The organism is Vibrio sp. ZF57, assembly GCF_001691235.1.
Classification (GTDB): domain Bacteria; phylum Pseudomonadota; class Gammaproteobacteria; order Enterobacterales; family Vibrionaceae; genus Vibrio; species Vibrio crassostreae_C.
The window spans coordinates 1-57,150 of sequence record NZ_MAKD01000074.1; the positions used below are offsets into that span (position 1 = coordinate 1).

A 57,150-nucleotide genomic window follows, 5' to 3' on the forward strand; every position below is an offset into this window, starting at 1 on the left:
CTTCCCCATGTGAGAGTAGGACATCGCCAGGCTCCAAATTTATTTTCACTTTTTAAAAAGTGAAGACAAAAAGTTTGAACACTTGTCAGCGACGACAAGTATTCCACTGCGGAGTGGTAGTTCAGTTGGTTAGAATACCGGCCTGTCACGCCGGGGGTCGCGGGTTCGAGTCCCGTCCACTCCGCCACTTATTAGAGAAGCCCTGCTAGCAATAGCAGGGCTTTTTTACATTTGAAGAAAAGTGTTTGTTGTTAGGTTTTATGAGTGCTGTAATATCAATTGAAGTAAAAATGTGATCTAATTAAGATTGATGAATTATTGTGAAATTTAGCCATGGATAGCCTTAATAACACTGACTTCAAAAAGCTTGCGAGCCAGCAAAAAACCATTCAGATGAAGATGCGTTTACTTGCTCTCGTACACTTTAAAGACGGCCTCTCTCGTACACAAATTGCAAAATCTCTCAAAGTCAGTCGAACCAGTGTCAATAAATGGGTTCGGATTTTTTTTGAAGAAGGCCTAGAAGGACTTCAAGAAAAACCTCGGACTGGTAGGCCTGCATACCTCACCGATGAGCAGCGGGCTCAACTCAGTGCCTTCATAAAAAAAGAAGCTGAATCACCTTCTGGTGGCCGCCTTGTTGGAAGCGATATACATGACTACATCGTTAAACACTTTGACAAGCACTACCACCCTAATTCCATCTATTATCTCCTCGACCACATGGGTTTTTCTTGGATAACTTCTCGTTCCAAACACCCTAAACAATCACAGCAAATACAGGACGATTTTAAAAAAATTCCAAATCGAAACGATCCTTAAGATCCCCGGCCATATTGGGCTAGAGAGTGTTGATGTCTGGTTTCAAGACGAAGCTAGGTTTGGTCAGCAGAACACAACAACACGTCTTTGGGCTACTCGTGGAACGAGACCTCGCGTAGTAAAACAGCAGCAATTTGAATACGCTTATTTGTTTGGCTCAGTGTGCCCATCGAGAGGGATTGGTGAGGCAATGGTCGTCCCTTGGGTTAACAAAGACATCATGATAAACCATCTAGAGCAGATATCTAAAGTCACAGAAAAAGACCGTCATTCAGTGGTAATAATGGATGGCGCAGGATGGCATACCGATGATATTGCTAACCCATTTGATAATGTCAGTATTATCAAATTGCCGCCATACTCACCAGAGCTTAACCCTATAGAGCAAGTGTGGAGTTGGTTAAGGCTACACTATCTAGCAAACCAAAACTTCATTGATTATAACGATATTGTTTCGAAGGTCTGTAGCGCTTGGAATGGATTTCTTGAGTGCAAAGATCGCGTCACAAAAGTGTGTACAAGAGATTGGATTGACCTGATCAGTTAATTTTCCGGATTGGTATGAGTCTTATTATTCGTCTCAGAGTTTGTAGAGGCGCTTTACGTTGATCACGAGCTCTGATATTCCGACACTTATTATTAAGCTCTGCTCTCTCTAGCAGCGCTTGATTACGTAAGTTTATACTTGTGGCTATTGGTTCGTTGATTAACTTTTCCTGAGCGTCTTGAGAGCTCTATCTCCTACTAATTTGAACTGGCTGATAAAGATGCCTCGTTTCTAATAACAAGGTTTTGTTGGTCGGTAACTCTTGCTATCTCCCTCTACTTAATAGATTAATCTACAGGCAGTTACGTGAACTCCCCGGTTATAACGGTTTATAGTTGGAACGTTGATGGCTATTTAATTGTTAATTCAACGTGACTTTAAGTGGGCATCTGTCGGCGGGTAAATATCTTTAAGCGCCTTCTCTCAAGCTGATCTCCATTTGTTCTTGAACTTCAAGGTATCACTTTTCTCTATGACTCCTCTCGAACCTCTTATAAGGACTTGTTTATAAGAATGGTAAAACTACGTACAGACACAACTAAAGTCGTTCTCCGTGTGTTTGAGAAGCCCAGTTGAGCAATTTCATGGTTAGTTGGTATTGGGCAGGTAAGTGTTTGATGAGCTTGGTTTATAGCTATTGTAGAAGTTATCTAGGGTTAAATAGCAGATACAAAAAAGCCGATGCTAGACATCGGCTTAGTTTGAGTCGCTTAGAGTTAAGCGGGTTGAACTAGAGCGAGCGCTTTACGAGAAACCTCGTGAGCTGCTTTTGTTAAGTTTTGCTTCTCTAGTGCGTCAGATAGGTATCCGTAATCTGAAACATTTGAACGAAGTGCTAGGGCTTTCTCAAAGTGGCTTTGTGCTTCCGCCCACTTCTGCTCTCTTAGATAGAACTGAGCCAACGCGCTGTGTGCTTCGGCATTACCACTGTCTTTACTGATTGCACGTTCTAGCATGACCACTACTGGGTGGTGATCGGCTAGGTTCAGCTCTGGAAGCAACATGTAGAGCTCATTTGAACCACTCTTCGCAATGTTCTCTTTGATCACTGTGAACGCTTCTGAGTCAGCTTTACGAGCGATCAGTTGCTTCACAAAGCAAGATACAAGGTGCGAACTTTGTTTCTGCTTTCTTGAAAGCTTGTTCCAATGACTGATTAAACCTTCGCTACCTTGTTGTTGAGCTACATCATGAAGTAATCCACATTGTGCTTTCTGTTCTAATTCACGTTGCTCATCAGCTGTTAGAAGCTTATTCTTAACTAATTTAGGCGTTAACTCTAGCAATGGCTGCCATAACTTCAGTTGCAAGTAAGTAGCTTTTAACAGGCCAAGCACAGCAGTGTTATTAGGGTATGTGCCTTTTAGGGTAGAAAGTGTATCGAATGCAGCTTCGTAGTTTGACTCGCTGATTTGCTGTTTAGCTTTAGTTAGCTCTACCGCAAGTAGAGAGTCGTCCTGTTGGCTAGCAAGCTCGATGTACTTATCACGCTCACTTGTATTACCTTGCTCGTGTGCCGCTTGAGAAGCGACTAAATAACAAAGTAGAGGCATGTCGTGATGATTAGCCCAGCGAGTTACTTTCTTCTCAGCGCCTTTCCAGTCACCTTCAAGCAGCTTGATGATGCCTTCATTGGTATAACGACGAGAGCGCTTCAGCTTACGAACACTGAACCAATTCCAAGTTGTCGAGCTTGCGTACATAAGCTTTTTAAATAGGTACTCTAAGCCGAATAGAGCCGCTAGAAGAGCGATGACGAAGATAACCAGTGTTGTCACGCTCATCTCAATGGTCTTATTCGCAATTGAGATCAGAACGTAGCCTTGTTGACCAGAGAACTGAGTACCAACAATTAACCCAGCACCTAGAACGAGAAAAAGAAAAATCCAACGAATCATTATTTTTCCTCCGTGGTCATAACGGTGACTTCACGACGTAGGCGCTCACGTATCACATCTGACAACTCATTTTGAGATTCAAGCTTTACAGGGTATTTCACAGAGATGTTCTGTTCACTTAGCTGTTTAATCGCTTTCTCAAATTCAATCACTGAGTTGTTATCTTGGTTTAGATAAGCTTTCGACCACTCGCTAGCGGTATTAAGAGCTGCGCTATAGAGTTCACCTTGTTCTTTGTAGACAGCGCGAATCGCGGTTTCTAATTTACCTTTGATGTTTTCACGAAGGTAGAAGTGCTGTTCTGGTGATAGTAGAGGGATAACTTCGCCATCACGACTACGGAAGGTGATGAAGTTTTCTGAAAAGTCTTTCATCGACGTCATCAGGTTGTTCTGCCAGTCATTAATATCTTGAGATACGGCTTTTTTCTCAACAGCGGCAGCCTCAGGCAGGATTGCATTGGCAAGCGGCAGCGTATCGACTTGTTGTTGTAGGCTTGTGATGCGTAGAACTAAGCCATCACGGTCGATAAGAGGAATAGTGCGAAGCTTAGTAATGTCATTGGTCATTGATTGACGAAGAGAGACCAAGCTTGGGTCATTCAGTGCGGCGATACGTTGATCGGCGCTTTCCATTAGTTTGGTTGCACTAACGGCATCATGCTCGAGGAACAGTTTACGTCCTGCTAGTTTCACAAGGTAATCAGCTTCAGCAAGCAACCAGTCATTCGGGCGGCGACCTTTCACGTCAGCCACTGCTAACTGCAGGCTTTGAATGCTCTTCTGCTGTTGAGATTGCACGACCTGAGTTTTCTCCACCGCGTGTGAGGCTTCTTGGATAGTCTCTTGCTTGATGGTTTGTAGGTCTTTATTTACCGCAGATTGGGTATTTTGAAGTTGTGCTTGAAGAGCGGCTATTTGAGCCGAGTATTCAGCGCTCTTTTGCTGCATTTGAAATGCGATACCGCCACTGAAGATAATTGAAATAGCGATCGCAATAGCGCCTAGTTTGACACCGCGCTTACCTTGCTTTTCTGCTTTCTCTATTTGCTCTTTATGCTCAGCTTGAGGCTGCTCATTTTTAGCGGTATTTGAAGCAGAGGCATCAAGCTTCTGTTCAGGTTGTTTTGTCTCTGTAGAGTCAGCTTTTTCGTTTTCAACAACTACTGGCTGAGTATCTTGTTTCTTTTCAGGTTCAATATGCTCATTATTTTTTTTGCTTGTCATGCTTATTTCCTGTTTCTAGCTAGGGCCGGAGAGCAGCCAGTAATATTTGGTTCGTAGCACTGTGAGTATTGGTCACATTCGAGAAGCCGAGTTGTTGTGCTCGTTCTACAATGCGCTGGCTTGGGACAAATAGATGTCTTGTTGAAAGCCAAGCCAAATACTCATCAGGGGTAATTGAGCAGAGATACTCCAATTGTTCCTGACTAGTGATGACAACTTTGGACGTTTTTTTGTTTATCCATGTTTGATAGGTATTGTGGTCGCTAATAGGAATATATTCTCTACGGTAGGTCTCACAATAAGAGACTTGTGCACCTCGATTGAGTAGAGAATCCCTAATGAGCTCACGCCCACCATTGCCACGTAGTATCAAAATGGACTTATTTTCTACGCCATTAAGTTCAGTAAGTTTAAGAAGATGTTCACTATCACTAACTTGAGGATAGTTTACTTTTTGTTTACAGACTTTGCTTAAAACGTGCGCAGTTTTTTGACCAACGCCAAGATAAAGCGGCGAAGTAGGCCAAATGGATGAGGTTTTTGAAAGGATGCTTTGGGCAGCCGCCACGGCGTGGTGACTGACTGCAATAATGATATCGCTGTTATTAAGCTGGGTGCTTAAATCCGCAGAGTTGGGATTATCCACGATACGAATCAGCGGATGATGGATTGCTTGAACCCCTTCATCCGCTAGTTGTTGGCAAAGCGATTGTCCCTCTGAACCGGGACGAGTCACCAACACTGTCATGATTATTCTTGGTCAACGTAGAGCTTGGTTAAGATTTCTCTCGCGCCATCATCCAGCAATTGATTTGCCAGAGTCACGCCAAGTGCTTCTGCATCTTTGCGAGGGCCAGAGATCTCACCACGAACCATCTTAGAACCGTCCGGTTCACCAACTAATGCACGTAGCCAGATGTTTTCGCCATCTAATAATGAGTAGCTGCCGATAGGAACCTGACAGCCACCTTCTAGGGTAAGGTTCATTGCACGTTCGCACAGTACACGATCAGCCGTGTCTTTATGATTCAGTGGTTCAAGGAGTTTAATCAGACGCTCGTCATCAAGGCGACACTCAATACCAACAGCGCCTTGGCCAACAGCAGGGAGAGACTGCTCTGGTTCGATGAAGCTACGAATACGCTCTTCTAGCTCTAGACGTTTAAGACCTGCAGCAGCCAGTACGATCGCATCGTATTGACCATCATCGAGTTTACCTAGACGAGTACCAACGTTGCCGCGCAGCTCTTTGATGATCAGATCTGGGCGGTATTCTAACAGTTGGCATTGGCGACGCAGACTGCACGTACCCACGACAGCACCTTGTGGGAGTTCGTCGATGTTGTTGTAAGTGTTTGATACGAAAGCGTCACGCGGATCTTCGCGCTCACAAATTGTTACCAGACCTAGACCTTCTGGGAAGTCGACAGGTACATCTTTCATTGAGTGAACGGCTAGGTCAGCACGACCTTCTAGCATGGCTACTTCAAGTTCTTTAACGAACAGTCCTTTACCACCCACTTTAGCAAGCGGAGTGTCTAGGATGATGTCACCTTTGGTCACCATAGTTACCAACTCAACCTCTAAACCAGGGTGAGCAGCTTGCAGTGCATCCCTTACAAAGTATGCCTGCCAAAGGGCAAGAGGGCTTTTTCTGGTCGCGATACGGATTGGTGCTGAATTTGTCATGGTGTTTCCGATATAGGTTCTGTAATAGCCTAATCCTACCATTATGAGGCGAGAATTCTTACTGTTTGATCATTCCATACTTTGATAGCTGAGAGATTTTCATGAGTTCACCAAAATAGTGTGATTGGTATCTCATTTGAAACATGGGCTATTATTAGAAGTAGTCAATAAAGAGGACACTACGACGCCGTGAGTTTAACTTTCTGTCATCAAGGAATTGACCAGTATGACGGGTTCCTTTGCTTTACCATTAAGGGTAAAAGTGTTAAATTGATCACGTTTTGTTGCTCCTTTCGTTCAGTAACTAAACAGAACTGCACTTAACCTCAAACCAAGGACTTACCTTGCAGGCTTACACTCAAACTTTGATTCAACGATTAGACAATCTAAATCAGCAGCGCATTGATCGTGCGTTGGCGTTGATGAATGTGCAAGGCCAGCGAGTATTCAACCTTATTCCCGCACTGCTTCACTTCAATCACCCGATGATGCCTGGTTATTATGACCAACAAGTTCCTTTTGGAATTCGTAGCTTCACGCTTAATGAATTCCAAAAGCAATTTGTCTCTGATACCGAATTAACGCTGGGTGGCAAACTCACCGAGACGGATGAACCAGCAATCCTTGGCTTGTACACCATGGGTAGTACTTCTTCTATTGGTCAAAGCACTTCAAGTGATCTTGATATCTGGGTGTGTGTTTCCCCAGATATGGATGGCGCCTCTCGCGATAGCCTAACCAACAAGTGTCTCTTGATTACCGATTGGGCTGAAACCTTGGGAGTAGAAGCGAACTTCTTCTTGATGGATGAAGAGCGTTTCCGTTCGAACCATTCAGAAGAGATGACCGGCGATAACTGTGGTTCTTCACAGCACTTATTATTGCTTGATGAGTTTTATCGCTCTGCGGTTCGTTTGGCTGGTCAGCGTTTGTTGTGGCAAATCATTCCGCCAGAAATGGAAGAGTGTTACGACGAGTATGTTCAAGGTTTGTGTCAGGATGGCTATCTTGATTGCTCGCAGTGGATCGATTTCGGCAAGCTGAATCGCATTCCCGCTGAAGAGTACTTTGGTTCAAACCTGTGGCAGCTCTATAAGAGTATCGACTCACCGTATAAATCGGTTTTGAAGGCGATCCTGTTAGAAGCCTATTCATGGGAATACCCAAACACCCAACTGCTGAGTATTGATACCAAGCGTCGCTTCTTCGCGGATGAACCGGATCTGTATGGCATGGATAGTTACTATCTGATGCTTGAGAAGGTAACGCGCTACCTAGAGCGTATTAACGACCATACTCGATTGGACTTGGTGAGGCGCTGTTTTTATCTTAAGACCCACGAGAAGTTGTCACGAGATGCGGGCATTGGCTCCGTTGCGTGGCGTCGTGAAGCCTTAACCGAGATGACTAAATCTTGGAATTGGGGACATGAAACCATTGCTGAGCTCGATAACCGCCGTAACTGGAAGGTTGAGCAGGTTAAAGTGGTGCACCATGCACTGCTTGATGCCTTGATGCTGAGCTATCGTAATCTGATTCAATTTGCGCGTCGTAACGACATCACTTCGGCAATCAGTCCACAAGATATCAGCATCTTGGCACGTAAGCTTTACGCTGCGTTTGAGGTATTGCCAGGTAAAGTGACACTGCTGAACCCACAAATCTCTCCGGATCTGCATGAACCCGACTTGAGCTTCATCGAAGTTCGTCAGGGTCAGTCGAATAAAGCAGGTTGGTACTTGTATAAGCAGCCACTGGTTGCACACCGCATTCTTGGTCAGCCTTCTCTAGAGCACCATGAGTACTTGAGTAAGTTGGTAGCATGGTCGTTTTTTAATGGCTTGATTACCGAGTCGACACGTTTGCACTCTGTGGTACGTGACGCTCACATCGATATCGATAAGTTCTATCAAATGGTGAGCGACCTGCGTAATACGTTTTCTTTGCGTAAGCGTCGCCCAAGTATGCAAGCACTGGCGAGCCCGTGTGAGATAAGCCAGCTAGCGATGTTCATCAACTTTGAAAATGACCCGACGTCTGAATTAAGTGGTCGTGCATTAAAAGTGGACCTCAAGAACGCCGATATCTTCAGCTTTGGTGAGGAAGGTAAGAGCTTAGTCGGCAGTGTCGACTTAGTTTATCGTAACTCTTGGCATGAAGTACGTACGCTGCATTTCCAAGGTGATACGGCAATGCTGGATGCGCTGAAGACGGTGCTTGGCAAAATGCACCAAGATGCTTTACCGCCAGAATCGGTTGATGTGTTCTGTTACAGCAAAAACCTGCGTGGTGTGATGCGTAACATGGTGTATCAACTGCTTGCTGAGTGTATCGATTTACGATTGAAACCGATTGAACCCGAGAAGCGCCGCCGCTTTAAGGCTATTCGTTTAGCTAATAAGATGTTTGGTCTGTTCTTCGAACGTCGTGGTGTGTCGGTACAGATGTTGGAAAACTCGGTCGATTTCTACCGTAGCATCTCAACCAATAAGCTCAAAGGCTCACCTTTACTGATGCTCGATAAAGAGCAAGAGTATCAGCTACCAGAAGTGGTGGATGGTTTTGCGAGTGAGGGCTTGATTCAGTTCTTTTTCGAAGATACCGACAAAGGCTTCAATATTTATGTATTGGACGAGTCGAACCAAGTTGAGGTCTACCACCAGTACAGCGGTGAAAAAGATGAGATGATCGCGAGCGTGAATTCTTTCTACACATCGGTAAAAGATGAGTCGAAGATGTCGTCTAAGTTGATTAACTTTAACCTACCTCAGTACTACCAAATCGTTCATCCTGAAGAAGGCAATTCTTACGTTGTGCCTTATCGTAACGATGCAACTTTAGCTTCTCGGAGCTCAAAGATAGTTAACATCTAGTCTTACTAAGCCCGATTGATTTTAAAAAAAGGAGTGATTGATTCACTCCTTTTTAGTTTTGCTTACAAATGATTAGACCCAATCGATCGCTTCACCTGCGTGCTTCACGCATTCTTCTTTAACCATCTCAAACAGCTCCATGCCCGTCTTTGAACATGTCCACTTGTCGTCAACTAGCTTGAAGTGAAAGCCACCAGATTTAGACGCTAACCAGATTTCTTTCATTGGTTCTTGGCGGTTAATGATGATTTGGCTGCGGTTCTCAAACTCCAGCGTCATCACGTTACCAGTCACTTCGTAATCAATATCTGCCTCTGATTCATCGATAGCTTCTTCGATGTTTTGCATCTGTATATCGACCAGCTGATGAAATTCAGTCTCGTTCATCCTTTCTATCCTATTGCTTTTCCTGAGTGTGGTGCGATTATAGGGGGCATTGAGTTAATAATCACGATATGCAAAATGAAAAAATTAATTACTGCTCTATTTATGATGTCCGTTATTGGACTTTCTGGTTGTGGTCAAACGGGTCCTTTGTACGATCCTGATGAAGTTCAGCAAACCGAACAATCACAATAAGTGAAAACACGCAGAAATCGTTATTTATAAGGGATAAGAACTTTGGATTACTTCAACTATCAGGAAGATGGCCAGCTTTGGGCTGAGGACGTCGCACTTTCACAACTAGCAGAGCAATATGGTACACCGCTGTATGTATATTCTCGTGCAACATTAGAACGCCACTGGAATGCGTTTGATTCATCGGTTGGTGAGCATCCGCACTTGGTGTGTTATGCCGTTAAAGCTAACTCAAACCTTGGCGTGTTGAATACTTTGGCTCGTTTGGGCTCTGGCTTCGATATCGTTTCTGGCGGTGAGCTAGAGCGTGTGGTTGCTGCCGGTGGCGATCCAGCAAAAGTTGTATTCTCTGGTGTCGGTAAAACAGCCGCTGAAATGAAGCGTGCGCTTGAGTTGAACATTAAGTGTTTCAACGTAGAGTCTGAACCAGAACTAGAGCGACTGAATAAAGTAGCTGGTGAGCTTGGTGTTAAAGCGCCGATTTCACTGCGTATCAACCCAGACGTTGATGCGAACACTCACCCTTATATCTCTACAGGTCTGCGTGATAACAAGTTTGGTATCGCTTTCGACCGTGCTCCTGCTGTTTATGAGTTTGCAAAAACACTCGATAACTTGTCTATCCATGGTATTGATTGCCACATTGGTTCTCAGTTAACGGATATCGAACCTTTCATCGATGCAACCGATCGCCTACTTGCGCTGATCGACCAGCTACGTGCTAACGGTATCAACATCAAACACCTTGATGTCGGTGGCGGCTTGGGTGTGGTTTATCGTGATGAATTACCACCACAGCCTTCTGACTACGCGAAAGCCTTATTGGCTCGCCTAGACAATCATTCTGATCTAGAGCTGATTTTCGAGCCTGGAAGAGCGATTGCTGCTAACGCTGGTGTATTATTAACGAAAGTCGAGTTCCTCAAGCCAACAGAGCACAAGAACTTTGCCATCATCGATGCAGCAATGAACGATCTAATGCGCCCAGCACTTTACCAAGCTTGGCAGGATATTGTTCCTGTGAGCCCTCGTCAGGGTGAAACTGTGACTTACGATTTGGTTGGCCCAATCTGTGAGACAGGCGATTTCCTAGGTAAAGATCGTGACCTTGTTCTTGAAGAAGGTGATCTGCTAGCAGTTCGTTCAGCGGGTGCTTATGGCTTCGCGATGTCATCTAACTACAACACTCGTTCGCGTGCGGCTGAAGTGATGGTGGATGGCGATAAAACTCACTTGGTTCGTCAGCGTGAAGAGCTTACGAGTCTGTGGGAACTTGAAAACATTCTTCCGGAGTAATTTTAAGCGTTATGCACTTCCACTTTTCTAAAATGCATGGTTTGGGCAATGATTTCATGGTCGTGGACTGCATTACTCAAAATATTTTCTTTTCTCCAGATTTGATCCGTCGCTTGGCGGATCGTCACACTGGCGTGGGCTTCGATCAGCTACTTGTGGTTGAGGCTCCCTATGATCCAGAAACTGATTTCCATTACCGCATATTCAATGCGGATGGCAGTGAAGTGGAGCAGTGTGGCAATGGTGCACGTTGTTTTGCACGATTCGTTCGCATGAAAGGCTTAACGAATAAGTACAGCATCAACGTGAGTACCAAGAAAGGTAAAATGGTTCTCAAGATTGAAGAGAATGACCTGATCACGGTGAACATGGGCATTCCTGAGTTCGAACCCGGCAAGATTCCATTCAAGGCCAAGCAGCCAGAGAAGACGTATATCCTAAGAACGGATGTACACACCTTATTCTGTGGTGCGGTAAGCATGGGTAACCCACATGTGGTTACCGTGGTTGATGACGTCGACACGGCTGATGTGGACACCTTAGGCCCACTACTTGAATCACATGAACGTTTCCCTGAGCGTGTTAATGCTGGCTTTATGCAGGTCGTTAACCGTGAAGAAGTTCGTCTACGTGTTTACGAACGCGGCGCGGGTGAAACTCAGGCATGTGGCAGCGGAGCGTGTGGCGCAGTTGCAGTGGGTATCACTCAAGGCTTACTGGCTGAGAATGTGAAGGTTCGTCTACCAGGCGGTGACTTACACATTAGCTGGCAAGGCCCGGGTAAACCTCTGTTTATGACCGGCCCTGCAACGCATGTGTTTGATGGTCAACTTTCTTGCTAATAACGACCCAAAACAAATATATTCATAAAAATAAAGGATAGGTTTTGTCTTACGTTGAAGCCGACGCACTCACCGCAGAAGTGGTCGCGGAATATTTACGTGATAACCCAGATTTTTTCCAAGACCGAAAAGATTTGGTTGATCGCCTTGCTATCAATAACGTTGAGCAGGGCGCTGTTTCTCTGGTTGAGGTTCAGCTTAAACGCCAACGTCATCGAATCGAAGAGCTTGAAGAAGAGATCACTGGCTTGATGTCGTTGGCAGCAAATAACGATAAAACCTTCTATGAGTTTATGGATCTGCAAGCGCAAGTGCTGAAATGCAGTGACTTCATGCAGGTGATAAAAGCCGTTGAACAAAAAGCGTTAGATCTTGGGCTTAAGGCTCATGTTCGTATTCTTTCGCAATCTGGCTTTTATCAGTTGAGTGCTGAGGGTTACTCTAAGTTTTCGCTTAACCATTTCAATGGCAAAGATGCTTATCTTGGACGCTTGAGAAAAGCCGACAGACACGATTTGTTTGGTGATTATCCAGTTCCAGAGCTAGGCTCTTATGTAGTACTACCGCTTGCTAAGCAGTCTCCATTGGGTTTGCTCGCCTTTTCTAGTGAAGATGGCGGACATTTCCAACCCCATATGGATACGCTCTTTTTACGCCATTTAGCACTTGTTGTCGCTCATTTGGCGGACACCTTACCTTGGCAGATAAATAATGAGCCTAGAGCCCAAAATACCTCTTCCTAACAGCCTTCAAAAGCCACTTTCTCGCTTCTATGAATATCTCCGAAGCGAGAAGGGACTCAGCCTACACACCCAACGTAATTACAAACAACAACTTGAAACCATGGCCGGTCATTTAGTCACTCTAGGGCTAAAGGATTGGGGTCAAGTCGATGCGGCGTGGGTCAGACAACTGGCCAGTAAAGGCATGCGTGAGGGAATGAAAGCGAGCAGCATTGCAACGCGCTTATCGTCACTGCGCAGCTTCTTTGATTTCCTTGTGTTGCGTGGCGAAATGACCGCCAATCCAGCCAAAGGTGTCTCTGCACCTCGCAAACAACGCCCTTTGCCTAAAAACCTCGATGTTGATGAAGTGGGTCAACTGCTTGATGTGAATGAGGACGATCCATTGTCGATTCGTGATCGAGCGATGATGGAGGTGATGTATGGTGCTGGATTACGACTGGCAGAACTGGTCGGCATCAATCTGAAAGATGTGTTGGGTCGACAAGGCGAAATCCGAGTGATTGGTAAAGGCGACAAAGAACGCAAAGCGCCTTTTTCTGGTTTAGCTAAAGAGTGGGTCGATAAATGGCTCAAAGTTCGTGGTGAATTGGCTTCACCGGGTGAAACCGCGCTGTTTGTCTCTAAGCTCGGGACTCGTATCTCTCACCGCAGCGTGCAAAAGCGCATGGAAGAGTGGGGCAAGAAGCAATCTGTCGCGAGCCACATCAGCCCGCATAAACTGCGTCACTCCTTTGCAACGCATGTGCTGGAATCGAGCCAAAATCTTCGTGCTGTGCAAGAGTTGCTTGGCCATGAAAACATCTCGACGACCCAAGTGTATACCCACTTAGATTTCCAACACTTAGCACAAGCTTATGATCAGGCTCACCCGAGAGCTCGTAAGAAGAATAAAGATTAGATTAAAGGGTTTACTATGCGAATTTATCGAGGGTTAAAGCCCATCAAAGCCATGACCTTTGACTTGGATGACACCCTGTATGACAACTGGCCTGTGATCATGAAGGTTGAGAAAGAGATGGCACAGTGGCTTTATCAAAAGCACCCAGTGTCGGCTTCTTTATCGCTTGAAGAGTGGCAGGGCATTAAGCAGCAAGTCGCATCTGAAAACCCAGCTTTGAAACATGATGTCACCGTGTGGCGTGAAACTCAGATTAAGAGTGGTTTGCTGCAATTGGGTTACTCTCTGCAGCAAGCAGAGCAAGCGGCTCGAGAGGGCATTGAGCATGCCTTGTGGTTGCGTAATCAAGTCGATGTCCCTCAAGAAGCGCATCGAGTGATGACTGAACTTAGCCAACGTATTCCTCTGGTTGCGATTACCAATGGCAATGTCGATCCACACAAAATTGGCTTAGGGCTGTACTTTCAATTAATCCTTAAAGCCGGCCCTGATGGCAGAGCAAAACCCTATCCAGATATGTTTGAAAAAGCTCAGCAACACCTAGGTTGTGACGCTGAGAATATTCTTCATGTTGGCGATCACCTCAAAACGGATGTCTATGGAGCCAAGCAAAATGGCTTCCAAGCGTGCTGGTTTAATGACACTGGTTCCAATTTATACCGCTCCCCGAAGGCGAGTGTGCTCCCTGATGTTGAAATAGACCAACTTAGCGATCTTATGCGACTAATTTAATGGCTCGGTAAGCTTATTGTGTCGCATTTATGCTATTGAATTGTTACATTAGTCGCCTATAAAAGCCTGATTGGGCTAGGATAATTGGCGACTACTTTTTATCGATTCATTTCAGTCATAGCAGTGGTTGCGGGTTGTTACTTCACTCGATTTTGAACAAGGGTTGGCATGCAAACATTTACATTTCTCGCAAATACTGAGGCGTTATTTAGAGCTCAATTTGATCAGCGAGAATGGTGTGACAGCAAACAGTACCTTATTCAAATTTTCTCAGCTCAATCTTCAGATCTAGCTCGTCAAATCGCGGGTGTTGCCCTCAATCGTTTAAATAATGCGACGCTAATTGGCCAGAGTGCTCGTCATGTTATCTGTGATAATTGCCTTGAAAGTGCATGCACCTTAGTCATCATCAGTGAGTTCAACGAAACCCATCTAACCTCTGCGGTCCAGCCTTTTTCCGGCAATCCAAATCAAGACAGCCAAGACTTAGCTTTTCAGCTGCGCCTTACAGAAGAAACCAAAACGGTCATCAGCTTGTGCGATCAGGTTGAAGGGCGTGATTATCCTATTTATAGCGCTTTTGAAAATTTGCCTTACGCCTTGCCGATAGCTGGTGGACTGTGCCATGAGAATGAATTTGGCCGTTGGGTTATGTATAACGAGCAAACCTACCAGCACGCCTGTGTTGCTGTGGCTCTGACTAACCCAAGATTGAAGGTTTGGTCGGACGCGTACTCTGAGTGGAACCCGATTGGGATGAAGCTACGAGTCACACATGCAGTCGGAAATCGCTTATACGCGTTGAACGACAAGCCGGCTATTGACGTATTCAAACATTATCTTGCTGATGGTAAAGATCTCCCTTTCAGTCAGTTGATGAGCTTTCCGCTTTATCGAGAGCTTGGCAGAAAGAAGGGCATATCGACACCGCTGCGCATTAATGATGATGGCAGTATCGAGTTTGATAGTCCTTGGCATGTCGGCGAAGAGGCACAGTTTTGTTATAACCATCCTTCTTTGACCGCAGAAAAAGTGCGTCACGGCGCTGAGATGCTTGCCATGCATCAGCCGGAATCGGTGATCATCTATAACTGCGTCTCTCGACTTGAATTCATCGACAGTAAACTTGAGCTCAAGCCATTTGAGGGGATAGTAAACGCGTGCGGCGCATACTGCATGGGCGAGCTATACCGCAACGACGATCGCCAAGAGATACTGCATCACAGCCTCACCTATATTGCGATGAGAGAGTCGGACGAGATTAATGAGTTTCGTTGTGAAGATTTCCAGCGTGACTCAACGGTATCGCCACTGCTTAATCTCGTCAGAAATGCGGTGGCTGATCTCGACAGTATGAACACGCAGATGGAGAAAAAACTTCATCAACAGGCACGCCGTTTAACCGAAAGCTACCGCATTGATTCCCGCACCGGGCTACCCAACCGTATCGTGTTAAAAGAGCGTCTCAATACGATTCTCTTCAGTGAGCACTTACTGACGTTAAAGCTGACTAATTTCCATCAAGTTAACGAGAAGTATGGTTACCAAGTGGGTGACCAGCTGTTACTTGATCTGTCTAATCATTTTGTCGAGCGATTACACCTTAGTGTAGCTAAAGAATCTCAGGTGAAAGTAGAGCTGTTTAGCATTGGTGTCGGCGAATGGGCGATCATTTTTAACGCCAATGTTGGCTGCGATAAGATAGAACAACGTTTCGTTGAATTTGCTGATGATATTGAGCACATCAATTTTGAGCCGTATGGCTTGGCTGATATTGATTATCTGTCAGTTTCTCTGTGTGGCGGCTTCGCTAGTCGTTGCGATTTCCTAACCGATAGTGGTGATGAGATCTTATTAAAAGCGATCGAAGCTCGACGTTATGGGGTCAGGAATAACACTCACATCACCAATGCTAAAGACATTCAGGTGAGTGAAGAAGATCGTAAAGAGCAACTAGGTTGGTTGAGCTGTGTAAGTCGTGCAATTTTAGATCAGAACATCATCACTTATTCCCAGCCAATTGTGGCATCCGGTACTCACGAAATGATTGGCCAAGAGTGCTTGGTCAGAATCATGGAATCAGACGGTACCATTGTGCCACCAGGTAAGTTCTTACCTATCATTGCCGACACGCACCTTTACACTCGCCTCAGCCGACACATGATTAAGAACACCATAGGTTATATGGCGGATAAGCAAAGCCCATTTTCTATCAACCTATCCCCGCAAGATTTGTTGAGCGACAAGACGCTTGAGGTGCTCGAGACCGCCATCAGTGCTATGAACGATCCCACTCGACTTGGCCTAGAGGTTCTCGAGTCTGAGCAGATTAAAGATTATGGTCGCATGATTGAGGTGTGTGATCACTTCCGTGCTCTTGGGGCGAGAATCATTGTTGATGACTTTGGGTCTGGCTATTCCAATATTGATGAGATCATTAAGCTTGAGCCGCAGATTATCAAGCTCGACGGTAGTCTGATTCGCAACATCGACAAAGACCAAAAACAAAGAAATATCGCCTCTCAGTTGGTTCGCTTATGCCAGGTGTTTAATGCGCAAACCGTCGCTGAATTTGTCCATAACCAACAGGTTTGTGAGATAGCAGAGCAAATGGGTGTCGATTATCTGCAAGGTTATTACTTTGGTGAGCCTAAGCGACTGTTTTAGTTGTTAAAGCTTTTCGTATCCTATTGTGACTTGCTTTAAAAAGTGTTCTGCCGCTATTGGTGGCTGTTTTGGGTGGAATCAATGATGTCTAACTAACGTCACATTATTTATAAGACGATCGTAAGTATTCCGTGCAAGCCTTATCTATAATAAGCACAATAACCAATCATTAACGTAACGATTAATGTGAATATGCAATCGACCTCTCTCCTGATACAAGATATAGAGCAAACCCAGCGTGAATTGCAAAAGATAGATTTTCATCAACATGAAGACCTACTGATTCAGGTGTTTTCTTCTTTCGAGAAAGGTTCGGTTTTGGCTGCCTGCCAAGTGATTCAAGCGACTTTTCCTAATGCTAGGCTGATTGGCTGTAGTGCAAACCACTACATCAGCCAAGGCGTCATCCTGCATCAAGGTCTCTATCTTATTGTTACCCGCTTCGATGCGACCTCTTACACTTGTGGCGTTGTCGAATACAGCAAGCAACCACTATTCGATAGTCAATCGATGTGGCAGCAGCTTGAGTGCAATACCAATACTCAAAGTATCATCTGTTTCGCCGATCGCTTGCAGATAAATAACCGAGATCTATTTTCAGCGTTTGAGCAGTCGATGTATTCATTACCGATCTGTGGCGGTGCATCGACCATCACAGATAATGGGCGATGGGTGATGTTAGACGGCATTTGCTATGAAAATGCCTATGTGATGTTGGCGCTGCACAGTGTTGAGCTCTCTATCGCTAAGGGTTACTACACTGAATGGAATCCGATTGGTCGAACTTTTCGAGTGACAGGTGCTCAAGAGAACCGGTTGTTGGAACTGGATGGGATGCCTGTTCGCGAACTCTACAATCGTTACCTCGCTGATGGCCTCGAAGTGCCTTTTGAGCAACTGCATAACTTTCCCTTGATGGTCGGTGACCCGAAAGAGCAAAACATTCACTTACCGCTCAAGGTAACGGAAAGTGGAGAGATAGAATTCAGTGGCCTGTTCCAAGTGGGCGATGAGGTCCGGTTTTGTTATGACCATCCATCACTGACCTTAGAGCAGATACGACTGGGCGTGCAGCAGATCGCCTCTCATAGGCCAGAACAGTTCTTCATTTATAACTGTACATCTCGTATCGACTTTATTGATGGCAACCAAGAGGTTGAAGTTTTCCAAAAATTGGCCGACAGCTATGGCGTTTACTGCATGGGAGAACTTTATCAAGAGAATGGCCAACAGCGAATCTTGCACCATAGCCTCACTTATCTTGCGCTTAGAGAAGGCGAGGGTAAGGCGGTATTGCCATTAGAGACGCAACCCGCGACCAACATATCCCCTCTGTTTTCATTGATCCGAAATGCACTGCTTGATGTCGATGACATGAACAACAGCATGGCGAGTAAGATTCAGCAGCAAGCCACTGCATTGACGGCAAGCTATCGAATTGATCACCGTACAGGTTTACCCAATCGAAGTGTGCTGCGTGAGAAACTGTCGAAGATGAGCAGTGATAGCCACTTACTAGCTTTGAAGGTCACGACCTTTGGTCAGATCAATGAGAAGTATGGTTATCGAGTAGGTGACAAGCTTCTGCATGATTTGAGTGAGTACTTTCAAAAGGCGCTGTGGCAGTTCTTTGATGAGGGCTGTCAGCTCTACAGTATCGGTATTGGTGAGTGGGCGGTGGTGTTTGATAGTTGGGCGAGCCAAGAACATATTCATCAGCGATTCTCGGAATTTGCCGATCAAACCGAGCATGTGAATTTTGAGCCTACCGGTTTACCCGATATTGATTACTTGTCGGTGTCTATCTGTGCGGGTATCGCCAGCCGTCGAGATTTCCCGACTACCTCTATTGATGACTTATTGTTGAAGGCGATTGATGCGAGGCGCAGCGCTGTCAGCCAGAACAAGCACCTAGTGAGCGCCAAGGCACTCATTCAATTGGAGAAGCATCGCCAAGAGCAACTTGGTTGGCTGTCGTGCGTGAGTCGCGCGGTGCTTAATCAGAATATTGTGGCGTGCTCTCAGCCCATAGTTTCAGCACACAGTCATCAGGTAGAGAGCTACGAGTGTTTGGTTCGAATTGAAGAGGACGGTCAGTTAATTGCACCGGGTAAGTTCTTGCCAATCATTGAAGGAACCCATCTCTATACACGCCTCAGTCGTCAGATGATAACACGCACCTTCGATTTTATGAGTCAGCGAACCGATTCGTTCTCAATTAATTTAGCGCCACAAGATTTCAGCAATGAGAAAACCATTCTTCACCTTGAACAAGCGATCAAGAAAATCAGTCACCCACAGCGTATTGGCTTGGAGGTGTTAGAAACGGAACAAATTCAGGATTACGGTCGCTTGATTGAGGTGTGTAATCACTTCCGCGATCTTGGTGTGAATATTATTGTTGATGACTTTGGTTCGGGCTATTCGAACATTGATGAGATATTGAAGCTAGAACCACAGGTGATCAAGCTTGATGGCAGTTTGATTTGCAATATTGATAAAGATAAAAAGCAGCGCAAGATCGCTCAGCAGTTGGTGAGCTTATGCCAGATTCTGAATGCTAAGACGGTGGCGGAGTTCGTTCATAATGAGCAGGTGTGCCGTATTGCTGAAGACATGGGGGTCGATTACTTGCAAGGGTATTACTTTGGTCAACCTCAGCGTTTGTTTTGATGGAGCGAGCGTTTCACGTGAAACACTGGTTGGCTCAATAACGAAAATACGATGTAACAAGGGTGAGCTTATGGCTCCCCCTTTTTGTTTTTAGTGTCTGTCTCGTCCTGAAATGTGTTTTTACCTTCCCGCGCGCCTGCTTGGTCTATTTGAGGGCGTGGCCACACTTGTCGGCGTGGAACACTTTTAGATAATGCTGGTAGTAGTCATCAATGAGCTTGGCAGATTCACTTTCACCTAAAGATTTGAGTAACTCAATACCCACTTCACAAGTACACAAGTGGCCACTGTCTTGGTTGCGGCGCAAGGTGTATGAAGATTCGCTGGTAATATCGAGGTGAACTTGCGGAACGGCTTGTAACCACGAGCTCTTGTTAAGCATCTTCTTCGCTTCTTGCCATGTGCCATCCAAGATGATGAATAGCGGCTTACGGCTCTGGGCTTGGGTCATTACAGCTTGCTGGCACTCGACACTTTGATCACTTGGGAATAAAAGAAACGGTTGTCGTGTTTCATCGTCAAGCAGTGCGATGAGCTCCGCTGGTGGTGTTTTCCTTTGCCATACAATGGACTGACACTGATCAAGGGATTGCTGAAGCAGCTTCCCTGTATTGGTATCGCGTGACAGTTCATTCTCATGAGTGAGCAGTACAAGATCGATTTGGCTTGCGACACTAGGTATCAGGTGACAAATACATTGGTGAGTGAAGCTACAACCATGGCAAGCTTGTTGGTTACTCATGTTTACAACTTCACTCCACTTTGTGCGGGTGAGATACCATCAGCAAACAAAACCACGTCGCTGATATCAGCATCATCTGCAACTGGAGCGACACTTGGGTTTAGCGGGTAGCTGACACCAGAGTATGAAAGTGTGTGTTTCGCCGGTGTTGCACCGCCGCCACTGACATTGAAGATCAGATCCTGCCAGCCGTGGTTTTGCGATTTACCTAAGCGTATGTCGCCCTTAACCAGTGTCACTCGGCTATTGAAGCGCCAGTTATCTTGATGGTTTTCGAAAATTAGCAGTGTACAGCCACCAGAACCACACCAATCGAGTTGGGCGAACAGCTCTTCTTTACCGTCGCCGTTGAGGTCGTAGGTTAACCAGCGGTATTTAGTGTCGTCAGGTGAGCTGTTTTTGATCTTAAAGTATTCGCGGATCGCTTGGTCGACTTTTGGATCAAGTTGATCGCTGGAGTTCACCTGCTTTGCGGTTAGATCAACGTTACTGGTGGTGTTTACTTGTGCTTGCGCACTCTTAGCTTCGAATAGCACCAGACCGCCATTGGCAATCGGATACACCACGTTGCCCACTTTCTCTTTTTCAGCGATTAGCTTGCCATTATCGAGTGTGAAGATGCGCTCGGAGATCAAATATTGTTGCTGGTGGCGAGTCATAACCACTTGTACCTGATTTTGGTTCAGTTGCTGCCAGAAGCCTTGTTCAACAATAGAAGGGTCTCCATTGCTGTATGAATAAGTCGTGATAGCACTGTGGTCATTGTTGAGTTCAAGGTTGATAGAGAACCCTGAGTTTTGCGTTGAGCTAGCGAAGTAGAGTCCGCTCCAGTCCAGCGTTGGATCTTGGTTAGAGACCGTCGCACAGCCATTGTAGTTACTGTCATTGAGGTTAAGCTTGGCATGCCATCCATAGATAGAATCGCTCATGCCGTCGCTACAGCTCTCTTTCGTAAGGTTGAGTTTGCCTTGTGCAGCTTTACCTTCTAATTGGTAGTCACGGCTGCTCGATGTGGTGCGGCTTGATTCAATATCGAGGGTTTGTGGCTGTTCGCCCATCTTAGTATATTTCAGCTGGTCTTTATCGAAGGTTGCTGACCAGAAGGGTTCATTACCAAATACTCGTGTTGAGCGCAGCGGTTGGACGCAGCGATCTGGGTTCTCTGCGGTTAGGATGTTCACTTGGTCAACCACGAAACGCGCTGTGAAATCTGCGTTATAACCCGTTTGGCTCGGCACGGTTAGGTGACCAATCAGCTCGCCATATAAGGCTTGGTAAGGTCTCGTTGAGAGCCCTTGTGCTTCTAACGCTAACTCTGGAGATAAGTCTAACCAGTATTGTTGTTGGCTACCGCAAGGAGTGAAGGTTCGGCTTTCATGGCCAACCACCACCTGACCACGCATGATGAAGGTTTGCGGTTGAATGCTCAGTGGCTCATCCAAGTTTGCTGGGGGCAGTTCAGGTTGTTGCGGCGTATCAGGTGCCGTAACACAGCCTTGCAGAGCGAACGCGACTAGCCATGTCACTGGGTTTTTCATTACCTTCATGTTATATCTTCCTCGGAGCAACCGTTAATTGGATTTATTATGGCATATTGGTTATTTAAAACAGAACCCGACACCTTCTCTATTCAGACTCTTAGAGTACAAAAAACCTCTTGTTGGGAGGGTGTACGCAACTATCAGGCTCGAAACATGATGCGTGATGACGTCAAGCTTGGCGATCTGGTGATGATATACCACTCATCATGTAAAAAAGTTGGCGTAGCGGGGATCGCTAAAGTAACCAGAGAAGCCTACCCAGACCACTTTCAGTTCGACCCTGAGAGTGATTACTACGATCCTAAGTCTTCACCCGATAACCCACGCTGGATCATGGTGGATGTCGAGTTTGTGCGAGTGACTGAGCGCTTGATTCCTTTGGTTACGCTTAAAGCCATGCCTGAACTCTCCGAAATGCCCTTGGTGAAACGCGGTAATCGCTTATCGATCATGCCGGTTACCGAACAAGAGTGGCAGGCAATCTTAAGCAAAGAAGTGTTAGGTTCTCGATAGCGTTAGAGAGAGCTTTTTACGTAAGGTTCAAAAAAGGCAGCCAGTTGGCTGCCTTTTTATTTATTCAGATCTGTTCAACGAGCGAGATTAGAGCAGATGCTTTTCTAGGTAGTGAGCAACGGCATCGTCTGCGTTACTGCCAATCACTTCATTGTCAGGTAGTGCTTTCATCACTTTCTCATGTGATGTACCCATGATTAGACCTTTACCCGCCATAGCCAGCATTTCAGCGTCGTTCATGCCATCACCAAAGGCAACACAGTTATCCAGAGTCAGGTTTAGTGATTTTGCAACAGCGTCTAGAGCGTGGCCTTTAGAGACTTCAGCTGCCATCACTTCCAGACACCAAGGTGTAGAGAAGGCGATGTTCAGTTTGTCGCCAAAAGCATCTCTTAGCTTTTGTTCAAACGTGACGAGATATTCGTGGTCTTGTTCTGGATGTGTGAAGAAGACTTTCGCGATGCCTTCGCTTGGTGCGTTTTCAGCTTCAAAGCGCTTGTAGCTAAAGCCAGACTCACTGTGGAATTTAGCCAACATTTCATCTTCACGGTCTAGTAACCAATCTTCATTCTGGTACATGTGAATAAAGAGGTTTGGATCTTGGCGCACAATATCAATAACTGGCTGAACGAGTTCCTGAGGTACGTTCTGGCTATACATCAGTTGATCGTTTTGGTCATGCACGCGTGCACCGTTTGAAGTGATCATGTACGCCGGAATCCCTGCGATTTGACGAATCCCAGCTACATCGACGTGATGGCGACCCGTTGCGAAGATGAAGGTATAACCTTGGTCGTGTAATTTCTTAAGCGTTAGCTTGGTAAAGTCGCTTAGCTGATGGTTGGGAGCCAAAAGCGTACCATCTAAATCAGAAGCAACAATTTTCACGGAATCTTTTAGTGCAGAAATACTCATTTAACCCTCATTGCAAAATGCTTAACCAATATTGACGCTAGCCAGCGCTAGAATCGTTTTAACTACAATATCTCTAGGTAGAAATTGTATGCCAAATTCATGCAAGAAAAGAGGGCAAAGCTCACTTACTTCTCTTCCTCTTTAGCGCTTATTTTCTTGGTAGGTTGCTTAGCCTATTAGCTCTAGGCGAAAAACTGATTGATCGCATCCAGTGTTTGATTGCGATATTCATCCTGCTCAAACAACACCTCATGCCTAGAACCCTCAATCAACTTAAACTGACAATCAGAGTTGGTTTTCTTCAGCTTAGAGATGAACTTTACTTGAGCACTGTTACTGACAATCTTTTCATCCCCAGCTTGAATCAATAGCAGAGGGATCTTGATTTGACGAGTTTGTTGAATTGCTTGCTTGGCGGCCATTAACCCTTGCCACACCCAACGCGTGCTTGGTCCACCCACCTGCAAAGATGGAGACTCGTCATATAAGCGACGGAACCACTGATAGCGAACCTTACTGTGGCTCAGTAAGTTGTTTTCAAAAGGCTTCGAATAATATGCTTGCTGGCCCGGCGCGTAAGTTGGCTTGGCATAAAAAGCGGTAAGCACTTGTCCAACGATCATCGCGATAGGTTTCAGGTACCACTCGGTATTGATACCAAACATCGGAGCGCACAGAGTCACCTTATCAAACGGGTGGTCTGGATGGGTTTGTAGGTAGCGAGTGGCTATGGTGCTGCCCATTGAGTGTGCGAGCAGGTAGCGATTGGAATACTTACTGAGATCAAAACTGGCAATGACGTCAGACATGTCAGATGCATAATCATCAAACTCATGAATGTGACCAATGTCAGAGTCTGTTACCATACGTTCAGACTGGCCTTGACCTTGGTGGTCAAATGAATAAACGTCATAGCCTTGTTGATAAAAATCATAAAAGATTTCTTGGTATTTTTGGCAGCATTCGATACGGCCATTTGAAATCACAATAGCTTTGCTGTGCTTTTCTGAGGTGAGGCTGCACCAGTACAGTTTCTTTTTACCAGACGATGTTAAAAACCCCTCTTTTCTTTGTTGCCAAAGAGCGTTGATCGGGTGTTTAATCGCATGATCGAACTGAGGTTCTTGAGTGTAAGGGAAGGTGGCTTCGCTGTGGTTTTCCATGGGAAATTACCTGAACTGATGCGTGTGAGAGCTTTATTGCTACTAATGTTGTTAGATTAAAGAACTAGTAAGGAAATGCAAATGGATACTCATGTTTGGCTTGCTTATGTTGTCACAGCGATTTTGTTTAGCTTGGCTCCGGGCTCGGGTACCGTTAACTCAATCAGTAATGGGCTTAGCTATGGCACTAAAAAGTCACTCGCATCAATTGTTGGCTTACAGCTTGGTCTTGCGTTTCACATTATGCTGGTGGGCGCGGGTATCGGTGCACTCGTTGCTAAGTCTGCGTTGGCGTTCACCATCATTAAGTGGGTCGGCGTGGTGTACTTACTTTGGTTAGGTATTCAAAAGTGGCGTGATAGCTCGAGCCTAGTAGCATCTGAAGAAAGCTCTACTCTGTCGAGTGGCAAACTGCTGAGAAACGCTGTGCTTATCAACCTAACTAACCCGAAATCAATCGTGTTTTTGGTGGCTTTGTTTCCTCAGTTTATTGACCCTACACAACCTCAAGCACCTCAGTTATTAGTGCTAGGTGTGACGACAGTATTCATTGATAGCGTTGTTATGTTGGGTTACACCTCATTAGCGTCACAAATGGGACGTTTTATTCGCTCTGATCGCATAATGGGTAAGATAAATAAAATATTTGGTGGTATGTTCATGGGCTGCGGTGCTTTGCTAGCTGCCGCGAAAGCTTAGATTAAGCGACTGAGTTATAGTTAAACCAATCAGAGTTATCAAGAAATGACCGCTACATACGTTGCTCGACAACCTATCTTAAATCGCAAGAGGAATACACTCGGCTATGAGTTGTTATTTCGCGATGGAGAAAAGAATGCGTACCCAGCGCATATTGAGTCTAATCGAGCAACGTATCGTCTGATTGTTGAGAACTTCTTGTCTGTTGGTCTTAACCCTTCTATTCCATCTTCACGCTGCTTTATCAACTTCCCTTATCAAAGTTTGATTCGTCGACTGCCCTTAAGTTTGCCGAAAGATAAGGTGGTGGTAGAGATTCTGGAAACCTGTAAACCAACAGATGAATTGTTGGAAGCGGTTAAAGACCTTTACCAAGCGGGTTACATGATTGCCCTAGATGATTTTACTTCGACCCCAGAATGGGAACGTTTCCTTAAATACACGCATATCGTAAAGCTCGATATTATGCAGATGGGTTTGGATGAAGCGTGTGATTTGGTTAGGGCGCATCAAGGGAAAAAGTTTAGCTTTTTGGCGGAGCGCGTTGAGACCGAACAAGAATTCCAGCAAGCCAAAGAGGCTGGCTTTAAGTTTTTCCAAGGTTACTTTTTCAATAAACCGGAAATCATCAAGAGTAAATACATTAGCCCTGAGCAAGTGATTGCTATGGAGCTGTTTCAAGAAGTGTGTAAGCCCGATGTGGACTTTCAACGGGTGGAGAGCATTGTCGCGAAAGATGTGGCGCTCTCATATAAGCTGCTGCGTTTTGTGAATACTATGTCGCCGCGCCTTGAAGTTACCATCTCTTCTTTTCGTCAGGCTTTGGTATATCTAGGTCAAGAGAAACTGAAAATGTTTGTCTCGTTAGCCGTCGCCTCTTATGTGTCCGATAAAAAGCCTAAAGAGCTGTATGGATTGTCTCTACAGCGTGCTCAGTTTTGTCAGCGTATGTCTCGCTATCAGGCATTTGAAGGGTATAGAGAACAGGCCTTTATGATTGGCTTATTCTCCTTGTTGGATGCTCTGTTGGACTTGTCGTTAGATAACTTAGTCGAGCAGTTGCCGCTGTGTAAAAGTATCAAGGTTGCTCTATTACGTAGAGAAGGGCCATATGGTACCTTGCTCGCACTTGAAGAGAGCTTTGAGCATGCCGATTGGCAACAGATTGATGAGCACTGCGCCGATTTAGGATTAAGCGTGGATCAGGTTAAAACGGAGCTTACTGAAGCGCGCCGTTGGAGCCATACCGTGACCAACAAGCTCTGATATTTCTTCGTTAAACTTTTATGACAATTGAAACGCACGCCTTGACGTGCGTTTTTTTATATCTAAGATATGTGCATATCCATATATGAGTATGTTTTTATGCTTCCTCACCAATTTTTTAAATTACTGTCCGATGAAACGCGAGTGCGTTGCTTAATGTTGATAGTTCGCAATGAGTGCTTATCGGTTGGTGAGTTGACTCAGGCATTGCAAGAAAGTCAGCCAAAGGTTTCACGCCATCTTGCGCAGCTGCGTTCAAACGGTGTTTTGATTGATGTTCGCCAGGGGCAGTGGGTGTTTTACCGCCTGTCACAAGATTTACCAGGTTGGATGCTAAAGTTAATTGACGACCTTATTGCATCGAACTGTTTGAAAACTGAATACCAGCAAGATATTGAGCGCTTAGAGTCGATGAACTCACGCCCAGTATGTTGCGTTTAAATACATTAAAACTTAATGCCGAAATAGTTGTAGTTGCAGCTAGGCGACAAGTGAACTTATCCCTATGAGCATAGTGGCTCTATGTAATTAGGGCGGCCGGCGCTCCGGTAAGTGAACGTAGTCAACAACGCTGCGGCTTCAAATATGAAGGCAATTAACTGAGAGAACAGAAAATGACAGTCAAAGTAGGTATTAATGGTTTTGGTCGTATCGGCCGTCTAGCACTTCGCGCAGCATTCGATTGGGATGAGCTAGAATTTGTTCAAATTAACGATGTTGCTGGCGACACAACAACACTGGCCCACCTTCTAGAATTTGATTCAGTTCAAGGTCGCTTTCACCACGAAGTAACTGCAGAAGGCGATGAGATGATCATTAATGGCCAGCGCATCAAGACCACACAAGAGCGCGACATCGATGCGATCGACTGGTCTGGTTGTGATGTGGTTATCGAAGCGACAGGTGTTCACCGTAAGACCTCTTTCCTAAACAAATACCTAGAGCAGGGCGTGAAACGTGTTGTGGTATCGGCGCCAGTGAAAGAAGAAGGCATCGCAAACATCGTTGTTGGTGTGAATGACAATATCTTCGACCCTGCGGTACACAAAATCGTAACGGCAGCGTCTTGTACAACGAACTGTATCGCGCCAGTGGTTAAGGTGATCAACGAGAAGCTTGGTATCGAGAACGCAGCCTTCACCACTATTCACGATTTAACTAACACGCAAACTATTCTTGATGCGCCGCACAAAGACTTACGCCGCGCACGTGCATGTGGCATGAGTCTTATCCCAACAACGACGGGCAGCGCCAAAGCGATTGTTGAGATCTTCCCTGAGCTAGAAAACCGCATCAACGGCCACGCAGTTCGTGTACCGCTAGCGAACGCTTCTCTGACAGACATCATCTTCGAAGTGAAGCAAGACACCACGGCAGAAGAAGTTAACGCGATGCTGAAAGAAGCGTCTCAGAATGAACTAAAAGGTATTCTTGGCTTTGAAGAGCGTCCACTGGTTTCTATCGATTACAAAGGCGACCAACGCTCAACAATCGTGGATGCACTATCAACGATGTTGGTCGGTAAGCGCATGGTTAAGATCTACGCTTGGTACGACAATGAGATGGGTTACGCAACACGTACCGCTGAGCTTGTTCGTACCGTTGGCCTTGCTTAATAAGAATCTGGAGAAGATATAATGATACATCCAACATGGCAACTAGACCTAGAGCAAGGTGCGCTAGTGCTTACTCCGTGCCCAGGCACAAAAGAAGCAACGCTTGATGCATCACTGGCTCAGCTAAAAGAGCAAGGCGTTGAAGCTATCGTGACAGCACTTGATGACCATGAGCTTGCAAGCAAAGACGTGGCGGCACTTGGTGAAAAAACACGTGCGTTAGGTATGCAATGGTTCCAGATCGAAATTGAAGACGACTGTGCACCGGGTGCTGGTTTTGCTGCGAAGTGGCAAGCAGCTAGCCCTGAGCTACATAACATCGTCGATAACGGCGGCAAGGTTGCAATGCATTGTATGGGCGGCTCTGGTCGCACTGGTTTGTTCGCAGCTCACCTACTGTTAGAAAAAGGCTGGGATTTGAGCAAGGTAGTTCAAGAGGTGCAGGCACTGCGTCCAGGTGCCTTCACTAAACCTATCCAGGTTGAATACATTAATGGCGTAGCGAATAGCTAATAGTCATCAGTGTTAGACAGGGAGCTTTTGGTATCTGGAGTGTTGAACTTATCATGATCCAAAAGCTCTTTTTGTTTAGATTGCAGAGATAGCGTTATGTTTTCAAATCTAAGTAAGAGCGTTCGCCAATACATGTTGGTGACTTTTAACTACTGGAACTTCACCATTACTGATGGTGCACTTCGCATGTTGGTGGTTCTGTATTTTTACGACCTTGGCTACAGTTCGTTAGAAATCGCCTCACTGTTCCTTTTCTATGAATTCTTTGGTGTGGTGACTAACCTAATCGGTGGCTGGTTAGGGGCGCGTCTTGGCCTCAATAAGACCATGAACATTGGGTTAGGCATGCAAGTCGTCGCCTTGGGTATGCTCGCGGTGCCAACGGCAATGCTGACCATTCCTTGGGTCATGGCGGCGCAAGCCTTGTCTGGTATCGCTAAAGACCTCAATAAGATGAGTGCCAAGAGCTCAATTAAGACTCTGGTTCCTGATGAACAACAAGGCGCGCTTTATAAGTGGATTGCGATTCTGACCGGATCTAAGAATGCGCTTAAAGGGGCAGGCTTCTTTATTGGTGGTTTACTACTTTCAACGATTGGCTTCCAATACGCTGTGCTTGCGATGGCAGCCGTGTTGGCATTGGTCTTCGTTGGCAGTGTGTTGAGCTTAGAAGCGGACATGGGTAAAGCGAAAACTAAACCTAAGTTTAAACAGATCTTCTCTAAGTCTGAATCCATCAACATCCTATCCGCAGCACGTATGTTCCTGTTTGGCGCTCGTGATGTGTGGTTTGTGATTGCTTTGCCGATTTACCTAGGCAGCGTGTTTGGGTGGGATCACTCATGGGTCGGTGGCTTCTTAGCGGCTTGGACCATCGCATACGGCTTTGTGCAGGGCATTGCGCCTAAGATTACTGGTAAAGCACAAGGCAAGGTGCCTGATGGACATGCAGCGCTGTTATGGGCGGGTGCGTTGGCTATCGTGACTGCCGGTATTGCCTATGCGGTGCAAATTGGCTGGCAACCCGAGTTAGTTATTATCGGTGGCTTGATGGTGTTTGGTGTCATCTTTGCGGTGAACTCATCACTTCACTCATATTTGATTGTGAGTTATGCGAAAGGCGATGGCGTTTCTCTTGATGTCGGTTTCTACTACATGGCAAACGCGATGGGCCGTTTGATTGGCACGATATTGTCGGGCTTGGTATTCCAAATGGCAGGTTTGTCTGCGTGTCTGTGGGTTTCCTTCGCATTCTTAGCGATAACGACGGTGATCTCTCTGCGTTTACCGAAAGTACCGCAAATTTCAGCGGCATAAGCTTCAGCCACATGAGCCTCATTTGTGAGAGCTCAAGTCGCAGAAGCTAGAGTCGTATGAGCTAAATTCGCGATAAGCATCTCCTTTAACACTAAGCTGACTTGGTATTTATTCCGGTCAGCTTTTTTATTGCTATAGTAGAATGATTGAATATTAATCAGGCATTTACATGAAGCAGCGAATTCTCTTTTTTGATTTAGCACGATGTGTCGCGGCCGTAGCGGTTATCGCGATTCATGTTTTGGCGCCTTATCGCAATGAATTGGGCACTATTCCTTTCGGTGAATGGCTTACTGCCATTACGGTAAACGGTTTCAGCCGCTGGGCAGTACCTGTGTTCATTTTGATTACGGGTGCACTGATGCTCAGTGATCAGCGCCCGTTTGACGCCAAATACTACCTCAAGCGTCGTTTGGCAAAGGTACTGATACCTTTCATTGTCTGGTCGCTTTTCTATACCTATCTGTCGGGCTGGTCGGCAATGGGCTTTGATGCCGACGTCAGTTGGGACGTGTTGCTTAATAGCTACCATCATTACACCTATTACCACCTTGGTTTCTTCTATTACTTCATCCCACTCTATTTTGTGATTCCGTTCTTGCAGATCATGGTTAGAAAGTACGGTGATAGATCGGTCTATGCCTTTACGGCGGTATGGTTGTTCACAACATTGCTGTTCTTACTGAAAATCGATGGCCCTTGGAGTCACGAATTGTGGTTGTACACCGGTTACTTACCATTGGGTTACTTGCTGTATAAGATTGTGCCACTTAACAAGATGACCGTTGGCGTGAGTGTGTTACTGGGTGGGCTAGCGTTACTAACCACGGTTTACATGGTGGTTGATGCAAGCTTGGTAGCAGAAGAGTACACGGTAGGGCGCTGGCTATCTTACAAAACGTTGAATACCGTATTAGCCGCGAGCATGGTGTTCATGGTATGCCGTTACTATGGTGAAGGCCTGTCTGAGAAGAGTAACCAAGTGGTTGGCTTTATCAGTAAGCACAGCTTAGGTATTTACCTGCTGCACCCGATTTTCTTGTGGCCGATGAAAGAGTTTGGTTGGTACCAAGGACATCCGGCATGGGTTATTCCATTATGGATTGTGATCAGCGGAGCTGGCGCATTATGGATGAGCTGGTTGGTGTCTAAGTCAGAGAAAACGCGTTGGTTATTGCCTTAGCGGTGATTGCTAAGGCTTTCTGATGGATTGCTTAGGGACGACAGTTGAAGCGGCTGACGTTTAGCGCTTCAACGCAAAGTGTAAGAACTTATCGCCTTGGTAGGTTAAGGTTCCTTTGTCGCCAGGGTTAAGGGCGTGGAAATAGTGGATGCCGACTTGGAATTCTCGCTTCGGACCAACCACACCACGTTGAACGTAAATCCAGTACTCTTGATCTTCTTGGCCCGGTTCTGCGTCAGGAAGGTCGATCGATTGTTTGTCTAACACCGTGACATTCACTTTCTTCTCTGGCGCATTTTCACCTTGCGAGTGTTTTCGATAGAAACCAATAAATACCCAAGCCGCTAGAGCAGCGAGAGCAAAGATGGCAAAAAAGAGTGAATTAGGCATATAACCTCCATGTAGTCGTGATGGTTATTCTAGTCTTTCAGGCAATAGGGATATGTGTTTAAAGCCGTTATTCGTGAACTGTTGTAAGCCAAGCTGATTATTTTTCGGCAGACATCACATTTAATGGTCAGTTTGGGATAAAGCATTGTTATTTATTGTCTCTTTCTCTCGTAAATAACAGTGATTTTGTATAAGAATAGGGAAATGCTCGACTAGAATTATAGTGTGGAGTGGGAGGGCTAAGATGACCGATATTGAAAAAGTGGTGACAAGAACTCGCAATATAGAGAAATTATTGAGGCTTCAATATCATGCCGAAGGCGAAGGATTGCATGAGCTTGTAACAAGCTGTGAAGAAAGGCTACCGCACGATATGGTGAGCAAGCTGCGCTATATCGCAACGTGTCGTAATAAGGTAGTCAATGAACATGAGGCTAAGTTGGAAGACCAACATAAGTTCATCATGATGTGTAACGACTGTGAGAAGGAGCTGACTCCACGTAGTGGTCGTTTTATCTGGCGAGTTGCGATCTTACTGATGATGGCAATGACTTTAGCTGCCGCAGGTTTCTATTATGCGAACTGGGATGTGCTAACACTGCATCTGTTTTCGAAGTGAAAAAATTGAACAAAAAAAGGGACGCTCATGGCGTCCCTTTTTTTATCTGTAACTTGCTTAGTACATCATCGGTAGTGTCATTAGACCTACAACTACCGCGATCATTACAAGTCCTTGTCTTTGCGAAGATGAAATCATAACACTACTCCTAAATTTGGTTGTCTCTCGCTATGTTTTAAAGAATAGCACTACTTATGGCTTTAGATCAAGAATTACTTTCGAAAGCTTTAAAAGTAGTAGAAAACTATGAGTTTTTGGCTTGTTTGGCAGTGTTTAACTGTGTTTTATGGTGTGTTCTTATTTTGTTCGTTGTGATTTATGTTTGTTCTAATTTGATTTAACTTGTTGTTTTGTAATGGTTGTTTTGTGTAATTTATATTGTTAAAGGTTGTTAAACTGTATTAATAGGGGCTGGTGGTGGCTAGGTTTGTTTTGGTTGGTTTTTTAAGTTTTCGACTTGGTTTTTGTGGCGGTTTTTACCGGGGGCTTGAAATAACCTGACAAAACTGGGATTTAAAAAAAGAAAACTGGCTACTTTACAAGTCTAGGCTTGGTTGGAGTTTTTATTTCCTTATTAATCTTGAGTTTCTTTGTTTAAGTTATTGTTATTGTTTGATTTAAAGGTGGTTATTTTAATTTTTCAAGTGTGGTATTTGACGGAATTAAGCCGATTTTGGTGAAGTCGATAGGTTAGAATTGGCCAAAACTCAAGTATGGCGACTCTAATGCCAGTTTGAATGGGTTTTATGATGATTCGTTCTAGTTTTAAACGAATGGCCATTGTCATGGTGGTAATTGTTACGACTTCAATCTAAAGAGACTCTTTTTAGTGGAAGCGTAATCAAGATCCAATTTTGAGGGGCTGAGGCTTTACATCAACACTCGTGTGCCTAGACTGGCGACGATTTAAAGCAATAGGGCAAGTGGTATGTGGAGTTGGTTAGCGGTTTCCTTATCTGGTATCGGAGCAATAGCAGGAACGAAACATGGACATATCGGTCAGGCCTTATCGTATAAGGTATTTACCTTTGTATTATTAGCGACAATTGCTTTAACTCAGTCGGTTGTGGCTGACTTTACCTATTGGATAGTTGCGGGGTTGGCTATCTCTGCGATCGCAGATGTGCTTCATACTCTCACTCAAAAACGCCCTCTGCATTTTGTCTGCTTCTTATTGGCTCAACTCTGTTACAGCAAAGCTTTTTGGTTACAGCTATCAGGTGAAATGGTTTGGTGGTTGTTCGCGCTGTTATTGGCAGCTTGCGTTGTTGCTTTCTTTTTACTGCTGCCACGCTTAGACAAACTCGTTTTTCCCGTGGTCATCATGGGCATTGTGCTTATTCAGTTAGCATGGGCTTCTGGTGAGGTTTGGCTGCTGGATCCTCAGTTATCACACGCGGTCGGTTTTGCTGGCTGTAGCGTGCTGCTCCTTTCGGCCTTAGCTTATGCGCTAAACAGTTACCGCAGCCCAATCAAGGGCGCTTACTTTTGGGTAACGGGCAGTTACTTTCTCGCACACGCATTCATCGTCGCATCGATTACTATTTAGGGTAGAGCTCTCTCAAGCCTGAGCTACATCAAAACGGCGTTGCTAAAACTCGGTACTCTACGTGTAATTCATTAAACATGAGATTGAGTTATGACGACTGAAATTCACGCACACAACGTTTTAAACCTGCTTAGTGAAAAGCCACTGACTCGCGAAGAGCTAACATTAGCGCTTGCTCAAACCTATGGCGAAGAAGCTCGCTTCCATACTTGTAAGCTCAATGGTCTGGATTTAGATAGCCTGTTGAAGTTTTTCTTGAAGATGGAAAAGGTTGTCGTTGTCGATGATAAGCTTTGCACTAACCGCGAACGTGTGTGTAATCACTAATTCTTAGTGGCTTGTTTTATTCGTGAATAAAGAGTGGGTGCATGTTTCGGCTCCACTCTTTTCATTACCTTTCAATCTGCTTTCGCTAATTTGCCTTCTTATAACATCCCCTTTTAAAAGCATCAGTTAACCCGCTTATCACTGCGTTCGAAAATCAATGTTGAGGCTGCTATACTCCGCGCACTTACGCTTTTCGAGACAAACTTATGGAAATCTTATCTGCAGCAACCATGCTGTTTCTTATCATGGACCCGCTTGGCAACTTGCCAATCGTGCTCTCTATCCTTAAGCATATTGACCCGAAGCGTCGCCGTATTGTTCTGATTCGTGAGCTGATGTTCGCACTGGTTATCTTGCTGCTGTTCTTATTTGCGGGTCAAAGCATCATGAACTTCCTGCACGTGCAGCCTGAAACCTTGAGTATCTCTGGCGGTATTATTCTGTTTATTATCGCGATTAAGATGATTTTCCCAAGTGCGGGTAGTATTACTGGCCTCGCGGCGGGTGAAGAACCGTTTATTGTGCCGATGGCGATCCCAATGATTGCTGGCCCTTCAGTGATTGCGGCATTGATTCTGTTGTCGACACAGCACCCTGACAATATGTTAGAGCTTTCAGCGGCTGTGATGCTGGCTTGGGGCGCTACCTTCTTCATTCTGATGTTTAATGGCTTCTTCCTGCGAGTGCTGGGAGAGAGAGGTCTTAAAGCCATCGAACGCTTGATGGGCTTGTTGTTGGTTATGCTGTCGACGCAAATGTTCCTCGATGGTGTGAAAGGCTACATGGGCTAACATCAATATCATTGCTGAATAAAAAAACGCCGCTTAAATGAGCGGCGTTTTTGTCTCTACTGTTTCTGTCATGATGTTTTCTGTAGCTAAGCGTTTTATATCTGGGCTTAAGCTCGATTACATCATGTGTTTGCGTCGGATATCGAGTAAGGCGAAGACACCGAAAATCAATATTGACCACTTCTCCCAACGTGACATCTCGATCTTATCGCCGAATGCACCGATGAAAATCAGCATCTGCAGGCCGTGCATGAAGAACAAGAATGCGGTCATGATATAAAGCGCAATCGCAGCATTACCCGGAAACGGGTAGAAAATATTTACGATTAAGATAAACCAAACAAAGGCGATGGCTGCTTTTGCTAGTGGAAGCAAGAACTTCATTCAATAACTCCTATTCTTCAGTGATTCGATTGAACAGTCGGTAGCTTGACTGTCCGGTGGTCTTGTCGCGATGCAATTCCCAGTTCTCTGGCATAGCTTCGAGTTTCAGTTCTTTCTCTGTCTCGACGTAAATGATGGCATTGTCTGCAAGCCAACCGTTACTCTCAAGCAGTTGTACTGTTTCTGCCAGTAAGCCTTTGCGAAATGGTGGATCAAGGAAAACCATATCGTAAGGAGTGCCTGGTTTCTTAAGGAAAGAGATAGCATCAGTATTCACGACATTAATGTTGTCTGCCTTGAGCTCTTTCGCGTTATCAGAAAGCTGTTTAGCCGCCTTTTGATTCATTTCGAGCAGTGTCACCATTTTGGCTTGGCGAGAAGCTGCTTCAAAACCTAGACCGCCAGAACCGGCAAATACATCCAAGCAAGTTGAATGTGGGATATCTTGAGCCACCCAGTTAAAGAGTGTTTCTTTTACTCGGTCAATGGTTGGGCGTAATCCTTCTAAATCATGAACAGGCAGCTTTCTACCTCTCCATGAGCCACTAATAATTCGAACAAAGCCTCCGGATGGCTTTTTTTGTGATGTGTTTTGCTGGCGACGTCTTACCATAGATTTTTTGACCGCTAATAAAGTGATACTATACCGAGCCCAATTTAAGTGGGTTCGTGTATTAAATAAATTTGCAATGACAAAGTGTATCAAGCTAAAAGCAAACTTATCACTGCTTTGTCATTTTTCTTTACTATTCGTTTGTACAAGCTTGTATTGTATAACAATAGCAAAGAGTCGACGTGTATTAAGTCAATACAGCTAATTAGTAGATCTAGGAAACTCCTCTGATGACGGAAAAAAAGAAGCGCGGATTATTATCGTGGCTTGGTTTTGGTGAAGAAGAACAAAGCCCAAAAACTCAGAATGAAGCGAACGTAGAAAGCGTTGAAGATCAAACTGAAGTTGAATCACAAGTTGAGGCTGAACAGGTCGCGCCTGAAGCTGAACAAGTTAAGCCAACTGAATCTGAGCAAGCGCTTGAAGAAGCTCAACAAGAGCAGCAACCTGTCGCAGCAGAAGCAGAAGCAGAAGCAGAAGCAGAAGCAGAAGCAGAAGCAGAAGCAGACAGGAAGAAGTGGCAGTTCCTCAAGCTAAGGTTGAAGAAGTACAAGAGAAGCCGACAGAAAGCTTCTTTGCTCGTCTTAAGCGCAGCCTAAGCCGCACTAAAGCAAACATCGGTGCTGGTTTCTTTGGTCTGTTCAAAGGCAAGCAAATCGATGAAGACCTGTTTGAAGAGCTAGAAGAGCAACTTCTGATTGCTGACGTGGGTATGAATACCACGGTTAAGATCATTGAAAACCTGACAGAAAAAGCATCTCGCAATGACCTAAAAGACGGTGAAGCGCTTTATGGTCTGCTCAAAGAAGAGATGGCAGACATCTTAAGCCAAGTGGAACAGCCACTGGTTGTTGATACCACTAAAACACCTTACGTTATCTTAATGGTGGGTGTGAACGGTGTAGGTAAGACAACTACGATCGGTAAGCTGGCGAAACAATTCCAAAATGAAGGCAAGAAAGTGATGCTAGCAGCGGGTGATACCTTCCGTGCTGCAGCCGTTGAACAGCTTCAGGTTTGGGGTCAGCGTAACGATGTGCCAGTTATCGCTCAACACACTGGTGCGGACAGTGCGTCTGTTATCTACGATGCGATTGAAGCAGCGAAGGCTCGTGGTGTTGATGTTGTGATTGCTGATACAGCCGGTCGTTTGCAGAACAAGAGCAACCTGATGGAAGAGCTACGCAAGATCGTTCGTGTAATGAAGAAGATTGATGACTCTGCGCCACACGAAATCATGCTAACGCTCGATGCAGGTACAGGTCAGAACGCTATCAGCCAAGCGAAGTTGTTCAGTGAAGTGGCTCCAGTTACGGGTATTACACTGACTAAGCTAGATGGTACGGCGAAAGGTGGTGTAATTTTCTCAATTGCTGACCAGTTCCAGATTCCAATCCGCTACATTGGTGTGGGTGAAGGTATTGATGACCTGCGTCCATTTGAATCTAAAGACTTCATTGAAGCACTATTTAGCCGCGAAGAGTAACGCGAGTAGCAAAGTGGTTTATCCTTAATCTGCTACCGTTTTTAAATTTGATATTAGTGATCGTAAGAGGAATTTTCGGTGATCAAATTTCAGCAAGTGAGTAAAGCCTACCGAGGTGGAAGACAAGCGCTCCAAAAAGTGGACTTTCACCTGAAACGTGGAGAGATGGCTTTTTTGGGTGGGCACTCTGGGGCTGGTAAAAGTACCTTGCTGAAGTTGATCTGCGCGATAGAGCGTCCAACTGATGGACGTGTCTGGTTCAACGATCACGATATCACTCGTATCCCAGCCAAAGACATTCCTTTCTTACGCCGTAATATTGGGATTGTTTTTCAAGACCATCGCCTGCTGATGGACCGTTCGATTTTCGATAACGTCGCTCTGCCTATGCGTATTGAATCTATTTCTGAAAACGAAATAAAACGCCGAGTCAGTGCTGCGTTGGATAAAACCGGTTTATTAGATAAAGCCCGTTGTTTGCCAAGCCAACTTTCTGGTGGTGAACAACAACGCGTGGGTATTGCTCGCGCCGTGGTTAACCGTCCAACTCTGCTTTTAGCCGATGAGCCTACCGGTAATCTAGACCCTGAATTATCTAACCGTGTGTTGCGATTATTTGAAGAATTCAACCGCGCAGGTGTGACGATCATCCTAGCGACGCATGATATCGGGTTAGTGAACACTCGCCCTCAGTACCGCCATCTTGAATTAAACCAAGGATTTTTGAGTGAGGTTGAAGACTATGGCCGCGAATAAGCGCATCAAAAAACCTCAATCTAATCGAGCAGCAAACCGCGCTTCAAGCGACGGCTTCTTTGTTGTTCACTGGAAACAAGCCAAGTCATCGTTCTCGCAAATGTGGCAGCGCCCGTTAGGCAACTTACTGACCCTTGCGGTGATCTCTATGGCGTTGGCGATGCCAGCTTGTTTGTACCTATTAGGTAAAAATGTAGGGGAAGTGGCGCAAGATGTCACTAGCCCGTCACAAATAAGTGCTTATGTAGAGGATGGTATTCCTGAGCCACGAGTAATGGTGCTTAAGGATGAAATCGAAAGTTGGGATCAAGTTGAGCTCGTGGAGTACATTTCTCCGCAGCAAGGGCTTGCAGACCTCAGCCAGTATTCTGGTTTTGAAGACGCCCTAACCATTCTCGACGATTATTCACTGCCAGGTGTGCTGGTGATTACGCCAAGCGTGCACAGCGATACCTTAATTAAAGAGCTGGCAGGCACAGTTAAACAACAAGAATTAGTGACCGATGTTCGCCTAGACGAAGATTGGTTAGCGCGATTAGATGCGATCAAAGCATTAGCGGCTGTCATCGTGATTACCTTAACGGTATTGATGCTGGGCGCGGTATTTCTGATTATCGGCAATACACTACGATTTAATGTGTTGGCGCATAAAGAAGAGATTCAAACCATGAAGCTGATTGGTGCGACCGACAGCTACATTCTTCGACCATACCTTTATGCTGGGATGTGGTTTGGCGTTTTAGGTTCGATTAGCGCTTGGGTAATGACGGCATTGATTACCGTATTGCTGAACAGCGCGGTGGATGACTTGGCTCAGCTATACGACAGCCACTTCCGTTTAATTGGCCTGAGTTGGGATGAATCTTTACTGCTTTTGATCGTCGGAACTCTGCTTGGTAGTGTGGCTGCAAAGCTTTCTGCACAGCGTCACCTAAAAGAAATTGAACCAGTTTAGGTGAATAGAGTCATATTTAGACGAAAAATAGGCACTTCTTAACCAGTTTTTGCCTTGTATAGACGAATTGATTATGCATAATTACTTCCCCCTCCTTGAAACCTGTTCATTTTAGGTTCAAGATTGTAGGGTTTTAATAGATGTATTACTCCAGATCAGAGATTGATGAGGAACCGAATGGCAAACCAAGCGTATCAAATGGCTTTAGTCACACAAGATAGTTTAGATAGCTATATCCGCTCAGCGAACAGCTACCCTATGCTGACTCCTGAAGAGGAACGTGGACTTGCAGAGCGATTACATTACAAAGGTGAGATCGACGCTGCGAAAGGCTTGATCCTTTCCCACCTAAGATTCGTGGTGCACGTTGCAAGAGGCTACTCTGGCTACGGGCTACCAATGGCTGATCTCGTCCAAGAAGGTAACATCGGCTTGATGAAGGCTGTTAAGCGCTTCAATCCAGAAGTTGGTGTTCGTCTCGTCTCGTTTGCTGTTCACTGGATCAAAGCTGAAATCCATGAATACGTTCTACGTAACTGGCGTATCGTTAAAATTGCGACCACTAAGGCACAGCGTAAACTGTTCTTTAACCTTCGTAAGTCTAAAAAGCGTTTGGGTTGGTTCAATAACGGTGAAGTTGAGACGGTTGCTCGTGAACTGGGTGTTGAGCCTTCAGAAGTTCGTGAGATGGAATCTCGCTTAGCAGCACAAGATGCGACGTTTGAAGCGCCTATGGACGATGACGATGGCGGTTCTGCTTACACTGCTCCAGTTTACTACCTAGAAGACAAGGCGTCAGACGTTGCTGAGACGGTTGAAGCGGCTAACTGGGAGTCACACACCAATAATCGCCTAGGGCTAGCACTAGCAAGCTTAGACGAGCGTAGCCAACACATTGTTCGCTCACGTTGGTTAGACGACAACAAGGCAACCCTGCAAGACTTAGCGGATACCTACAGTATATCAGCTGAGCGTGTTCGCCAGTTAGAAAAGAATGCGATGAAGAAATTGAAACAAGCCGTTGGTGATTTCTAATAGCATCTAGTTTCTATTAGCTTCTACTTTCTAGTAGAGCTAACAAATAGCTGAATTTTGAAGAGGCCGAGATCGAGAGATCTCGGCCTTTTTGTTTTGGATCGATTTCTCAACTTTTGCGATCGAAATTTGCAAAATGATTTTGTGGATAACTCTGTGAGAAGTTTATTCGTCAGCTATCTAAAAGCAGTGTGTAGTAAGGCTTTGACGGGGTTTTTCGAGTGGGGATATGTTTCAGTTAACCCACAGTTAGATCAGGATCATTACTACATGTTGTGGATCTATTTTTGAAAAGACACTTTATTCACGCAATTCACAGATTTATCCACAAATGGTGTAAAAGTGATCGCTGGTGGATAACCTTATTAAGTGGATGTGAATGTTAGCCTTGGGATAGGTTACAATGGCAGCAAAGTAAATCAGTATAAAAAGAGAAAGTCATGGACCAGTTTAAACATATCGATGTTAAAGGCGCTCAAGCCCTCATCGAACAAGGCGAAGCTCGACTTGTCGATATACGTGACCCGCAGTCTTTTGCGGTTGCCCACCCAAAAACAGCCTACCACCTGACTAACGATACGATGGTGTCATTCATGGATGAGGTTGAGTTCGAACAACCTATCTTAGTGATGTGCTACCACGGCATCAGTAGCCAAGGTGCGGCACAATATTTAGTGAACCAAGGCTTTGAAGAGGTATATAGTGTTGATGGTGGTTTCGAAGCTTGGCATCGTGCTGAACTTCCAGTGATCGCAGGTTAATGACTTTCATCACCTGAACCGCCTCAAGCATCCCTCATAGAATGAATAGGAAGTAACAATGATTAGATTGATGGTGTTAGACAATCCACGTCTTGCTCAAGCATTTATTGATTATATGGCCTCTCGTCAGATCCCTATTCAGATGTCTCCAGAGGGAGAAGGGCGTTTTGCTCTTTGGCTTCTTGATGGCCAATTTCAGGTTGAAACCGAAGCTGAGCTGAATCGTTTTCTGGCTGAGCCCAATCATAAGCGCTATCAAGCTGCATCTTGGGACATGGCAGAGACCAGAAAGAGCAACTTCCATTACCACACGCCAAGCTTCATGGGCATGATCAAAGCCAAAGCAGGCCCAGTGACACTAAGCCTGATGTTGGTGTGTGTGGTGATTTTTGCGCTGCAACAGATCGGTTTTGGCCAAGCTATTTTCAATGCCCTACATTTCCCAGCGGTGGATGGACAGCAATGGCAGCTGTGGCGTTGGTTGAGTCATGCCGTTCTACATTTCTCTGTTATGCACATCGCATTTAATATTTTGTGGTGGTGGCAGCTAGGTGGAGACATTGAGAAGAAACTTGGCAGCCTCAAGCTACTTCAGATCTTTGCTGTCTCTTCTGCGCTTTCAGGTGCTGGGCAGTATTGGGTTGAAGGGGCGAACTTCGGTGGTTTGTCTGGTGTTGTGTATGCCTTGGTTGGTTACTTATGGGTGGTTGGTGCGAAGGCGCCACAACTTGGTTTAGGTATCCCAAGACAGATTGTCGGCTTTATGTTGGTGTGGTTGGTGCTTGGGTACATGCAGCCATTTATGGCTATCGCCAATACGGCGCATTTAGCTGGTCTAGCCGCTGGTGTGATTATTGGCTTTATCGATGCGATGAAAGCACCAAGCTCGGCAAGAAGCTAATTCATATCTTCTAATGAGTAGCCAAACGATAGAGACAAAAAAAGCGGCCAGATGAGCCGCTTTTTTATTGGGATTCGTTTTACATCATTACTGATAAAGGTATTTGGTAAACAGTAAGTCAGCAATCAGGGTTTTACCTGTCTCTGGAAGCAAAATCTTGTTGAGGTGTTCAACTAAGGATTTTCTTAAGTCTTCACGGCCAGATAGAGATTTAATGGTTTCTTCGTTTTGTTTGCCAAGCAATTCAATCACCGCATCGCGAATCAGTGGTTGGTGATGCTCAATAGCGGCCAAGTCGCTACTATTTGCCACCATGATGTCGAGGCGAACCTGAATGTAGCCCAGTTTTTTACCTTTAGTGTAAAAATTGGTGGTCAGGTCTGGCTCTAGCGTGAAGTAGGCGAGTTTAGCTGCCGACTCCTCTTCCGCGAAACTTGATGCTGAAAAGAGTAGGGTAATCGCAAGAAATATTTGGGCTACATAACGTTTGTGCATATTTGTGACTTTTCTTTAGTTTATTCGCGATATTCGAAACGCATTAGTCTTGTTACAATGAGCGGTCTAAATCTAAATACGTTTACAATTCGAAGAACGCTTTAATTTTGTTCGAAAGTTGAAGCTTTATTGTACGTGTAAAGTCACCTATTGAATACTAGTATGAATCAGCCAATATCGCTGTATCTTAATTCGTTAATGAATGTAGATTGGCAAAGTACAGAAACATTTGATTTTCCTAATGAAACCACCAAAGAGTGGCTGATGGAGCAAGGTTCTCTTTCCCGCAAGTTGGGGAAGTGCTGTCAGCACCTGTCTGTTGAGTTGCTTCATAATCAAGTTGTAGAACGCTCAATGCTGCAACAAGACGAGGAACATCTTTTATCATCGTTTGATTGCTTACTGCGTAAAGTGATTTTAAAGGGTGATGACGAACCGTGGGTGTTAGGTCGAACCTTGATTCCCCGAGTCACATTAGAAGATCATCAGCACTCAGACCTTTCTCAACAAGGTAATGTCCCGCTTGGATTGACCGTTTTTAGTGCTGAGAACGTGGAGCGAGATGCGCTGCAAGTTGGTTGGGTTATCGCAGGCGATGAGCGATTACTCGCGCGTCGTTCTCGATTATGGATGAACCATAAACCGATGCTTGTGGCAGAACTGTTTTTACCAACATCACCCATTTACTCTAAGGAGAGTGTGTAAATGCTTGCCACCAAAGCGAAGGCGTATTGGCAATTAACGCGAATGAATCGCCCGATTGGTACCCTATTACTCCTTTGGCCGACCTTGTGGTCACTGATTATCGCCGCACAAGGTATGCCTGATTTTGATGTCTTGGTTGTTTTTGTACTCGGCGTGGTGTTGATGCGTTCAGCTGGCTGTGTGATCAATGACTTTGCGGACCGTAAAGTAGATGGTCATGTTAAACGTACCAAGCAGCGTCCATTACCCTCAGGTTTGGTTTCCAGTAAGGAAGCGATTCTGCTCTTTTTAGTGCTAGCCGTAGTTTCATTCTTGCTGGTACTCACCATGAATCCACTGACCATTAAGCTCTCATTTATTGGTGTGGGTCTGGCGTTCATTTACCCTTTCATGAAGCGTTTTACGCATCTTCCACAGTTGTTTCTTGGCTTAGCGTTTAGTTGGGCGATACCAATGGCTTGGGCGGCACAAACCAATGAACTGCCAAGCATTGTGTGGTTTGTCTTCGTGATTAACGCGTTGTGGACGATTGCTTACGACACGCAATATGCGATGGTTGACCGAGATGATGACTTGAAGATTGGTATTAAATCGACGGCTATTTTATTTGGTCGCTTCGATAAACTGATTGTTGGCTCTTTGCAACTCGTCACCCTAGCGATGCTGATTGCGTTAGGTATGCACTACCAATTGGGTGATACTTTCTATTGGGCATTGTTAGCCGCAGGCAGCTTGTTTGTGTACCAACAACATTTGATGCGGCATCGTGACCGAGACTTATGTTTTCAAGCTTTTCTAAATAACAACTATGTTGGTATGGCCGTAACGGTCGGTTTGTTCGTTACCTTCTGGTAAGCATCAGTTTTTATCAAACGAATATTCAAGAAAAAGGCACCCAGTGGGTGCCTTTTTTGATCGCGTTGAATCTGCTATCAGAGCCCTGCTATATACAGGAATTACTCGACTTGGTGAATACTCTCTTGAATAGTCAGACGGACTTCTGGGTAAAGCATCGAGTAAAGAAGCTTAGCGAATTGCTGAGTCTTCTCTAAATCGCAGTTGCCGTCGTTATCTAGGTACTGTTGCTGCTTCAACGTTGCGAACATAGAAGCAAACACACCTTTATCGAAGAATTCGGGAGCATTGATACCATGCAATCGACCAAGTCGCTGTGCGATGTCTTGGCTTTTCTGCTCAAGGTCAGATTTGTCCAGTTCCGGATTCTCTGCCAGCAAGTTTAGAGCAATAGAGTAGCGCTGTAGCGTTTCTGAAATCGTACGGCCTAACAGCATAAGAGCTTGGCTGTTCGATTGGTTGATCGTCACTTCATTGTCAGACACAACAATCATGCCCTGGCTAACAAGTTCATCAATGATGTTTGATACTACGCCTTCAAGCTGTGATTCGTCGTAGCTTAAGAACAGCTCTTTCTTTAAGAACGGATAAATTGCTGCAACATTCTTTTGAATCGCTTCAATCGATAAACCGCGTTGACGAATAGTCATCTGTGCAATTAACGATGGCAGAGCAAACAAGTGAATGATGTTGTTTCGGTAGTAGGTCATCAGAATTGACTGGTGACGGTCTAGCGAAATGATGTCGCCCATTGAGTCTGATTCAATCAAGAACTTGTTCAGTGATTCAGCATGTTTTACTAAATCTTCAGCGCTGTCTTTTGGCACAGTGAACGTTGCCGAATATGGAACATTCTTAAGCAGAGACAGGTAGCAATTAATCTGAGAAACCAAAGAGTCACGAGACAATGCGCGCTGTCTTGAAGCCAATAGTGCCGTTGCACAAAGGGTCAGGGCATTGGTCGCTGCCGCATCGTTAATGTGCGTCATCATTTTGGTCGCCAAGTCATTAACCACCGGGTTCATCCATTGTGGTTTGCTAGTGCCCATTGGGTCGATGTCTTTGGTCCACTCAGGTGAGTGTTCATTCAGGTATTGGTTCAGTTGAATTGGCTCACCGAAGTTCACGTAGCCTTTACCAAAGTTACGCAGCTTACGAATGGTACGAATCACTAAGCTCGCGTTTTCTTTCTCTTTACGCTTACCACGAAGTTCTTTTGCGTAAGTCGCCACTTCCATCACGTGCTCGTAGCCGATGTACACAGGAACCAAAGTCACCGGGCGATTCATGCCGCGCAGCATCGCTTGAATAGTCATCGCCAACATGCCGGTCTTCGCTTGCAATAAACGACCTGTACGAGAACGCCCACCTTCACTGAAGTACTCTACTGAGTAACCTTTAGCGAACAACTCCGCTAGGTATTCACGGAAAATCGTCGAGTACAGCTTGTTGCCTTTGAAGCTACGACGAATAAAGAACGCACCACCATGACGGAAAATAGGACCGGCAGGGAAGAAGTTCAGGTTGATACCCGCAGCGATGTGCGGCGGCACCATGCCTTCATGATAAAGCACATAAGAAAGCAGTAAGTAGTCCATGTGGCTACGGTGACAAGGCACGTAAACAATCTCGTGACCATCTTGAGCCAACTTACGAACCGTTGAAGCGTTGCTGATATGCAGGCCTTGGTACAACTTATTCCACAGCCAACCAAGAATCTTCTCACCACGCTTGATCAGCGAGTAAGAGAAGTTCGCAGCAATCTCGTCCATAATGTCTTGAGCTTCTTTGCTCGCTTTCTCGATCGAGATGTTCTTTGCTTGTGCTTCGTCTTCAATCGCTTTTTTGATCGCTTCTGATTTTAACAGGCGATCAAACAGAGCTTGGCGACTTGGCAGGTTAGGGCCTGATGCTGCAAGCTTTTGGCGAGAGAAGTGAATACGTGCCACGCGCGCCAGTTTGTGCGCGATGGTGCTGTCGGTGCCGTGTGAGTTAGCCATGTAGCGTAGAGAAACCACTGGGCTGAAACGAACCAGACAGTCACGACCGGCTAGCAATACAGCTTTTGATTTCTCTAAGCCGTTCATTGCCTGTAGGTAAGGCTTCTGGTTATTCTCTTTACCAGGCTTACGTCCCCACAGCACTGTAGCAGGGATAACTTGAACATCGAGTTCAGAGTCGTCGGCGTGCAGTGAAAGCAATTCAGAGAACACTTCAATTGAAGAGCTTGGTACATAATCATCGTCTTGCAGCAGAGTTTTGCGAGAAGAGATAAAAACGTAGCGTTGCAGTGATTTGCCGTTGATTTCAAGCTTGCTCAACGGATCAGGTAGGCCTAATTCAAGTGCATGTTTTTGCAATGTAAGAATGTCGACACTTGAGCGAAACGGTAAGGCGTATACAATCGGTTTGCTCAAATCAATGTTCAAATCCTCAACAGGGTTTGAAGGAATTGATGTGCCCTTTACCAATACGGATAAAGGTAGCTTCATTAATGAACGTGAAAAAGATTGTCCAGAAGACATATAGGTTCACTGCCTCAATAGTTATTTCAATGTGCTGAAGCGTATCTCTATTTCTCTGATAAAAAGGATAAATCCTATGAGTGAAATAGGGATAAGCCTAGGCGTAAATTTAATCGATGCAAGAATACCAGAAACTGGTCTAACCTTTTAATGGAAATAGTCATATTGCCGTTAAGTTTGTGGAAAATCATTCATCGACTGATTGAGTATAGGGTTAAAAATGACCAAAAAATCAAACACCGGATTCAAACGCATCATCAAAGCAGCAGGCTTTTCATGGCAAGGCATTACGAGTTCGTTTAAAAATGAGGCTGCATTTCGACAAGAAGTGTTCATGGCGGCCGTGCTTATTCCGTTGGCATTTTACCTGGATGTAAGCCAGGTTGAACGAATCTTAATGATCTCATCGGTGGTATTGGTGATGGTTGTCGAGCTAATCAATACAGCGATTGAAGCGGTTGTCGACCGAATCGGCAGTGAGCATCATGAGTTATCTGGAATGGCGAAAGATGTCGGCTCGGCAGCGGTTTTCATCTGTTTGGCACTCGCAGGTTATGTGTGGCTAGAGATCTTGTTTTTGTAATTTGCTAAAAATGAACTAAAAACAACCAATTGCTTTGCTTTTGTTCAGTTACTGGATATACTCACAGTCAACTGTATAAAAAGACAGGTGAATCATGAAGCCGTTAACGCCCCGCCAGCAACAAGTCTTTGACCTTATCAAAGGTAAGATCGAAGATTCCGGTATGCCACCGACACGTGCAGAAATCGCGCGTGAACTAGGCTTCCGTTCTGCCAATGCTGCAGAAGAACATTTGAAAGCTCTTGCTCGTAAAGAAGCGATTGAGATTATCCCGGGTGCGTCTCGCGGTATTCGTATTTTGCTTGAAGATGCAGCAAACGAAGAGCAAGGTTTACCATTAATCGGTCAGGTTGCCGCTGGTGAGCCTATCTTGGCTCAAGAGCATGTAGAAATGCATTACCAAGTTGATCCAGGCATGTTTAAACCACAAGCTGACTTCTTACTTCGTGTAAATGGCGAAAGTATGAAAGACATCGGTATTATGGATGGTGATTTATTAGCTGTTCATAAAACACAAGATGTACGCGATGGTCAGGTTGTAGTGGCTCGTGTCGATGATGATGTAACGGTAAAACGCCTAGAACGTAAAGGTTCAACGGTTCTGTTACATGCTGAAAATGAAGAGTTTTCTCCAATCCATGTCGATCTAGAATCTCAACACTTGTCTATTGAAGGGCTTGCGGTTGGTATTATTCGCAACACCGACTGGATGTAGTCAGTACAAATAGCTTATTGATATTTATTCTCAATAACTTGTCATTGTAATTGATATTCATTATCATCTTCTTTGTCGAGATACAAGGAAGATGATGATGCCAAACCCAACCAAACCTCAAATGAAGCCGCTTACTCGTAAGCCGCGCTCCTCTGTTCAAAAGGCTTCTTCTGAACAAGGGTCTGCACATCAAGAATTCCAAGTTCCGACGAACCTCGTTCAGCATCTTTGGTTTCGTAGCCGTGAAAGCCTAGCTGATGATGGTCTCGTTTATGATCCTATCGCAGCTCAAGCCTGCAAGCGTTGCCAGCTCGCACCTGAATGTCTTACTGGCGAGCTAGACCAACAACAACTTCTCTACGCAACACTGACTCAACTTTGTGACTCTCAAGTTCAGCAATTTCTATCTCACAACCCAGATGCTTGGATCATCAATGTTGGAGCAGGGCTCGATACCCGCTTCTACCGTTTAGATAATGGACGCTGCCATTGGGTTGAGCTGGATGTCACGGAAAACCTTGTGTGGCGCCAACGTCTGTTCCACAAAAATGAACGCTATCGTTTGGAGTGTGGTTCTGTCGATGACCTGACTTGGTTGGATGAACTCAATATTCCAGAACAAGCCTCGGTGATGGTGGTGTGTGAACATGCTCTGCTGGATTGCAATGAACAGCAGACGGCGAACTTCATTCAGTCTTTGAGTCGCTACTTTACTCATGCACATGCGTGTTTAGTCTTAGCTGGAGATAAAAGCTCAAGTACGTTGGGGCAAAAACTTGGTTCAGGAAAGTATGCGCATGGCCTATCTTCTCCAATAGACAGTGTTCTCAATTGGTTGCCATGGGCACAATGGGTAAAAGCGTTTTCTCCACTAGACCAAAAATGCAACCGTTGGAAATTGTGGCAGCGACTTCTTTGTAAGATCTCTCAGGTCAAAAAGCGTTTAACGCCGCAGTTAGTGCTCGTTAAGTGGTAATCCTAGGTGTTTTGTATTTCGAGTAACTGAGTACATAGCCGGTATAAGTAAAATTCCACAACATAGTGAAAGCCCACCCACTAGGTTAAACTATCGCCTCTAATCTAAGAGGTGATCGTGAAGTTATTTAATCCCCAAACTATTTTTCAAACGCTATCCAATCAGGCGATGCATAAAAAAGTGCTGTTGCTCGCGATCCCGATGGTTCTCTCTAATATTACTGTTCCACTGTTGGGCTTAGTCGATGCGGCGGTTATCGGTCACCTAGAGCACTCTTGGTATTTAGGTGGTGTGGCGCTGGGCGGCACAATGATCAGCGTGACCTTTTGGTTGCTTGGTTTCCTGCGTATGTCGACAACAGGGCTAGCTGCACAATCTTATGGTGCGAATGATGGCAAGCAACTAGGCTTAGTTTTTGTGCAAGGCGTGACCATGGCCTTAGGGTTTGCTGGTGTCTTTTTACTTTTACACAGTTTAGTCGCCGATTTAGTTTTCTCATTGAGTAGCGCCAGTGATCAAGTTAAGCACTATGGTCAGCAATATTTCTCAATCCGCGCTTGGAGTGCACCTGCCGCGCTGACTAACTTTGTGATTCTAGGTTGGCTGCTCGGGACTCAAAACGCCAAAGCGCCAATGTGGATGGTGATCATCACCAATATCACCAATATCGTTTTGGATATCGTTTTTGTTATCGGCTTAGGGTGGCAAGTGGAAGGTGCTGCATTGGCATCTGTAATGGCTGATTATGCCGGTCTAACATTTGGCCTAATTTGTGTTTACCGAATCTGGGCGAAGAAGCAGTTACCATCGCCATGGGATCTGCTTAAGAAAACCAGCCAAGGTTTGAGTCGTTTCGTGAAATTGAATCGCGATATCTTTCTTCGTTCATTATGCCTACAAGCGACTTTCACTTTCATGACCTTCCAAGGTGCAAGCTTTGGCGATGATGTTGTTGCGGCCAATGCAGTGTTGATGAGTTTCTTGATGATCATCTCTTATGGGATGGATGGCTTTGCCTACGCAATGGAAGCGATGGTCGGTAAGGCGATAGGCGCGAAAGACAAAGATGAACTGAACCAGTCATTGATTGGTACTTTTTTCTGGAGCTTTAATATTTGTTTGGTACTGACCATAGCGTTCGCACTCGCTGGCTCGAGTTTGATTAATATGATCACTACCATTCCTGACGTGAAGAACCAAGCCGAGGTGTATTTACCGTGGTTAGTCGCAATGCCATTGGTGTCTATGTGGTGCTTCTTGTTGGATGGTATTTTTGTTGGAGCAACCAAGGGCAAGGATATGCGCAATAGTATGTTTGTTGCGACCTGTAGTTTCTTCGCGATTTTCTATTTAGCATCAGGTTTAGAGAACCATGCACTGTGGTTAGCGATGCTGAGCTTTATGGCAATGCGCGGAATTGGTCTTGGTGTGTTGTTTGTTTCTCAGTGGAAGAAAGGGGAGTTTCTCGCTTAGCTCTGAGGGCTCTGTTTGTGGAGAGTAAATGAGGCTGTACAGGTAAAGTGGTATTTAGAACATCATGATCTAATTACTATCAATGCCTTAATATTCAGTGTTTTAAATAAAAACAGCAAGCGCGTGGCTTGCTGTTTATGTATTTGGCCTATGGGTGGTCAAATACTCCTATTGGTTCTTTATCTAGAATAAACGGTTAAGCCCGTTGAGTGCTGCAACACGATAAGCTTCCGCCATCGTTGGATAGTTAAAGGTTGTATTCACAAAGTACTCGATGGTATTTGCTTCACCTTTCTGTTCCATGATCGCTTGTCCGATATGGATGATTTCAGCGGCACGCTCACCAAACACGTGGATACCTAAAATCTCTTTGGTTTCGCGATGGAACAGAATCTTCAAGCTACCAATGTCTTTACCCGCAATTTGAGCACGAGCTAGGTGTTTGAATGAAGAACGTCCTACTTCATACGGTACTTTAGCTGCGGTAAGTTCTTGCTCGGTTTTACCAACAGAACTGATCTCCGGGATGGTGTAGATGCCGGTTGGAATGTCTTCGATAAGGTGGCGTTCAGCTTCACCTTTCACAATTGCTTGAGCCACAAATCGACCTTGGTCATAAGCCGCGCTTGCTAGGCTAGGGTAGCCAATCACATCACCGACAGCGTAAACATGGTCAACATTGGTTTGGTAATTGGTATTTACTGAGACTTGCCCACGCGAGTCCGCTTCTAAGCCAACAGCACCAAGGTTCAGTTTATCGGTATTACCCGTTCGGCCATTGGCATACAGTAGGCAATCAGCGCGCATCTTTTTACCTGACTCTAGGTGAATGATCACGCCATCATCAGTGCCTTCAATTTTCTCAAAGGTTTCATCGTTGCGAATCACGACACCGCTGTTCCAGAAGTGATAAGAAAGTGCATCTGAGGTTTCATTGTCTAGGAATGACAACAGACGGTCACGAGTATTGATAAGATCGGTTTTTACACCCAAACCGCGGAAAATCGACGCGTATTCACAACCAATAACGCCAGCACCATAGATGATGATGTGTTGCGGGTCGTGTTTAAGAGAAAGAATCGAGTCACTGTCGTAGATACGTTCATGCAGGAAGTCGACGTTATCTGGTTGGTAAGGGCGAGAGCCTGTCGCGATAACAAATTTGTCTGCACTGTAATGTTCTTCAGTGCCATCGCTTTGCATTACCGAGACAGTGTTGGTATCGATAAAACGTGCAGTACCAAAGACCAACGTGCACTGGTTGCGGTCGTAGAAGCCTTGGCGTAATCGAGTCTGCTTGTCGATAACCGATTTGGCATGCCCCAAAATGTTAGAAAACGTTGAGTGTATGCTTTTGTTGTTCTGACAAAACAGCGGATTACTGTTGAATTCGATAATACGACTTACGGCATGACGCAGTGCTTTTGAAGGAATTGTTCCCCAGTGAGTACAACCACCACCAACGCTGCTCTCTTTCTCAATGATTGCAACGTTCAACCCGGCTTTGGTTAATCCCATCGCTGCCCCTTCTCCTCCGGGGCCACTACCAATTACGATTACATCAAAGTGGTTGGAGTGCGGCATAGATATCTTCCTTGTTATATTTGATTAACATTGCTTTAGCGAGATTTTAACCGATTCTGTTCTCGGGTACATGAAAAGGGCATCAGAGAGTCGGTGGGATCACGCAGTGTTATCGAAAAAATAATATTTGGTATGTCGTATGTCTCCAAATGACAGCGTGGATATTGAAATTTTTTCTTCGAACGTATTTACTTCGGTACGTGAACAAAGAGGTATGTTTAGTGTCTTATATAACCAGAGTGCCTTATATAAATAAGTGATTCGCGTTATATTGAATAGAGTATTAGACATGCCTGTTTAGGCTGTAAAAGAAGAAATTGATAAAGTATGAAACCAATGGGCATTCGCGCACAGCAAAAAGAAAAAACTCGTCGCAGCTTAATCGATGCAGCATTTAGCCAACTCAGCGCCGATCGTAGTTTTTCCAATCTAAGCTTGAGAGAAGTCGCTCGTGAGGCTGGAATAGCACCGACTTCCTTTTATCGTCACTTCAAAGACATGGATGAGCTTGGCTTAACCATGGTTGATGAAGGTGGCTTACTGCTGCGCCAGTTAATGCGTCAAGCTAGGCAACGCATAGTAAAAGAAGGCAGTGTGATTCGTACATCGGTTGAAACCTTTATGGAATTCATTGAAAGCAGCCCTAACGTATTCAGACTGTTATTGCGAGAGCGCTCAGGAACTTCATTTGAGTTTCGTGCAGCGGTAGCTCGTGAGATACAGCACTTCTCTGCTGAGTTAACCGAATATTTGATAACGACTGGCATGACACGAGACGAAGCTTTTACTCAAGCTGAAGCCTCCGTTATCTTGGTCTTCAACTCAGGGGCAGAAGCATTAGATTTAGATCGACGTCAGCGAGATGAACTGGCTGAACGCTTGATCATGCAATTGCGAATGATGGCCAAAGGGGCTTTTTGGTATCGTAAAGAACGTGAACGTAACCGATTAAAAGGCGGGATTGAATAATGTCGAATGAAAATAATACTGTAAACCGTGGTTCAGAAAGAAAGACACTCGTACTTGCTGTTATTGCCGGTGTGTGTGGTGATGCTCTGTTATCTTGGGTAACAATGAGCGAAGTGGGCTTCTCTATTTTCCCACTGATTGCTTTAGTCTTGGCTGTACAAGCACTTTACCAAGAGTACCTAACTAACCCAGTATCTGAAGATATTCCACTAGTAGGTTTGGCTTGTTTCTTTGTAGGTGCATTTGGCCACTCGGCTTTTGTGAAGGCACAACACCCTGATGCTGGCTCAAACTTCTTTGCGATTATTGTCGCGATGTTGCTTCTTGCATGGGTAGGTAAGAAACTCGGCTTTATCGGCAAAACTGCTTAAGCTGATTTAGAAATTAAAAAAACGAGCCAATGGGCTCGTTTTTTTGTATCTGCTGTTTGGCTTAGACCTGAAAGCGATACTTACGCTTTACGCTCTAGGAATACGCCAGCTTCCATGTGGTGCGTGTAAGGGAACTGGTCAAACAGAGCAAAACGAGTGATGTCGTGCGTTTCGCTTAGGATGTCTAGGTTCTCTTTCAATGTTTCAGGGTTACAAGAGATGTACATGATACGCTCGTAGCCTTGAACCATCTTACAAGTATCAACATCCATACCTGAACGCGGTGGATCAACAAAGATAGTGTTGCAGTTGTAGCTCTTAAGATCGATGTTCGCTTGCTGTAGACGACGGAACTCACGCTTGCCTTCCATTGCTACAGTAAAATCTTCTGCAGACATACGGATGATCTGAACATTTTCAATGTTGTTCGCAGCGATGTTGTATTGCGCAGATTCTACTGACGGTTTCGCCAGTTCAGTTGCCAGTACACGCTCGAAGTTTTGTGCTAGCGCTAATGAGAAGTTACCGTTACCACAGTAAAGCTCAAGTAAGTCGCCTTTGCTGTCTTGAGTACAATCGACAGCCCATTCCAACATTTTCTCTGCCACTTTGCCGTTGGGTTGAGTAAAGCTGTTCTCTACTTGTTGGTAGATGTAGCTATCACCATTCACATCTAGCTTTTCAATTACGTAGTCGCGGTCCAGTACGATTTTCATCTTACGCGCACGGCCAATCAGGTTTAGGTTAAAACCTTCATCGTTTAATTGCTGCTTAAGTGCTTTAGCATCTTGAATCCACTGTTCACCTAATTGACGGTGGTAAAGCAATGACACCAAAATTTCGCCGCTTAGTGTAGATAGGAAGTCTACTTGGAATAGCTTGTGGCGTAGAGAATGGTTGTCCTTCATTGCATCGACTAACAAAGGCATCAAGTCATTGATAAGACGACTAGCAGCAGGGAACTGGTCTACACGATATTTTTCTTTGGTCTCTTGATTGAACATGACGTAATACATATCGTCACCTTCATGCCACACGCGGAACTCAGCACGCATGCGGTAGTGTTGTTCTGGAGATTCATACACTTCCAGCTCAGGCACATTATATTCTGAGAACATTTCAGTAAGACGCTCAGTCTTTTCTGCCAGTTGTTCTTGGTAGCGTTGCGGGTTTACATCTAAATTCGCCATTGTTATGCCTTTTGCTGTCGTGCTTTTAAATCAAGAGCGCAGATTTTATTCAATCACAGGCGCTTGTCCAGTGTTGAGAGCCAATCAGTGTAAATAGGCCATGAAAACTATAGCTTATAACTATCTTAGACTAGACAAATGATTCAGAGGTCAATACTATCTTCGGCAAGCTGGTGCCATTTAGATGTATAGATGGCTGAAGAGGGAATCTGGTGTGAATCCAGAACTGACGCGCAGCGGTAAAAGAGAACAAGTATTCACAAGACACTGCAAATAGCTTTTTGTGGGAAGTCGAATATAAGGTAACCAAAAGGTTGTGCTCTTGAGTCCGAATACCTGCCAGTAGCTAAACCATAAGATGTGGTTTGGTAGGAATTTACGCGATTTAGGATAACAACATGAACAAATCCCTTTTAGCGATAGCTGTAGCATCGCTGCTTTCACCTATCTCCAATTTACACGCCCAAGAAGCCTCTGCCGACGAAACCATGGTGGTTACGGCTAACCGTTTTGAGCAAAGCACGGAAAGTGTTGTCGCTCAAGTTGAAGTAGTATCACGCCAAGATATCGATCGAATTCAAGCTAAGTCTCTAACAGATGTGTTTAGACGATTGACGGGTATTCAGGTTTCACAAAATGGAGGCCGAGGACAGCAAGCTTCGATCTTTGTTCGTGGTGCTAATTCTGATCAAGTGCTTGTTCTCATTGATGGTATTCGTTTTGCGCGAGCTGCAAAGGGTGGTGTCGATTTTAGCCAGTTACCAATTACATTCGTTGACCGAGTGGAATACGTTCGAGGAGCTCGTGCCGCTATGTATGGCTCAGAAGCTATCGGCGGTGTTATCAACATTATTACTGTTGCAAACTCTGACAATGAAAAAACGGCAGTTAGTGCAGGTTTAGGAAGCTTAGATTACCAAGAGCTGAGCTTTGTTAGTGGTACTAAGGTCGGTGAAAATGGTCACTTGAACGTATCTGTTGGTTACGATTCCGATGAGGGATACAACGTTCATCCATTACCAGGTGTTAATGATGGTGATCGCCATGGTTTTGAATCACGCAATGCTCTAATTGGTTATGTTCATAATTTTGATCAGCAATGGAGTGGCTTCGCGAATTTCCGTATGTTTGAAACCATTTCTCAGTACGATGGTTCATTTGGTACAGACCATTCTTACAAAGAAGCTGAAGTTCAAAATTCGACCTTTGCTACTGGTGTTAAATATAGTGGCAGTGAACTTAAGTCTGATTTCTTAGTTAACTATCAGAATCAAGATAACTGGAACTACGAACAGTCTTTAGGCAAGAACTCAGCGTCAGCAACATCTGATGAGCTTGAACAGCTAAATGTTCAATGGGTGAATTCATACAAACTAACGTCGTCACTGACTCTTAGTGGTGGTGTAGATTGGCGTGATGAGGCTTATATTGTTAAGCCTTCGAATACTGAATACGACAGAACGAATGTTGCGTACTTCGCTGCATTAAACGCAGATGCGGATAAAGTGTTCGGAGAACTGAGTCTTCGTGTTGATGACAATGAGCAGTTTGGTACAGAAACTACTTACAACACAGGGTTAGGCTATCGTTATGCTGAGTGGCTTGTTGTAAAAGCAGCTTATGGCACATCCTTCAAAGCACCTAACTTGTATCAACTATATAGCTACTACGGTAATGCACAGTTAGAAGCTGAAAAGGCAGATTCATTTGAACTGACTTTTGGTGGCTTAATCAAGGATGTTGATTGGTCGATTACTGGCTATGACACGAACGTCGAAGACTTAATTGATTACAACTACGCGACAAGTAAGTACTACAATACCGATGGCGAAAGCCAATTACGTGGTGTGGAAATGGTCGTTGGGTTTGATACTAGCTTTATTAACCACCAAGTGAGCGCTAATTTCCAAGACCCAGAAGATCAATCTGGTGAGCAACTGATACGCCGAGCTAAGAAGATTTACAAGTATAATGCAGTGGCTAGTTTCGATGATGTTGATGTTTCATTAGGTTTCCAATATGTAGGTGAGAGACCGGACTTCTCTGAAGATCTCGCAGCGTATAGCTTGTTTGATGTTTCAGTGAACTACTATGCGAATGAAAACCTTACTTTAAATGGTCGAGTGGATAACTTAACTGACGAAGAGTACGAGACTGCTGGTGGATACCCATCACCAGAGCGTACATATTACGTGAATGCTACTTACCAATTCTAATTATCACCTAAACCGCCTTCGGGCGGTTTTTTCTTATTGGGTATATCAATGAAAAAGAAAGTCGTCATAAGTTGGTCGTCAGGCAAAGACTCTACATTAACCCTAGAACGTCTACTTGAAAGCACCGAGTATGAAGTTGTTGCTCTCTATACTACGTATGTTGGAGGTGAGGTCCCTTTCCAAGTCACGCCAATCGAGGTTGTCGGAATGCAGGCTACATTGATCGGTTTGCCTCTAATAACGATTGAGCTGCCGGAGGTGTTCCCAAGTAACGAGATCTATCAAAGTACGATTGTTACGGCGCTTAAAGGATCGGGTTTATCTATTGATGCCGTGGCATTCGGCGATATGTTTTGCAATGGTATTGCTGATTACCGAAGAAGTTATATAGAACCTGCGGGCTGGGAGTGTGTATTTCCTCTACTAGGAGAGAGTAGCCAAACTCTGGCTCAAGAAATCATAAATAGAGGAATCGAAACCTTTCTCGTCACAGTTGATAGCGATGCATTAGACATGAGCTATTGCGGGAAAGAATACACGCCTGAACTAATAGACAGTTTGCCAAGTCACGTCGACCCATGTGGAGAAGATGGTGAGTTCCATACCTTAGTAACGTCAGCGCCATGCTTTAAAGGTAAGCTCAAGATAGAGCTAGAAAATGTAGAGCAGGGTGAGCGCTTTGGGCATCAACGCTACCGAGCTTGCATTATATAGAGTGATGATTGGCGAAAACTAAGTGAAGGGGTATCATTGCTGCGGAACTTCTTACAGGTAATGGTTGTGTCGAAAAGCATACAAAAAAACATATTGGTCTTTGATTCTGGAGTTGGCGGCCTCTCTGTATATAAAGAGATAAGCCAGTTACTACCAAATCACAACTATATCTATGTATTCGATAACGAGGCTTACCCATATGGTGAGCTCGATCAGCAAGTCCTCATTCAGCGAGTCCAAAGTATCGTCGCCAGTT

The 57,150-nt window shown here is 45.0% G+C and carries 54 protein-coding genes, 1 tRNA gene, 1 pseudogene and 1 riboswitch (1 of these 57 only partly in view); of the genes and pseudogenes, 40 read left to right on the forward strand and 16 right to left on the reverse strand.

The window, feature by feature from the left end:
- Positions 1-110: 110 nt before the first annotated feature.
- A tRNA-Asp gene (locus tag A6D97_RS09095) sits at positions 111-187 on the forward strand.
- A gap of 146 nt (positions 188-333) precedes the next feature.
- A protein-coding gene (locus A6D97_RS21510) for an IS630 family transposase (RefSeq protein WP_139074309.1) occupies positions 334-1,369 on the forward strand; the annotation gives its coding sequence in 2 pieces (ribosomal slippage) (positions 334-792 and positions 794-1,369; 1,035 coding nt in all).
- 716 nt (positions 1,370-2,085) lie between these two features.
- Here A6D97_RS21510 and A6D97_RS09110 read toward each other — a convergent pair.
- Genes A6D97_RS09110 through hemC form a run of 4 tightly spaced genes read right to left on the reverse strand, consistent with a single transcriptional unit; the run spans position 2,086 to position 6,182 of the window.
- Entirely contained in the window at positions 2,086-3,267 is a 1,182-nt protein-coding gene (locus tag A6D97_RS09110) for a heme biosynthesis HemY N-terminal domain-containing protein (RefSeq protein ID WP_017063752.1), read from the reverse strand.
- Positions 3,267-4,493: a uroporphyrinogen-III C-methyltransferase gene (locus A6D97_RS09115; RefSeq protein ID WP_065584265.1), complete on the reverse strand. Its 1,227-nt coding sequence runs from the start codon at positions 4,491-4,493 to the stop codon at positions 3,267-3,269. The genes A6D97_RS09110 and A6D97_RS09115 overlap by 1 nt, the downstream gene beginning before the upstream one ends.
- 19 nt (positions 4,494-4,512) lie before the next feature.
- Positions 4,513-5,241 carry a uroporphyrinogen-III synthase gene (locus tag A6D97_RS09120; RefSeq protein ID WP_017061007.1) on the reverse strand — a complete coding sequence of 243 codons (729 nt, stop codon included), beginning with the start codon at positions 5,239-5,241 and terminating at the stop codon, positions 4,513-4,515.
- 2 nt (positions 5,242-5,243) lie between these two features.
- A complete protein-coding gene (gene hemC, locus A6D97_RS09125; RefSeq protein ID WP_017061008.1) occupies positions 5,244-6,182 on the reverse strand; it encodes a hydroxymethylbilane synthase in 939 nt (312 codons plus the stop codon).
- 344 nt (positions 6,183-6,526) lie between these two features.
- On the opposite strand from hemC, the gene A6D97_RS09130 reads away from it, so the two are divergent.
- Positions 6,527-9,055 (forward strand): class I adenylate cyclase, encoded by a 2,529-nt coding sequence (locus A6D97_RS09130; RefSeq protein WP_017066755.1) that lies wholly within the window; start codon positions 6,527-6,529, stop codon positions 9,053-9,055.
- A 72-nt stretch (positions 9,056-9,127) separates the two neighbouring features.
- Here the strand turns inward: A6D97_RS09130 and cyaY are convergent, their stop codons facing one another.
- Entirely contained in the window at positions 9,128-9,442 is a 315-nt protein-coding gene (gene cyaY, locus A6D97_RS09135) for an iron donor protein CyaY (RefSeq protein WP_017061010.1), read from the reverse strand.
- On the opposite strand from cyaY, the gene A6D97_RS09140 reads away from it, so the two are divergent.
- The 8 genes from A6D97_RS09140 (at position 9,422) to A6D97_RS09175 (ending at position 19,488) form a co-directional block, all read left to right on the forward strand.
- Positions 9,422-9,634, forward strand: a complete 213-nt coding sequence (locus A6D97_RS09140) for a lipoprotein (protein WP_017061011.1) — start codon at positions 9,422-9,424, stop codon at positions 9,632-9,634. The two genes, cyaY and A6D97_RS09140, sit on opposite strands and share 21 nt — an antisense overlap.
- Positions 9,635-9,676: 42 nt before the next feature.
- Positions 9,677-10,930, forward strand: coding sequence for a diaminopimelate decarboxylase (gene lysA, locus A6D97_RS09145; RefSeq protein WP_017066756.1), 1,254 nt, complete (start codon positions 9,677-9,679; stop codon positions 10,928-10,930).
- An 11-nt stretch (positions 10,931-10,941) separates the two neighbouring features.
- Complete coding sequence (gene dapF, locus A6D97_RS09150; protein ID WP_017061013.1) at positions 10,942-11,772, forward strand: diaminopimelate epimerase; 831 nt, start codon at positions 10,942-10,944, stop codon at positions 11,770-11,772.
- A 44-nt stretch (positions 11,773-11,816) separates the two neighbouring features.
- Entirely contained in the window at positions 11,817-12,515 is a 699-nt protein-coding gene (locus A6D97_RS09155; protein WP_017061014.1) for a DUF484 family protein, read from the forward strand.
- A complete protein-coding gene (gene xerC / locus A6D97_RS09160) occupies positions 12,484-13,416 on the forward strand; it encodes a tyrosine recombinase XerC (RefSeq protein WP_017061015.1) in 933 nt (310 codons plus the stop codon). Before A6D97_RS09155 ends, xerC begins: the two co-directional genes overlap by 32 nt.
- 15 nt (positions 13,417-13,431) lie before the next feature.
- Positions 13,432-14,148 carry a 5-amino-6-(5-phospho-D-ribitylamino)uracil phosphatase YigB gene (yigB, locus tag A6D97_RS09165; protein WP_017066757.1) on the forward strand — a complete coding sequence of 239 codons (717 nt, stop codon included), beginning with the start codon at positions 13,432-13,434 and terminating at the stop codon, positions 14,146-14,148.
- Between the two features lie 168 nt (positions 14,149-14,316).
- Positions 14,317-16,815 (forward strand): EAL domain-containing protein, encoded by a 2,499-nt coding sequence (locus tag A6D97_RS09170; protein WP_065584266.1) that lies wholly within the window; start codon positions 14,317-14,319, stop codon positions 16,813-16,815.
- A 192-nt stretch (positions 16,816-17,007) separates the two neighbouring features.
- Positions 17,008-19,488, forward strand: a complete 2,481-nt coding sequence (locus A6D97_RS09175; RefSeq protein WP_065584267.1) for an EAL domain-containing protein — start codon at positions 17,008-17,010, stop codon at positions 19,486-19,488.
- Positions 19,489-19,633: 145 nt separating this feature from the next.
- Here the strand turns inward: A6D97_RS09175 and A6D97_RS09180 are convergent, their stop codons facing one another.
- Together A6D97_RS09180 and A6D97_RS09185 are read right to left on the reverse strand one after the other, a co-directional pair.
- Positions 19,634-20,230, reverse strand: coding sequence for a DTW domain-containing protein (locus A6D97_RS09180; RefSeq protein WP_017061019.1), 597 nt, complete (start codon positions 20,228-20,230; stop codon positions 19,634-19,636).
- Between the two features lie 2 nt (positions 20,231-20,232).
- Positions 20,233-21,777, reverse strand: coding sequence for a hypothetical protein (locus tag A6D97_RS09185; protein ID WP_065584268.1), 1,545 nt, complete (start codon positions 21,775-21,777; stop codon positions 20,233-20,235).
- A gap of 39 nt (positions 21,778-21,816) precedes the next feature.
- On the opposite strand from A6D97_RS09185, the gene A6D97_RS09190 reads away from it, so the two are divergent.
- Positions 21,817-22,284, forward strand: coding sequence for an EVE domain-containing protein (locus A6D97_RS09190; RefSeq protein WP_017061021.1), 468 nt, complete (start codon positions 21,817-21,819; stop codon positions 22,282-22,284).
- 87 nt (positions 22,285-22,371) lie between these two features.
- Here the strand turns inward: A6D97_RS09190 and A6D97_RS09195 are convergent, their stop codons facing one another.
- Both A6D97_RS09195 and A6D97_RS09200 read right to left on the reverse strand, forming a co-directional pair.
- Entirely contained in the window at positions 22,372-23,199 is an 828-nt protein-coding gene (locus A6D97_RS09195; protein ID WP_065584269.1) for a Cof-type HAD-IIB family hydrolase, read from the reverse strand.
- A gap of 182 nt (positions 23,200-23,381) precedes the next feature.
- Positions 23,382-24,362: an alpha/beta fold hydrolase gene (locus A6D97_RS09200; RefSeq protein ID WP_017063762.1), complete on the reverse strand. Its 981-nt coding sequence runs from the start codon at positions 24,360-24,362 to the stop codon at positions 23,382-23,384.
- Between the two features lie 81 nt (positions 24,363-24,443).
- Between A6D97_RS09200 and rhtB the strand changes: the two genes are divergently transcribed.
- From rhtB to A6D97_RS09235, 7 genes are all read left to right on the forward strand, one after another.
- Positions 24,444-25,061, forward strand: coding sequence for a homoserine/homoserine lactone efflux protein (gene rhtB, locus A6D97_RS09205; RefSeq protein ID WP_017061024.1), 618 nt, complete (start codon positions 24,444-24,446; stop codon positions 25,059-25,061).
- 45 nt (positions 25,062-25,106) lie between these two features.
- On the forward strand, positions 25,107-26,327 hold the full coding sequence (locus A6D97_RS09210) for an EAL and HDOD domain-containing protein (RefSeq protein WP_017061025.1): 1,221 nt from the start codon (positions 25,107-25,109) through the stop codon (positions 26,325-26,327).
- Between the two features lie 99 nt (positions 26,328-26,426).
- The gene (locus A6D97_RS09215; RefSeq protein ID WP_017063763.1) at positions 26,427-26,768 is read left to right on the forward strand and encodes a metalloregulator ArsR/SmtB family transcription factor; all 342 of its coding nucleotides are present in this window, start codon (positions 26,427-26,429) and stop codon (positions 26,766-26,768) included.
- Positions 26,769-26,941: 173 nt separating this feature from the next.
- Positions 26,942-27,943, forward strand: coding sequence for an ArsJ-associated glyceraldehyde-3-phosphate dehydrogenase (locus A6D97_RS09220; RefSeq protein WP_017061027.1), 1,002 nt, complete (start codon positions 26,942-26,944; stop codon positions 27,941-27,943).
- 21 nt (positions 27,944-27,964) lie between these two features.
- A complete protein-coding gene (locus A6D97_RS09225; protein WP_017061028.1) occupies positions 27,965-28,456 on the forward strand; it encodes a cyclin-dependent kinase inhibitor 3 family protein in 492 nt (163 codons plus the stop codon).
- 96 nt (positions 28,457-28,552) lie between these two features.
- Positions 28,553-29,773 (forward strand): organoarsenical effux MFS transporter ArsJ, encoded by a 1,221-nt coding sequence (gene arsJ, locus A6D97_RS09230; protein WP_065584270.1) that lies wholly within the window; start codon positions 28,553-28,555, stop codon positions 29,771-29,773.
- 169 nt (positions 29,774-29,942) lie between these two features.
- Positions 29,943-30,956: an acyltransferase gene (locus A6D97_RS09235; RefSeq protein ID WP_065584271.1), complete on the forward strand. Its 1,014-nt coding sequence runs from the start codon at positions 29,943-29,945 to the stop codon at positions 30,954-30,956.
- A 60-nt stretch (positions 30,957-31,016) separates the two neighbouring features.
- Here A6D97_RS09235 and A6D97_RS09240 read toward each other — a convergent pair whose 3' ends face one another.
- Positions 31,017-31,346: a DUF2500 domain-containing protein gene (locus A6D97_RS09240; RefSeq protein ID WP_017061032.1), complete on the reverse strand. Its 330-nt coding sequence runs from the start codon at positions 31,344-31,346 to the stop codon at positions 31,017-31,019.
- 244 nt (positions 31,347-31,590) lie between these two features.
- Between A6D97_RS09240 and A6D97_RS09245 the strand changes: the two genes are divergently transcribed.
- The 4 genes from A6D97_RS09245 (at position 31,591) to A6D97_RS09260 (ending at position 34,632) form a co-directional block, all read left to right on the forward strand.
- Positions 31,591-31,965: a hypothetical protein gene (locus A6D97_RS09245; RefSeq protein ID WP_004736595.1), complete on the forward strand. Its 375-nt coding sequence runs from the start codon at positions 31,591-31,593 to the stop codon at positions 31,963-31,965.
- Between the two features lie 928 nt (positions 31,966-32,893).
- Entirely contained in the window at positions 32,894-33,514 is a 621-nt protein-coding gene (locus tag A6D97_RS09250; RefSeq protein WP_017061033.1) for a lysoplasmalogenase, read from the forward strand.
- 90 nt (positions 33,515-33,604) lie between these two features.
- On the forward strand, positions 33,605-33,841 hold the full coding sequence (locus A6D97_RS09255) for a YecH family metal-binding protein (protein ID WP_017066763.1): 237 nt from the start codon (positions 33,605-33,607) through the stop codon (positions 33,839-33,841).
- 206 nt (positions 33,842-34,047) lie between these two features.
- Complete coding sequence (locus A6D97_RS09260) at positions 34,048-34,632, forward strand: YhgN family NAAT transporter (RefSeq protein WP_017061035.1); 585 nt, start codon at positions 34,048-34,050, stop codon at positions 34,630-34,632.
- Positions 34,633-34,749: 117 nt separating this feature from the next.
- On the opposite strand, the gene A6D97_RS09265 is transcribed toward A6D97_RS09260, so the two are convergent.
- Positions 34,750-35,016, reverse strand: coding sequence for a DUF1145 domain-containing protein (locus A6D97_RS09265; protein ID WP_016784000.1), 267 nt, complete (start codon positions 35,014-35,016; stop codon positions 34,750-34,752).
- A gap of 10 nt (positions 35,017-35,026) precedes the next feature.
- Positions 35,027-35,629, reverse strand: a complete 603-nt coding sequence (gene rsmD / locus A6D97_RS09270; protein WP_017061036.1) for a 16S rRNA (guanine(966)-N(2))-methyltransferase RsmD — start codon at positions 35,627-35,629, stop codon at positions 35,027-35,029.
- Positions 35,630-35,859: 230 nt separating this feature from the next.
- On the opposite strand from rsmD, the pseudogene ftsY reads away from it, so the two are divergent.
- The 6 genes and pseudogenes from ftsY to glpG all read left to right on the forward strand — a co-directional run bounded on the left by ftsY (position 35,860) and on the right by glpG (position 41,523).
- Positions 35,860-37,115: pseudogene (gene ftsY, locus A6D97_RS09275) on the forward strand (signal recognition particle-docking protein FtsY).
- 78 nt (positions 37,116-37,193) lie between these two features.
- Positions 37,194-37,871 (forward strand): cell division ATP-binding protein FtsE, encoded by a 678-nt coding sequence (ftsE, locus tag A6D97_RS09280; protein ID WP_004736585.1) that lies wholly within the window; start codon positions 37,194-37,196, stop codon positions 37,869-37,871.
- Positions 37,858-38,826 carry a permease-like cell division protein FtsX gene (ftsX, locus tag A6D97_RS09285; protein WP_017061038.1) on the forward strand — a complete coding sequence of 323 codons (969 nt, stop codon included), beginning with the start codon at positions 37,858-37,860 and terminating at the stop codon, positions 38,824-38,826. Before ftsE ends, ftsX begins: the two co-directional genes overlap by 14 nt.
- Before the next feature lie 177 nt (positions 38,827-39,003).
- Positions 39,004-39,861: an RNA polymerase sigma factor RpoH gene (gene rpoH, locus A6D97_RS09290; RefSeq protein ID WP_017055518.1), complete on the forward strand. Its 858-nt coding sequence runs from the start codon at positions 39,004-39,006 to the stop codon at positions 39,859-39,861.
- Positions 39,862-40,301: 440 nt separating this feature from the next.
- Positions 40,302-40,622 (forward strand): thiosulfate sulfurtransferase GlpE, encoded by a 321-nt coding sequence (gene glpE, locus A6D97_RS09295; RefSeq protein ID WP_017061039.1) that lies wholly within the window; start codon positions 40,302-40,304, stop codon positions 40,620-40,622.
- 58 nt (positions 40,623-40,680) lie between these two features.
- Positions 40,681-41,523, forward strand: coding sequence for a rhomboid family intramembrane serine protease GlpG (glpG, locus tag A6D97_RS09300; RefSeq protein WP_017063770.1), 843 nt, complete (start codon positions 40,681-40,683; stop codon positions 41,521-41,523).
- 87 nt (positions 41,524-41,610) lie between these two features.
- Here glpG and A6D97_RS09305 read toward each other — a convergent pair whose 3' ends face one another.
- Complete coding sequence (locus A6D97_RS09305) at positions 41,611-42,018, reverse strand: flagellar basal body-associated protein FliL (RefSeq protein WP_017063771.1); 408 nt, start codon at positions 42,016-42,018, stop codon at positions 41,611-41,613.
- A 162-nt stretch (positions 42,019-42,180) separates the two neighbouring features.
- Here A6D97_RS09305 and A6D97_RS09310 point away from each other — a divergent pair, with 162 nt between their 5' ends.
- Both A6D97_RS09310 and ubiA read left to right on the forward strand, forming a co-directional pair.
- Entirely contained in the window at positions 42,181-42,723 is a 543-nt protein-coding gene (locus A6D97_RS09310) for a chorismate lyase (RefSeq protein ID WP_164091128.1), read from the forward strand.
- The gene (gene ubiA / locus A6D97_RS09315) at positions 42,724-43,578 is read left to right on the forward strand and encodes a 4-hydroxybenzoate octaprenyltransferase (RefSeq protein ID WP_065584272.1); all 855 of its coding nucleotides are present in this window, start codon (positions 42,724-42,726) and stop codon (positions 43,576-43,578) included.
- A 101-nt stretch (positions 43,579-43,679) separates the two neighbouring features.
- Here the strand turns inward: ubiA and plsB are convergent, their stop codons facing one another.
- The gene (plsB, locus tag A6D97_RS09320) at positions 43,680-46,103 is read right to left on the reverse strand and encodes a glycerol-3-phosphate 1-O-acyltransferase PlsB (RefSeq protein ID WP_065584273.1); all 2,424 of its coding nucleotides are present in this window, start codon (positions 46,101-46,103) and stop codon (positions 43,680-43,682) included.
- A gap of 220 nt (positions 46,104-46,323) precedes the next feature.
- Between plsB and A6D97_RS09325 the strand changes: the two genes are divergently transcribed.
- From A6D97_RS09325 to dinF, 4 genes are all read left to right on the forward strand, one after another.
- Complete coding sequence (locus A6D97_RS09325; RefSeq protein ID WP_048615036.1) at positions 46,324-46,686, forward strand: diacylglycerol kinase; 363 nt, start codon at positions 46,324-46,326, stop codon at positions 46,684-46,686.
- A gap of 94 nt (positions 46,687-46,780) precedes the next feature.
- Positions 46,781-47,401 (forward strand): transcriptional repressor LexA, encoded by a 621-nt coding sequence (gene lexA / locus A6D97_RS09330; protein ID WP_019820514.1) that lies wholly within the window; start codon positions 46,781-46,783, stop codon positions 47,399-47,401.
- 97 nt (positions 47,402-47,498) lie between these two features.
- Positions 47,499-48,377, forward strand: a complete 879-nt coding sequence (locus A6D97_RS09335) for a class I SAM-dependent methyltransferase (protein ID WP_065584274.1) — start codon at positions 47,499-47,501, stop codon at positions 48,375-48,377.
- A 117-nt stretch (positions 48,378-48,494) separates the two neighbouring features.
- Positions 48,495-49,850, forward strand: a complete 1,356-nt coding sequence (dinF, locus tag A6D97_RS09340; RefSeq protein WP_170791818.1) for an MATE family efflux transporter DinF — start codon at positions 48,495-48,497, stop codon at positions 49,848-49,850.
- Positions 49,851-50,033: 183 nt separating this feature from the next.
- Here the strand turns inward: dinF and sthA are convergent, their stop codons facing one another.
- A complete protein-coding gene (sthA, locus tag A6D97_RS09345) occupies positions 50,034-51,434 on the reverse strand; it encodes a Si-specific NAD(P)(+) transhydrogenase (RefSeq protein WP_017061048.1) in 1,401 nt (466 codons plus the stop codon).
- A gap of 327 nt (positions 51,435-51,761) precedes the next feature.
- On the opposite strand from sthA, the gene fabR reads away from it, so the two are divergent.
- Together fabR and A6D97_RS09355 are read left to right on the forward strand one after the other, a co-directional pair.
- The gene (gene fabR, locus A6D97_RS09350) at positions 51,762-52,403 is read left to right on the forward strand and encodes an HTH-type transcriptional repressor FabR (RefSeq protein WP_010438693.1); all 642 of its coding nucleotides are present in this window, start codon (positions 51,762-51,764) and stop codon (positions 52,401-52,403) included.
- The gene (locus tag A6D97_RS09355; RefSeq protein ID WP_017061049.1) at positions 52,403-52,774 is read left to right on the forward strand and encodes a YijD family membrane protein; all 372 of its coding nucleotides are present in this window, start codon (positions 52,403-52,405) and stop codon (positions 52,772-52,774) included. Before fabR ends, A6D97_RS09355 begins: the two co-directional genes overlap by 1 nt.
- Before the next feature lie 80 nt (positions 52,775-52,854).
- Here the strand turns inward: A6D97_RS09355 and trmA are convergent, their stop codons facing one another.
- Positions 52,855-53,964 (reverse strand): tRNA (uridine(54)-C5)-methyltransferase TrmA, encoded by a 1,110-nt coding sequence (gene trmA / locus A6D97_RS09360; protein ID WP_017067883.1) that lies wholly within the window; start codon positions 53,962-53,964, stop codon positions 52,855-52,857.
- Positions 53,965-54,118: 154 nt separating this feature from the next.
- Positions 54,119-54,323, forward strand: a riboswitch (cobalamin riboswitch).
- Positions 54,324-54,362: 39 nt separating this feature from the next.
- Here trmA and btuB point away from each other — a divergent pair.
- The 3 genes in view from btuB to murI are tightly spaced (at most 60 nt apart) and all read left to right on the forward strand, a layout consistent with a single transcriptional unit that may run on beyond the window.
- Positions 54,363-56,180 carry a TonB-dependent vitamin B12 receptor gene (gene btuB, locus A6D97_RS09365; protein ID WP_065584275.1) on the forward strand — a complete coding sequence of 606 codons (1,818 nt, stop codon included), beginning with the start codon at positions 54,363-54,365 and terminating at the stop codon, positions 56,178-56,180.
- A 48-nt stretch (positions 56,181-56,228) separates the two neighbouring features.
- The gene (locus A6D97_RS09370; RefSeq protein ID WP_065584276.1) at positions 56,229-56,894 is read left to right on the forward strand and encodes an ATPase; all 666 of its coding nucleotides are present in this window, start codon (positions 56,229-56,231) and stop codon (positions 56,892-56,894) included.
- Between the two features lie 60 nt (positions 56,895-56,954).
- Positions 56,955-57,150, forward strand: the 5' portion of a protein-coding gene (gene murI, locus A6D97_RS09375) for a glutamate racemase (protein WP_065584277.1). The gene runs 611 nt beyond the window's last position; only the first 196 of its 807 coding nucleotides appear in the window; the start codon lies at positions 56,955-56,957; its stop codon lies off the right edge, out of view.

Bases quoted from the DNA above. Each gene is read 5' to 3' on its own strand.
- A6D97_RS09110 (WP_017063752.1), bottom strand. From the start codon at position 3,267: ATGATTCGTTGGATTTTTCTTTTTCTCGTTCTAGGTGCTGGGTTAATT.
- A6D97_RS09115 (WP_065584265.1), bottom strand. From the start codon at position 4,493: ATGACAAGCAAAAAAAATAATGAGCATATTGAACCTGAAAAGAAACAA.
- A6D97_RS09120 (WP_017061007.1), bottom strand. From the start codon at position 5,241: ATGACAGTGTTGGTGACTCGTCCCGGTTCAGAGGGACAATCGCTTTGC.
- hemC (WP_017061008.1), bottom strand. From the start codon at position 6,182: ATGACAAATTCAGCACCAATCCGTATCGCGACCAGAAAAAGCCCTCTT.
- A6D97_RS09140 (WP_017061011.1), top strand. From the start codon at position 9,422: ATGAAATTCAGTCTCGTTCATCCTTTCTATCCTATTGCTTTTCCTGAG.
- cyaY (WP_017061010.1), bottom strand. From the start codon at position 9,442: ATGAACGAGACTGAATTTCATCAGCTGGTCGATATACAGATGCAAAAC.
- dapF (WP_017061013.1), top strand. From the start codon at position 10,942: ATGCACTTCCACTTTTCTAAAATGCATGGTTTGGGCAATGATTTCATG.
- xerC (WP_017061015.1), top strand. From the start codon at position 12,484: ATGAGCCTAGAGCCCAAAATACCTCTTCCTAACAGCCTTCAAAAGCCA.
- yigB (WP_017066757.1), top strand. From the start codon at position 13,432: ATGCGAATTTATCGAGGGTTAAAGCCCATCAAAGCCATGACCTTTGAC.
- A6D97_RS09170 (WP_065584266.1), top strand. From the start codon at position 14,317: ATGCAAACATTTACATTTCTCGCAAATACTGAGGCGTTATTTAGAGCT.
- A6D97_RS09175 (WP_065584267.1), top strand. From the start codon at position 17,008: ATGCAATCGACCTCTCTCCTGATACAAGATATAGAGCAAACCCAGCGT.
- A6D97_RS09180 (WP_017061019.1), bottom strand. From the start codon at position 20,230: ATGAGTAACCAACAAGCTTGCCATGGTTGTAGCTTCACTCACCAATGT.
- A6D97_RS09185 (WP_065584268.1), bottom strand. From the start codon at position 21,777: ATGAAGGTAATGAAAAACCCAGTGACATGGCTAGTCGCGTTCGCTCTG.
- A6D97_RS09190 (WP_017061021.1), top strand. From the start codon at position 21,817: ATGGCATATTGGTTATTTAAAACAGAACCCGACACCTTCTCTATTCAG.
- A6D97_RS09195 (WP_065584269.1), bottom strand. From the start codon at position 23,199: ATGAGTATTTCTGCACTAAAAGATTCCGTGAAAATTGTTGCTTCTGAT.
- A6D97_RS09200 (WP_017063762.1), bottom strand. From the start codon at position 24,362: ATGGAAAACCACAGCGAAGCCACCTTCCCTTACACTCAAGAACCTCAG.
- rhtB (WP_017061024.1), top strand. From the start codon at position 24,444: ATGGATACTCATGTTTGGCTTGCTTATGTTGTCACAGCGATTTTGTTT.
- A6D97_RS09210 (WP_017061025.1), top strand. From the start codon at position 25,107: ATGACCGCTACATACGTTGCTCGACAACCTATCTTAAATCGCAAGAGG.
- A6D97_RS09215 (WP_017063763.1), top strand. From the start codon at position 26,427: ATGCTTCCTCACCAATTTTTTAAATTACTGTCCGATGAAACGCGAGTG.
- A6D97_RS09220 (WP_017061027.1), top strand. From the start codon at position 26,942: ATGACAGTCAAAGTAGGTATTAATGGTTTTGGTCGTATCGGCCGTCTA.
- A6D97_RS09225 (WP_017061028.1), top strand. From the start codon at position 27,965: ATGATACATCCAACATGGCAACTAGACCTAGAGCAAGGTGCGCTAGTG.
- arsJ (WP_065584270.1), top strand. From the start codon at position 28,553: ATGTTTTCAAATCTAAGTAAGAGCGTTCGCCAATACATGTTGGTGACT.
- A6D97_RS09235 (WP_065584271.1), top strand. From the start codon at position 29,943: ATGAAGCAGCGAATTCTCTTTTTTGATTTAGCACGATGTGTCGCGGCC.
- A6D97_RS09240 (WP_017061032.1), bottom strand. From the start codon at position 31,346: ATGCCTAATTCACTCTTTTTTGCCATCTTTGCTCTCGCTGCTCTAGCG.
- A6D97_RS09245 (WP_004736595.1), top strand. From the start codon at position 31,591: ATGACCGATATTGAAAAAGTGGTGACAAGAACTCGCAATATAGAGAAA.
- A6D97_RS09250 (WP_017061033.1), top strand. From the start codon at position 32,894: ATGTGGAGTTGGTTAGCGGTTTCCTTATCTGGTATCGGAGCAATAGCA.
- A6D97_RS09255 (WP_017066763.1), top strand. From the start codon at position 33,605: ATGACGACTGAAATTCACGCACACAACGTTTTAAACCTGCTTAGTGAA.
- A6D97_RS09260 (WP_017061035.1), top strand. From the start codon at position 34,048: ATGGAAATCTTATCTGCAGCAACCATGCTGTTTCTTATCATGGACCCG.
- A6D97_RS09265 (WP_016784000.1), bottom strand. From the start codon at position 35,016: ATGAAGTTCTTGCTTCCACTAGCAAAAGCAGCCATCGCCTTTGTTTGG.
- rsmD (WP_017061036.1), bottom strand. From the start codon at position 35,629: ATGGTAAGACGTCGCCAGCAAAACACATCACAAAAAAAGCCATCCGGA.
- ftsX (WP_017061038.1), top strand. From the start codon at position 37,858: ATGGCCGCGAATAAGCGCATCAAAAAACCTCAATCTAATCGAGCAGCA.
- rpoH (WP_017055518.1), top strand. From the start codon at position 39,004: ATGGCAAACCAAGCGTATCAAATGGCTTTAGTCACACAAGATAGTTTA.
- glpE (WP_017061039.1), top strand. From the start codon at position 40,302: ATGGACCAGTTTAAACATATCGATGTTAAAGGCGCTCAAGCCCTCATC.
- glpG (WP_017063770.1), top strand. From the start codon at position 40,681: ATGATTAGATTGATGGTGTTAGACAATCCACGTCTTGCTCAAGCATTT.
- A6D97_RS09305 (WP_017063771.1), bottom strand. From the start codon at position 42,018: ATGCACAAACGTTATGTAGCCCAAATATTTCTTGCGATTACCCTACTC.
- A6D97_RS09310 (WP_164091128.1), top strand. From the start codon at position 42,181: ATGAATCAGCCAATATCGCTGTATCTTAATTCGTTAATGAATGTAGAT.
- ubiA (WP_065584272.1), top strand. From the start codon at position 42,724: ATGCTTGCCACCAAAGCGAAGGCGTATTGGCAATTAACGCGAATGAAT.
- plsB (WP_065584273.1), bottom strand. From the start codon at position 46,103: ATGTCTTCTGGACAATCTTTTTCACGTTCATTAATGAAGCTACCTTTA.
- A6D97_RS09325 (WP_048615036.1), top strand. From the start codon at position 46,324: ATGACCAAAAAATCAAACACCGGATTCAAACGCATCATCAAAGCAGCA.
- lexA (WP_019820514.1), top strand. From the start codon at position 46,781: ATGAAGCCGTTAACGCCCCGCCAGCAACAAGTCTTTGACCTTATCAAA.
- A6D97_RS09335 (WP_065584274.1), top strand. From the start codon at position 47,499: ATGCCAAACCCAACCAAACCTCAAATGAAGCCGCTTACTCGTAAGCCG.
- sthA (WP_017061048.1), bottom strand. From the start codon at position 51,434: ATGCCGCACTCCAACCACTTTGATGTAATCGTAATTGGTAGTGGCCCC.
- fabR (WP_010438693.1), top strand. From the start codon at position 51,762: ATGAAACCAATGGGCATTCGCGCACAGCAAAAAGAAAAAACTCGTCGC.
- A6D97_RS09355 (WP_017061049.1), top strand. From the start codon at position 52,403: ATGTCGAATGAAAATAATACTGTAAACCGTGGTTCAGAAAGAAAGACA.
- trmA (WP_017067883.1), bottom strand. From the start codon at position 53,964: ATGGCGAATTTAGATGTAAACCCGCAACGCTACCAAGAACAACTGGCA.
- btuB (WP_065584275.1), top strand. From the start codon at position 54,363: ATGAACAAATCCCTTTTAGCGATAGCTGTAGCATCGCTGCTTTCACCT.
- A6D97_RS09370 (WP_065584276.1), top strand. From the start codon at position 56,229: ATGAAAAAGAAAGTCGTCATAAGTTGGTCGTCAGGCAAAGACTCTACA.